This window comes from Amycolatopsis sp. NPDC003865, assembly GCF_053605345.1.
The window spans coordinates 1-53,897 of record NZ_JBSGJA010000023.1 but is presented as its reverse complement, the minus strand read 5'-3'; the positions used below and the strand labels follow the sequence as shown (position 1 = coordinate 53,897).

57 protein-coding genes and 1 pseudogene (1 of these 58 running past the window's edge) are annotated in these 53,897 nt (G+C 72.0%); 35 read left to right on the top strand and 23 right to left on the bottom strand.

The features are described 5' to 3' along the window. Positions 1-342, top strand: the 3' portion of a protein-coding gene (locus ACWEVP_RS39900) for a rhomboid family intramembrane serine protease (protein ID WP_452067761.1). The gene continues 312 nt to the left of window position 1, outside the view; the window shows 342 of its 654 coding nt (coding positions 313-654); its start codon lies beyond the left edge, outside the window; it ends in the stop codon at positions 340-342. On the opposite strand, the gene ACWEVP_RS39895 is transcribed toward ACWEVP_RS39900, so the two are convergent. Further along, positions 339-1,376, bottom strand: coding sequence for an NAD(P)-dependent alcohol dehydrogenase (locus tag ACWEVP_RS39895; protein WP_452067760.1), 1,038 nt, complete (start codon positions 1,374-1,376; stop codon positions 339-341). The two genes, ACWEVP_RS39900 and ACWEVP_RS39895, sit on opposite strands and share 4 nt — an antisense overlap. Between ACWEVP_RS39895 and ACWEVP_RS39890 the strand changes: the two genes are divergently transcribed. Continuing rightward, complete coding sequence (locus ACWEVP_RS39890; RefSeq protein ID WP_452067759.1) at positions 1,375-1,962, top strand: TetR family transcriptional regulator; 588 nt, start codon at positions 1,375-1,377, stop codon at positions 1,960-1,962. The two genes, ACWEVP_RS39895 and ACWEVP_RS39890, sit on opposite strands and share 2 nt — an antisense overlap. Here the strand turns inward: ACWEVP_RS39890 and ACWEVP_RS39885 are convergent. Continuing rightward, positions 1,959-2,735 carry an alpha/beta fold hydrolase gene (locus ACWEVP_RS39885; RefSeq protein WP_452067758.1) on the bottom strand — a complete coding sequence of 259 codons (777 nt, stop codon included), beginning with the start codon at positions 2,733-2,735 and terminating at the stop codon, positions 1,959-1,961. The two genes, ACWEVP_RS39890 and ACWEVP_RS39885, sit on opposite strands and share 4 nt — an antisense overlap. A gap of 95 nt (positions 2,736-2,830) precedes the next feature. On the opposite strand from ACWEVP_RS39885, the gene ACWEVP_RS39880 reads away from it, so the two are divergent. Next, entirely contained in the window at positions 2,831-3,571 is a 741-nt protein-coding gene (locus ACWEVP_RS39880; protein ID WP_452067757.1) for a trypsin-like serine peptidase, read from the top strand. Between the two features lie 63 nt (positions 3,572-3,634). On the opposite strand, the gene ACWEVP_RS39875 is transcribed toward ACWEVP_RS39880, so the two are convergent. Continuing rightward, positions 3,635-4,462 carry a DUF11 domain-containing protein gene (locus ACWEVP_RS39875; RefSeq protein ID WP_452067756.1) on the bottom strand — a complete coding sequence of 276 codons (828 nt, stop codon included), beginning with the start codon at positions 4,460-4,462 and terminating at the stop codon, positions 3,635-3,637. Positions 4,463-4,637: 175 nt separating this feature from the next. Beyond that, positions 4,638-5,267 carry a TetR/AcrR family transcriptional regulator gene (locus ACWEVP_RS39870; RefSeq protein ID WP_452067755.1) on the bottom strand — a complete coding sequence of 210 codons (630 nt, stop codon included), beginning with the start codon at positions 5,265-5,267 and terminating at the stop codon, positions 4,638-4,640. Positions 5,268-5,373: 106 nt separating this feature from the next. Between ACWEVP_RS39870 and ACWEVP_RS39865 the strand changes: the two genes are divergently transcribed. From ACWEVP_RS39865 to ACWEVP_RS39845, 5 genes are all read left to right on the top strand, one after another. After that, positions 5,374-7,059, top strand: coding sequence for a TIGR03086 family metal-binding protein (locus ACWEVP_RS39865; protein WP_452067754.1), 1,686 nt, complete (start codon positions 5,374-5,376; stop codon positions 7,057-7,059). A 244-nt stretch (positions 7,060-7,303) separates the two neighbouring features. Further along, complete coding sequence (locus ACWEVP_RS39860; RefSeq protein ID WP_452067753.1) at positions 7,304-8,143, top strand: hypothetical protein; 840 nt, start codon at positions 7,304-7,306, stop codon at positions 8,141-8,143. 21 nt (positions 8,144-8,164) lie between these two features. After that, on the top strand, positions 8,165-8,764 hold the full coding sequence (locus ACWEVP_RS39855) for a TetR/AcrR family transcriptional regulator (protein WP_452067752.1): 600 nt from the start codon (positions 8,165-8,167) through the stop codon (positions 8,762-8,764). Continuing rightward, the gene (locus tag ACWEVP_RS39850; RefSeq protein ID WP_452067751.1) at positions 8,761-9,945 is read left to right on the top strand and encodes a Glu/Leu/Phe/Val dehydrogenase dimerization domain-containing protein; all 1,185 of its coding nucleotides are present in this window, start codon (positions 8,761-8,763) and stop codon (positions 9,943-9,945) included. The genes ACWEVP_RS39855 and ACWEVP_RS39850 overlap by 4 nt, the downstream gene beginning before the upstream one ends. A 15-nt stretch (positions 9,946-9,960) precedes the next feature. Continuing rightward, positions 9,961-10,983, top strand: a complete 1,023-nt coding sequence (locus tag ACWEVP_RS39845; protein WP_452067750.1) for an LLM class flavin-dependent oxidoreductase — start codon at positions 9,961-9,963, stop codon at positions 10,981-10,983. Here ACWEVP_RS39845 and ACWEVP_RS39840 read toward each other — a convergent pair. Both ACWEVP_RS39840 and kstD read right to left on the bottom strand, forming a co-directional pair. Continuing rightward, a complete protein-coding gene (locus ACWEVP_RS39840; RefSeq protein WP_452067749.1) occupies positions 10,980-11,222 on the bottom strand; it encodes a hypothetical protein in 243 nt (80 codons plus the stop codon). The two genes, ACWEVP_RS39845 and ACWEVP_RS39840, sit on opposite strands and share 4 nt — an antisense overlap. 66 nt (positions 11,223-11,288) lie before the next feature. Then, on the bottom strand, positions 11,289-13,013 hold the full coding sequence (gene kstD / locus ACWEVP_RS39835) for a 3-oxosteroid 1-dehydrogenase (protein ID WP_452067748.1): 1,725 nt from the start codon (positions 13,011-13,013) through the stop codon (positions 11,289-11,291). A 179-nt stretch (positions 13,014-13,192) separates the two neighbouring features. Here kstD and ACWEVP_RS39830 point away from each other — a divergent pair, with 179 nt between their 5' ends. Together ACWEVP_RS39830 and ACWEVP_RS39825 are read left to right on the top strand one after the other, a co-directional pair. Continuing rightward, a complete protein-coding gene (locus tag ACWEVP_RS39830) occupies positions 13,193-13,885 on the top strand; it encodes an SDR family NAD(P)-dependent oxidoreductase (protein WP_452067846.1) in 693 nt (230 codons plus the stop codon). A gap of 10 nt (positions 13,886-13,895) precedes the next feature. Beyond that, a complete protein-coding gene (locus tag ACWEVP_RS39825; protein WP_452067747.1) occupies positions 13,896-14,621 on the top strand; it encodes a nucleotidyltransferase domain-containing protein in 726 nt (241 codons plus the stop codon). On the opposite strand, the gene ACWEVP_RS39820 is transcribed toward ACWEVP_RS39825, so the two are convergent. Both ACWEVP_RS39820 and ACWEVP_RS39815 read right to left on the bottom strand, forming a co-directional pair. Then, positions 14,618-15,898 carry a 6-phospho-beta-glucosidase gene (locus tag ACWEVP_RS39820; protein ID WP_452067746.1) on the bottom strand — a complete coding sequence of 427 codons (1,281 nt, stop codon included), beginning with the start codon at positions 15,896-15,898 and terminating at the stop codon, positions 14,618-14,620. The two genes, ACWEVP_RS39825 and ACWEVP_RS39820, sit on opposite strands and share 4 nt — an antisense overlap. Next, positions 15,895-16,638, bottom strand: a complete 744-nt coding sequence (locus tag ACWEVP_RS39815) for a DeoR/GlpR family DNA-binding transcription regulator (RefSeq protein WP_452067745.1) — start codon at positions 16,636-16,638, stop codon at positions 15,895-15,897. Before ACWEVP_RS39815 ends, ACWEVP_RS39820 begins: the two co-directional genes overlap by 4 nt. A 113-nt stretch (positions 16,639-16,751) precedes the next feature. Here ACWEVP_RS39815 and ACWEVP_RS39810 point away from each other — a divergent pair, with 113 nt between their 5' ends. The 5 genes from ACWEVP_RS39810 (at position 16,752) to ACWEVP_RS39790 (ending at position 20,594) form a co-directional block, all read left to right on the top strand. Continuing rightward, positions 16,752-17,780: a carbohydrate kinase family protein gene (locus tag ACWEVP_RS39810; protein WP_452067744.1), complete on the top strand. Its 1,029-nt coding sequence runs from the start codon at positions 16,752-16,754 to the stop codon at positions 17,778-17,780. Then, positions 17,780-18,478 (top strand): heavy metal-binding domain-containing protein, encoded by a 699-nt coding sequence (locus ACWEVP_RS39805; protein WP_452067743.1) that lies wholly within the window; start codon positions 17,780-17,782, stop codon positions 18,476-18,478. Before ACWEVP_RS39810 ends, ACWEVP_RS39805 begins: the two co-directional genes overlap by 1 nt. An 89-nt stretch (positions 18,479-18,567) precedes the next feature. Next, complete coding sequence (locus ACWEVP_RS39800) at positions 18,568-19,365, top strand: heavy metal-binding domain-containing protein (protein ID WP_452067742.1); 798 nt, start codon at positions 18,568-18,570, stop codon at positions 19,363-19,365. 9 nt (positions 19,366-19,374) lie between these two features. After that, the gene (locus ACWEVP_RS39795; protein WP_452067741.1) at positions 19,375-20,193 is read left to right on the top strand and encodes a heavy metal-binding domain-containing protein; all 819 of its coding nucleotides are present in this window, start codon (positions 19,375-19,377) and stop codon (positions 20,191-20,193) included. Further along, entirely contained in the window at positions 20,193-20,594 is a 402-nt protein-coding gene (locus ACWEVP_RS39790; protein ID WP_452067740.1) for a hypothetical protein, read from the top strand. The genes ACWEVP_RS39795 and ACWEVP_RS39790 overlap by 1 nt, the downstream gene beginning before the upstream one ends. Here the strand turns inward: ACWEVP_RS39790 and ACWEVP_RS39785 are convergent. The 4 genes from ACWEVP_RS39785 to ACWEVP_RS39770 form a co-directional block, all read right to left on the bottom strand. Continuing rightward, positions 20,591-21,352, bottom strand: a complete 762-nt coding sequence (locus ACWEVP_RS39785) for an alpha/beta fold hydrolase (RefSeq protein WP_452067739.1) — start codon at positions 21,350-21,352, stop codon at positions 20,591-20,593. The two genes, ACWEVP_RS39790 and ACWEVP_RS39785, sit on opposite strands and share 4 nt — an antisense overlap. Positions 21,353-21,426: 74 nt before the next feature. After that, positions 21,427-22,035 carry a TetR/AcrR family transcriptional regulator gene (locus ACWEVP_RS39780; protein ID WP_452067738.1) on the bottom strand — a complete coding sequence of 203 codons (609 nt, stop codon included), beginning with the start codon at positions 22,033-22,035 and terminating at the stop codon, positions 21,427-21,429. 74 nt (positions 22,036-22,109) lie between these two features. Beyond that, positions 22,110-24,167 (bottom strand): PQQ-dependent sugar dehydrogenase, encoded by a 2,058-nt coding sequence (locus tag ACWEVP_RS39775; protein WP_452067737.1) that lies wholly within the window; start codon positions 24,165-24,167, stop codon positions 22,110-22,112. Positions 24,168-24,235: 68 nt separating this feature from the next. After that, positions 24,236-25,105: an alpha/beta fold hydrolase gene (locus ACWEVP_RS39770; RefSeq protein ID WP_452067736.1), complete on the bottom strand. Its 870-nt coding sequence runs from the start codon at positions 25,103-25,105 to the stop codon at positions 24,236-24,238. A 64-nt stretch (positions 25,106-25,169) separates the two neighbouring features. Between ACWEVP_RS39770 and ACWEVP_RS39765 the strand changes: the two genes are divergently transcribed. Together ACWEVP_RS39765 and ACWEVP_RS39760 are read left to right on the top strand one after the other, a co-directional pair. Next, positions 25,170-25,730, top strand: a complete 561-nt coding sequence (locus ACWEVP_RS39765; protein ID WP_452067735.1) for a CGNR zinc finger domain-containing protein — start codon at positions 25,170-25,172, stop codon at positions 25,728-25,730. Positions 25,731-25,740: 10 nt separating this feature from the next. Then, entirely contained in the window at positions 25,741-26,148 is a 408-nt protein-coding gene (locus ACWEVP_RS39760) for a VOC family protein (RefSeq protein ID WP_452067734.1), read from the top strand. Here ACWEVP_RS39760 and ACWEVP_RS39755 read toward each other — a convergent pair whose 3' ends face one another. The 4 genes from ACWEVP_RS39755 to ACWEVP_RS39740 form a co-directional block, all read right to left on the bottom strand. After that, on the bottom strand, positions 26,149-26,904 hold the full coding sequence (locus tag ACWEVP_RS39755) for an SDR family NAD(P)-dependent oxidoreductase (protein WP_452067733.1): 756 nt from the start codon (positions 26,902-26,904) through the stop codon (positions 26,149-26,151). Between the two features lie 60 nt (positions 26,905-26,964). Then, entirely contained in the window at positions 26,965-27,804 is an 840-nt protein-coding gene (locus ACWEVP_RS39750; RefSeq protein WP_452067732.1) for an SCO6745 family protein, read from the bottom strand. A gap of 10 nt (positions 27,805-27,814) precedes the next feature. Then, positions 27,815-29,020: a cytochrome P450 gene (locus ACWEVP_RS39745; RefSeq protein WP_452067731.1), complete on the bottom strand. Its 1,206-nt coding sequence runs from the start codon at positions 29,018-29,020 to the stop codon at positions 27,815-27,817. Between the two features lie 97 nt (positions 29,021-29,117). Further along, the gene (locus ACWEVP_RS39740; protein WP_452067730.1) at positions 29,118-29,840 is read right to left on the bottom strand and encodes an SDR family NAD(P)-dependent oxidoreductase; all 723 of its coding nucleotides are present in this window, start codon (positions 29,838-29,840) and stop codon (positions 29,118-29,120) included. A 170-nt stretch (positions 29,841-30,010) separates the two neighbouring features. Between ACWEVP_RS39740 and ACWEVP_RS39735 the strand changes: the two genes are divergently transcribed. Both ACWEVP_RS39735 and ACWEVP_RS39730 read left to right on the top strand, forming a co-directional pair. After that, positions 30,011-31,579, top strand: coding sequence for a discoidin domain-containing protein (locus tag ACWEVP_RS39735; RefSeq protein WP_452067729.1), 1,569 nt, complete (start codon positions 30,011-30,013; stop codon positions 31,577-31,579). A gap of 75 nt (positions 31,580-31,654) precedes the next feature. Further along, positions 31,655-32,272, top strand: a complete 618-nt coding sequence (locus ACWEVP_RS39730) for an SAM-dependent methyltransferase (RefSeq protein ID WP_452067728.1) — start codon at positions 31,655-31,657, stop codon at positions 32,270-32,272. 63 nt (positions 32,273-32,335) lie between these two features. Here ACWEVP_RS39730 and ACWEVP_RS39725 read toward each other — a convergent pair whose 3' ends face one another. After that, the gene (locus ACWEVP_RS39725) at positions 32,336-33,352 is read right to left on the bottom strand and encodes a S1 family peptidase (protein WP_452067727.1); all 1,017 of its coding nucleotides are present in this window, start codon (positions 33,350-33,352) and stop codon (positions 32,336-32,338) included. 439 nt (positions 33,353-33,791) lie between these two features. Continuing rightward, positions 33,792-34,085 carry a GNAT family N-acetyltransferase gene (locus tag ACWEVP_RS39720; RefSeq protein WP_452067726.1) on the bottom strand — a complete coding sequence of 98 codons (294 nt, stop codon included), beginning with the start codon at positions 34,083-34,085 and terminating at the stop codon, positions 33,792-33,794. Between the two features lie 144 nt (positions 34,086-34,229). Here ACWEVP_RS39720 and ACWEVP_RS39715 point away from each other — a divergent pair, with 144 nt between their 5' ends. From ACWEVP_RS39715 to ACWEVP_RS39680, 8 genes and pseudogenes are all read left to right on the top strand, one after another. After that, complete coding sequence (locus ACWEVP_RS39715) at positions 34,230-36,218, top strand: terpene synthase family protein (protein ID WP_452067845.1); 1,989 nt, start codon at positions 34,230-34,232, stop codon at positions 36,216-36,218. A gap of 1 nt (position 36,219) precedes the next feature. Then, positions 36,220-36,375 (top strand): hypothetical protein, encoded by a 156-nt coding sequence (locus ACWEVP_RS39710; protein ID WP_452067725.1) that lies wholly within the window; start codon positions 36,220-36,222, stop codon positions 36,373-36,375. Between the two features lie 73 nt (positions 36,376-36,448). After that, a complete protein-coding gene (locus ACWEVP_RS39705; protein WP_452067724.1) occupies positions 36,449-37,240 on the top strand; it encodes an MBL fold metallo-hydrolase in 792 nt (263 codons plus the stop codon). Next, positions 37,237-37,818, top strand: coding sequence for a DedA family protein (locus ACWEVP_RS39700; RefSeq protein ID WP_452067723.1), 582 nt, complete (start codon positions 37,237-37,239; stop codon positions 37,816-37,818). Before ACWEVP_RS39705 ends, ACWEVP_RS39700 begins: the two co-directional genes overlap by 4 nt. After that, positions 37,815-39,923 (top strand): phage holin family protein, encoded by a 2,109-nt coding sequence (locus tag ACWEVP_RS39695; RefSeq protein ID WP_452067722.1) that lies wholly within the window; start codon positions 37,815-37,817, stop codon positions 39,921-39,923. Before ACWEVP_RS39700 ends, ACWEVP_RS39695 begins: the two co-directional genes overlap by 4 nt. Beyond that, positions 39,920-40,150 carry a glutaredoxin domain-containing protein gene (locus ACWEVP_RS39690; protein ID WP_452067721.1) on the top strand — a complete coding sequence of 77 codons (231 nt, stop codon included), beginning with the start codon at positions 39,920-39,922 and terminating at the stop codon, positions 40,148-40,150. The genes ACWEVP_RS39695 and ACWEVP_RS39690 overlap by 4 nt, the downstream gene beginning before the upstream one ends. Beyond that, positions 40,147-40,350 (top strand): annotated as a pseudogene (locus ACWEVP_RS39685) (putative acetyltransferase); the annotation flags it as partial. The gene ACWEVP_RS39690 and the pseudogene ACWEVP_RS39685, both read left to right, overlap by 4 nt. Beyond that, positions 40,339-41,091: a methyltransferase domain-containing protein gene (locus ACWEVP_RS39680; RefSeq protein WP_452067844.1), complete on the top strand. Its 753-nt coding sequence runs from the start codon at positions 40,339-40,341 to the stop codon at positions 41,089-41,091. The pseudogene ACWEVP_RS39685 and the gene ACWEVP_RS39680, both read left to right, overlap by 12 nt. On the opposite strand, the gene ACWEVP_RS39675 is transcribed toward ACWEVP_RS39680, so the two are convergent. Continuing rightward, entirely contained in the window at positions 41,069-41,857 is a 789-nt protein-coding gene (locus ACWEVP_RS39675) for a TetR/AcrR family transcriptional regulator C-terminal domain-containing protein (protein ID WP_452067720.1), read from the bottom strand. The two genes, ACWEVP_RS39680 and ACWEVP_RS39675, sit on opposite strands and share 23 nt — an antisense overlap. Positions 41,858-41,932: 75 nt before the next feature. Here ACWEVP_RS39675 and ACWEVP_RS39670 point away from each other — a divergent pair, with 75 nt between their 5' ends. The 4 genes from ACWEVP_RS39670 to ACWEVP_RS39655 are packed head-to-tail and all read left to right on the top strand — an operon-like array spanning position 41,933 to position 46,353. Beyond that, positions 41,933-44,206 (top strand): ATP-binding cassette domain-containing protein, encoded by a 2,274-nt coding sequence (locus tag ACWEVP_RS39670; RefSeq protein WP_452067719.1) that lies wholly within the window; start codon positions 41,933-41,935, stop codon positions 44,204-44,206. Continuing rightward, entirely contained in the window at positions 44,203-44,994 is a 792-nt protein-coding gene (locus ACWEVP_RS39665; RefSeq protein ID WP_452067718.1) for a siderophore-interacting protein, read from the top strand. Before ACWEVP_RS39670 ends, ACWEVP_RS39665 begins: the two co-directional genes overlap by 4 nt. Before the next feature lie 16 nt (positions 44,995-45,010). Then, on the top strand, positions 45,011-45,892 hold the full coding sequence (locus ACWEVP_RS39660) for a phosphotransferase family protein (protein WP_452067717.1): 882 nt from the start codon (positions 45,011-45,013) through the stop codon (positions 45,890-45,892). A 53-nt stretch (positions 45,893-45,945) separates the two neighbouring features. After that, positions 45,946-46,353 carry a nuclear transport factor 2 family protein gene (locus ACWEVP_RS39655; RefSeq protein WP_452067716.1) on the top strand — a complete coding sequence of 136 codons (408 nt, stop codon included), beginning with the start codon at positions 45,946-45,948 and terminating at the stop codon, positions 46,351-46,353. Here ACWEVP_RS39655 and ACWEVP_RS39650 read toward each other — a convergent pair. Next, complete coding sequence (locus ACWEVP_RS39650) at positions 46,343-47,506, bottom strand: cytochrome P450 (RefSeq protein WP_452067843.1); 1,164 nt, start codon at positions 47,504-47,506, stop codon at positions 46,343-46,345. The two genes, ACWEVP_RS39655 and ACWEVP_RS39650, sit on opposite strands and share 11 nt — an antisense overlap. 145 nt (positions 47,507-47,651) lie before the next feature. Between ACWEVP_RS39650 and ACWEVP_RS39645 the strand changes: the two genes are divergently transcribed. Beyond that, positions 47,652-48,359, top strand: coding sequence for a VOC family protein (locus tag ACWEVP_RS39645; RefSeq protein ID WP_452067715.1), 708 nt, complete (start codon positions 47,652-47,654; stop codon positions 48,357-48,359). A gap of 28 nt (positions 48,360-48,387) precedes the next feature. Here the strand turns inward: ACWEVP_RS39645 and ACWEVP_RS39640 are convergent, their stop codons facing one another. From ACWEVP_RS39640 to ACWEVP_RS39630, 3 genes are all read right to left on the bottom strand, one after another. Then, positions 48,388-48,951, bottom strand: coding sequence for a TetR/AcrR family transcriptional regulator (locus ACWEVP_RS39640; RefSeq protein WP_452067842.1), 564 nt, complete (start codon positions 48,949-48,951; stop codon positions 48,388-48,390). Between the two features lie 135 nt (positions 48,952-49,086). Next, positions 49,087-50,121 (bottom strand): glycoside hydrolase family 75 protein, encoded by a 1,035-nt coding sequence (locus ACWEVP_RS39635; RefSeq protein ID WP_452067841.1) that lies wholly within the window; start codon positions 50,119-50,121, stop codon positions 49,087-49,089. A gap of 170 nt (positions 50,122-50,291) precedes the next feature. Next, positions 50,292-50,996 (bottom strand): SDR family oxidoreductase, encoded by a 705-nt coding sequence (locus ACWEVP_RS39630; RefSeq protein WP_452067714.1) that lies wholly within the window; start codon positions 50,994-50,996, stop codon positions 50,292-50,294. 98 nt (positions 50,997-51,094) lie between these two features. On the opposite strand from ACWEVP_RS39630, the gene ACWEVP_RS39625 reads away from it, so the two are divergent. From ACWEVP_RS39625 to ACWEVP_RS39615, 3 genes are all read left to right on the top strand, one after another. Continuing rightward, positions 51,095-51,586 carry a winged helix-turn-helix transcriptional regulator gene (locus ACWEVP_RS39625; RefSeq protein ID WP_452067713.1) on the top strand — a complete coding sequence of 164 codons (492 nt, stop codon included), beginning with the start codon at positions 51,095-51,097 and terminating at the stop codon, positions 51,584-51,586. A gap of 175 nt (positions 51,587-51,761) precedes the next feature. Then, positions 51,762-52,316 carry a snapalysin family zinc-dependent metalloprotease gene (locus tag ACWEVP_RS39620; protein WP_452067712.1) on the top strand — a complete coding sequence of 185 codons (555 nt, stop codon included), beginning with the start codon at positions 51,762-51,764 and terminating at the stop codon, positions 52,314-52,316. Positions 52,317-52,464: 148 nt separating this feature from the next. Continuing rightward, the gene (locus tag ACWEVP_RS39615; RefSeq protein WP_452067711.1) at positions 52,465-53,616 is read left to right on the top strand and encodes an AAA family ATPase; all 1,152 of its coding nucleotides are present in this window, start codon (positions 52,465-52,467) and stop codon (positions 53,614-53,616) included. The last annotated feature ends 281 nt before the right edge of the window (positions 53,617-53,897 follow it).

The window sequence follows — 53,897 nt, the reverse complement described above, 5'->3', positions numbered from 1 at the left end:
CTGATCATCGTCGCCAGCGGGCTCGGCGTCTGGTTCATCTCGCCGTCGAACTCGGTCACGGTCGGCGCCAGCGGCCTGGTGTTCGGCTACTTCGGCTACATCATCGTGCGCGGCCTGTTCGACCGGCACCCGATCGACATCGTGATCGGGCTGGTGATGGCGTTGTGCTTCGCCTACCAGTTCGCGTCGCTGCTGCCGAGCGAAGAGGGGGTCAGCTGGCAGGGCCACCTGTTCGGCTTCGCCGGCGGCATCATCGGCGGCTGGCTGTTCCGCGACAAGCGCCCCAAGGCGGACACCGCCCCCGACCCGGCGACCACCCTGCTGCCCAAGAACTCCGGCTAGTCCAGGTCCGCGAGGTCCAGGACGAAGCGGTAGCGGACGTCGTTGCGGGACAGGCGATCCAGGACCTCGTTCACCCGGGCCGACGGGACCACTTCGACGTCCGCGGCGACGCCGTGGCGCGCGCAGAAGTCGAGCATCGCCGCGGTCCCGGGACGGCCGCCGCTGCCCGCCGACGTCAGCTTCTTGCGACCCACCAGCAGGTCCATCGCCTCGACCGTGAGCGTGCCGAGGTGCCCGACCTGGCTGAGGGTGCCGTCCAGGGCGACCAGGCGCAGGTACGGGCCGAGGTCGTGGGGCACCGCGATGGTGTCGATGACGACGTCGAACCGGTCCCCGGCCGCCGCGAGCTGCGCGGGATCGGCCGACACCACCAGCTCACGCGCCCCGAGGCGGCTCGCGTCGGCGGCCTTGCCGGCGGAGCGGCTGATGACCGTCGTCTCGGCGCCCAGGGCGACCGCCAGCTTGACGGCCAGGTGACCGAGCCCGCCGAGCCCGGCCACCGCGACCCGGGTCCCGGGCCCGGCACCGAGCGCGCGCAGCGGCTCCCAGACCGTGATGCCCGCGCACAGCAACGGCGCGGCGGACGCCGGGTCGAGGCCCGCGGGGAGCCGGTAGGCGAAGTCCTCCCGCACGACGTACTCGCGGGAGAACGCGCCGAGCGTCGGGGAGCCGTCGTGGCGGTCGGTTCCCCCGTAGGTGAGCGTCGGGAATTCCGCGCAGAAGTTCTCCTGGCCGCGGCGGCACATCGCGCACGTCCCGCAGGAGTCGACGATGTTGCCGACCGCCACCGGATCGCCGGGCGCGAACCGTGTCACCGCGGGCCCGGCGGCGGTCACGACGCCGGTGAACTCGTGGCCCGGCACCAGCGCCGTGTCGCGGCGGCCGCGGACCGCGTGCAGGTCCGTGTGGCAGACCCCGCAGTGGTCCACGCGGATCGCGATGTCGTCGTCGCGCAGGTCGCGCCGCCGGAGGGTGGCGCGCCGGAGGGCCGGTTCGGTCGCGCCGGCCAGCCAGCCGGTCGTGGTGCGTCGCATGGCCGACAAGCTGCTGACCGCCCGCGGAGCCGCCACGAAGCAGCGCATCATCGACGCGGCGACCGAGGAGTTCGCCCGGTACGGCATCGCCGGGGCCCGCGTCGAGCGCATCGTCGAGGCGGCCCGGACCAACCGGGCCCAGATGTACGCCTACTTCGGCAGCAAGGACGGGCTGTTCGACGCGATCTTCTTCGCCTCGCTGGAGCGGATCGTGAACGTGGTGCCGATCGACGGCGCCGACCTCGCCGGCTGGGCGGTCCGCCTCTACGACGAGTACCTGCGCCGCCCGGACCTCATCCGCCTCGCCACCTGGACCCGCCTCGAACGGCGGCCGGCCGGCCACCTCGTGGCCGACGCCGACCGGCTGGACGACGCCAAGCTGCGCGCGATCGCCGACGCGCAGGCCGCCGGGCTGGTCCGGCCGGGCGACCCGTTCGACCTGATGGCGCTGGTGATCGCGATGTCGATGGCGTGGTCGCCGGTCAGCAACGTCTACGCCGCCACGGAAGCGGAGGCCGCCGAGGTCCACGACCGGCGACGGCAGCTGCTGCGGGAGTGCGTGCGCAGCGCCATCGCACCCGCTTAGCCCCCGAAGGCGAACACCGCCGCGGCGAACCGGTCCGGGTCGAAGTCCATCGCCTGGTGCGCCTGGCCGTGCAGCGGCACGACGTCGGCGCCGGGGACGCGCGCGGCCACCGCGTCGGCGGCCAGCCGCAGGTACTCGGGGCTCTCGGTGCCGGCGAACAGCCTGACCGGGATCGCGATCTCGCCGAGGCCCGCGCCGAACTCCATCGCCTCGACGACGTCCAGCTCCCGCGGGATCGTGTGCGCGGCCGCGACCCGAGACCGCCAGACCGGCGTGTCGCGCATCGCCTCGACGTCGGCCTCGCCGAGCCGCAGCGCCTCCCGCAGGAAGATCCGCAGGATCTCTTCGGGGTCTTCGGCCGCCCGCATGCGGTCGCGCGCGGCCGCCCCGACGACGTGCTCGCCCGGCTTCGGCCGGGGCGGCTCGTAGGCCACGAGCCGCGCCACGGCGTCGGTCTTCCGGACGGCTTCCAGCGCGCACAGGGCGCCGTAGGAGTGCGCCAGGAGGTAGACGCCACCCCCGGCGACCTCGGCCACCGCGGCGATGTCCTCGCCTTCGCGCTCGATGGCGTACCCGGGCGCTTCGTCCCGGCTCAGCCCGCGCCCGCGGCGGTCGACGAGGTGGAGGCGGTAGCGCGCGGCGAGCCGCTCGCGCACCGCCGTCCAGCGCGTGTGGTCCGCGCCGGTGCCGTGCACGAGGACCATCGGTGGGCCGGCGCCCACGGTTTCGAACCCGATGACCGTGCCGTCGGGCGACCTGACCGAACTCGACATGCTCCCGAGGCTAACGGCGTCGCGGCCGCTGTGAAGTCGCTGTGCATCGCCCTCGTCGCACTGCCGAGCCGGCGCCGGTGTGGTGATCTGGAACCGTGGCGATCAAGTTCCTGAGGCCCGTGGTCGCGGGCGCGGCGGCGGTGCTGCTCCTCGGCGCCGGCCTCGTCGCCGGCACGGGCACGACCGCAGACGACGCCTACGCCGCGGGCGCCGTCCCGGCCCCCGTCACCACCACTTCCGCACCGGCGAAAACCGTCTCCCCGGTCGGCGCGTTGTTCGCGAACGGGAGCCATTTCTGCACGGCGAGCGTCGTGCATTCCGGTGCCGGCGACCTGGTGCTGACGGCCGCGCACTGCGTCAAAGACGGAATGGCGTTCGCCCCGGCCTACCACGACGGTGTCGCGCCGCTGGGAATGTGGACGGTCACGGGTGTCGCCGTCGCGGACGGCTGGACGGACTCGGCCGATCCGGATCTGGATTTCGCGTTCCTGACCGTTCGGCAGGCCGGAAATCCGGCGTCGCTGGAAAGCCTCACCGGCGCCGAAGTCCTCGGCACCGATCGCGGATTCGACCACACGATCACCCTGACGGGTTACCCCGATACGACCGATTCCCCCGTGGTGTGCACCGGCACCACGACACGGTCCGACACCTACCAGCTGCGCGTCGCTTGCCCCGGCTTCCCGGACGGCACCAGCGGCGGGCCGTGGGTCACCGGCGGCGCGGTCATCGGGGTCATCGGCGGCTACCAGCTCGGCGGTGACACCCCGGACGTCTCCTACAGCCCGTACTTCGACGACGACATCGCGAAGCTGTACGCCTCGGTGGCCGGCTGAAAACGCGAACCGGGCCCGCGTCCCTGGCGGAGGACGCGAGCCCGGTTCCCCTCTCGCGAACCCTCAGCAGGTCACGATGAGCCCGGTGAGCGCCGAGCACGTCTTCGACGCGCTGTCGTTGGCACTGTTGGGATCCTGCGGCGAGCTGGCGGTGCGGATCGCCGTCGTGGTGTACGAGCCGAGCGCCAGCAGGCCGCCGTTGACCGAGAACTTCGCCGTCGCCGAGGCGCCGGGCGCCAGCGACGCGAAGTCGCAGTTCACGTTCCGGGTGGTGCCGACGCGGGCGCAGCCGGTGCCGCTCGCGTACGTCAGGCCGGACGCATACGTTGCCACCACACGGATCCCCGACGCGGCGGCCGGGCCGTTGTTCGTCACGGTGACCGTGTAGTCGATGCGCGCGTTGAGTCCGCCGTGGCCTGTCGCGGCGAGGCCGACCTTGACGTCGGCCTGCGTCGCGGGGCTCGCGACGGTGATGACCGGGCCGTCGAGGATGTCGAAGGCGTAGTTGTCGCCGACGAACTGGTGCTGCAGCGTGAACTGCCCGAGCGGCGCGGTGTCCTTGACCCGCAGCGTCCACACGGTGGTCTTCGTGCCGCCCGCCTCGAGGTCGCCGAACGCGGCGCGGTAGCTGCTGCCGGCCTGGAAGCAGCCGACCGCGGTCGTGTTGGTGCAGGAGACGACGTCGACGACGTCGGTGATCGCGGTCGGGTTGCCGTAAATGGCGCCCTTCGCGAAAGTCACCGTGAAATCGCGGTCGTTGTGAATGGTTTGCGTGACGGTGAATGTCTGTCCCGGCACCACGGTGGTGGTGCTGACGTCGACGGCACTCGTGGGCGTTTCCGCCTGCGCGGCGGGCGCCAGCGCGAGGAACGCCGTGGCCAGTGCGGCCACCGAGGCCAGGATCGTGGTCCGTCGCCAGGGTCTGTGCATAGTCGTGGTCTCGCTGTTCCGTCCGGGGAATGCCGCTCTGACTGATGCTGCGTGGTATTCGTGGACATCCGACGCTGATCAGTCGTCGCGAAACGGGCATTCGTTACCGCCATCCGGACGCGTCGCGCAGCGGCCGTCAGGACGGACGCCAGCGGCCGTTCATCTCACCCGGGCGCGGCGGCGGACCGGGCAGCACGCGGTCTTTTCCCGCTTCCAGCCCCTCGACGAGCATCGCCAGGTACCGGCGGCGCAGCTGGGTGGTGCGCTCCGGGTCGTCGACGCGGATCGCCGCGCAGCACTCCAGGATCATGCCGATGTCTTCGGTGACGGCGTCTTCGCGCAGCCGCCCGGTTCCCCGCGCCCGCGCGAAGAGGGCCGCTGACAGCTCGTTGGCGCGCCGCGCGTCGGCCCCCATTTCCTCGGTCGGGGTGAACGTGCCGGCGAGGTGGACGGTCAGCGAGTGGACGTCGGCTTCGACGACCCGTTCAAGGAAGCCCGTGAGCGCCGTCCAGGCGTCCGGCTCTTCGTCGGCGGCCTCGGCCTCGGCGATGTACCTGCGGAGGCCGTCGTGGCAGAGGCGGCAGAGCAGGAGCTCCTTGCTCGGGTACCGCCGGTAGAGGGCGCTGATCCCGACGCCGGCGCGCTCGGCGACCTGCGAGATCGGCGCCTTCGGGTCCGCGAGGAAGACGTGGCGGGCGGCGTCGAGGATGACGACGTTGTTGCGGGCGGCCTGGCCGCGGCGGCCGGGCAGGGCTGTCTCGGGCATGCCCTGCAGATTAGCACTGGAACGGATCGTTCCGGTCTGCTAAAGTTCGGAACGAAGCATTCCGTTCCAGCAAATCGTTCCACAGCGCCGACCCGAGGAGCCAGTCATGACCGTTCGCCCGTTCCGCGCCGAGATCCCCCAGTCCGCCCTGGACGACCTGCGGGGCCGTCTCCAGCGGGCGCTGTGGCCGGACGACCTGCCCGCCGAGTACGGCGTCACGAACGAGCGGGTTCGCGCGCTGGCCGAGCACTGGCTGGAGAAGTTCGACTGGCGGGCGTTCGAGGAGAAGCTCAACGCGTACCCGCAGTTCGTGACGGAGATCGACGGCGAGACGATCCACTTCCTGCACGTCCGCTCGTCGCGGGCGGACGCGACGCCGCTGGTGCTGACGCACGGCTGGCCGGGCTCGATCGTCGAGTACCTCGACGTGATCGGCCCGCTGACCGAGCCGGAGTCGGCCGACGAGCCGGCGTTCCACCTGGTGATCCCGTCCTTGCCGGGCTTCGGGTTTTCGGGCCCGACCAAGGCGGCGGGCTGGGGAACGCACCGCACGGCGGCCGCGTGGGCGGAGCTGATGAGCCGCCTGGGCTACGAGTCGTACGGCGCGGCGGGCAACGACGCGGGTTCGATGATTTCGCCGGAGATCGGCAGGCTCGCGCCGGAGAAGGTGGTCGGTGTGCACGTCACGCAGCTGTTCTCGTTCCCGTCGGGCGACCCGGCGGAGATGGCGGACCTGAGCGAGGCCGACCAGGCGGCGCTGGCGCACCTGCAGTGGTTCTACGAGAACATGTTCTCCTTCAACACGCTGCACAGCCAGCAGCCGCACACGCTCGCGTTCGCGCTGGCCGACTCCCCGCTGGGGCTGCTGGCGTGGAACGCGCAGCTGTTCGGTGAGCACCTCGACGCGGACTTCGTGATCGCGAACGTGGCGCTGTACTGGCTGACCGGCACGGGCGGCTCGTCGATCCGCTTCTACTTCGAGGACGCGCACACGACGGCCCACCCGGAGGGCCCGACGACGGTCCCGACAGGCCTGGCGATGTTCGCGGGCGACTTCCAGTCGATCCGCCGCTTCGCCGAGAGAGACCACGCGAACATCGTCAGCTGGAACGCGTACGACGCCCGGTCGGGAAGCGGCGGCCCCCGCGACGCGGCCGGCCACTACGCGGCGCACGAGGCCCCGGAGGTCCTGGTCGCGGACATCCGCGGGTTCTTCGCGAGCCTGGACCGCTGGCCGGTGCTGACGGCGGCGCACAACGCCCTGCGCGCGGCGGTGGCGGGGGTGACGGAGTGGAAGCTCCCGACCCCGTGCGCGGAGTGGAACGTGGCACAGGTGGCCCACCACGCGGCGGGCGACCAGCAGGGCTACGCGGCGTTCATCACGGGCGAGCCGGGCCCGGACTTCAACCCGTTCGCCCCGTCGGGCGAGCTCGAGGACGTACCGGCCTTCCTGGAGCCGACGCTGTCCGCCTCGGCGGCGGCGTTCGCCACGGTTTCCCGCACGGCAACGGAGGTCCCGACGCCGTTGCCCCAGGGCGCGCTCCCGGCCCGGGTGGCGGTGGGGGCGGCAGCACTGGACGCGGCGGTCCACGCATGGGACATCGCGGTGGCGACGGGCCAGGAGTCCCCGCTGACGCAGTTCCTGGCGGAGTCGCTGCTGCCGGTGGCAAAGGAGCTGGCCGAGCCGCTGCGAGGATTCGCCTACGCACCGGCGTTGGAGGAGTCCCCGAGCGACGACGCGGCTGCGCAGCTGCTGCGCTACTTGGGCCGCGATCCCCAATGGACGGCGTGAGGGGCGCTCATCGGCCGGGGACCGCGGAGGCGGCCCCCGGCCGGCGTTTCCGTCGCCTGCGGAACGGAATTCTCTGGCCAGTTCCCCCAGCCGACAGTCGCTCACCCCGCGAACCTTGGCCTTCCTCGGCAAGTGAGCCACGCGGCCAACGAACCAACCAACCACAGAGGACCACCCCGCCGCAACCGGTTACCGACGCCAAAACCCTTTGCCCCCAAGCAAATCCCCTCCTTACCCTGGCCCCATGACGAACCGACCGTTCCGGTGGGACCTGGTGCGTCCCGACCAGGTCGGGACGCTCCTCGACCACACCAGGCAACCCCGCCTCTGGTTCCTCGAAGACCTCACCGAAGCCACCGCGAAGGTCCTGGCCCGCTGCGGCGACGGTGAACTCCACTTCGTCGGCCGCTCGCTCGACAGCATGCACGATCTCCTCGGTGGCGCCCTCGAACGGACCTCCTGGCACGATCGCGTCCGGCAGCTTCCCGTCTCGCTCAAGCCACGGGCCGACTACAGCCGCCGGGATGTCGAACACCTCCGGGGCAACCTCGCCGCGAACGGCATCACCCCCTACGCCCTCGCCCGCGGGACTCGGCCCACCGTCTTCGTCGATCTCGTCTACGAAGGCGATACCTTCACCGAGCTCTACCTCCGGCTGCGCGACTGGATCGACGACGAACGCGAGGCCTGGCACGTCATCCGGCGCAAGCTGCGGTTCCTCGGGGTCACCCTCCGGCAGCCCGTCCGGCCGGATGCCTGGCGGTGGCAGGAGGACGCCGGCTGGACGCGGGAACTGCCCGCCGCCGCCGTGCGGAACGTCTCGCTCTCCCCGGACGTCTGGTTCTACTTCGGGAACGATCAGGCGAAGCTCACCCCCTCCTTCCCGCGGCAGCGGTGGACCGACGAGACCGTCCGGACCCCCGACCACGGCAAGGCCACCCGGCGGGCGCTGGCCGAAGCCTTCGCCCTCGTCGAGGCCGGGCGGTCCGCCGAAACCCGCGACCGGCTCGTCCGGACGATCTCCGCCGAACCCGCGATCGCCGGGCCGTGGCTGCGGGCGCTCGTCACCGAACTGCGGTGCTGACCAGCCGGGTACCGTGACCCCATGAAGCGCAAGGAGGTCGCCGTCCGGCGGGAAGAAATCCTGCTCGCCGCGCTCGATCAGGTGCGGCTGCGGGGGATCGCCGGGGTGCGGGCCGCCGACGTCGCCCGGGGCCTCGGCGTCAGCACCGCGCTCCTCTTCTACCACTTCGGCACCCTCGAAGCCCTCATCATCGAAGCCTTCCGGCACGCGGCCGAACGCAACCTCGCCGTCTTGCGCGACGAACTCGCGCAAGACGGCCCGGCCGGGGAACGGCTGCGTGCCGTCCTCCTCCTCTACGGCCCCACCACGCCCACCGCCGGGTGGCACCTGTGGATCGAGGCCGGCGCCGCCGCGATGCGGGACACCGCGCTGCGGGAGGTCGTCCAGCGGCTCGACCTGCGGTGGCGTGACGCCGTCGTCTCGCTGATCACCGAGGGCGTCGCCGCCGGGGAGTTCCGGTGCCCCGACCCGCACGGTGCGGCCTGGCGGCTCACGGCCCTGCTCGACGGGCTCGCCGTGCAGTTCGTCGCCCGGGAAGGCACCGTCACCGCCGCCGACTGCGCGCGCTGGGTCGAGCAGGCGCTGGCCCACGAACTCGCGCTGACCGCGGAGGTCCGATGACCGAGCCCGCCCTGCTCGAAGTGGCGTGGACCGACCCGGTCACCGGGTGCCGCGGCTACCTGGTGATCGACCGGCTGGTCCGCGGCGTCGCCAGCGGCGGGCTGCGGATGCGCCGCGGCTGCACGCTGTTCGAGGTGCGCGGCCTGGCCAGGGGCATGACGCTCAAGGAAGGCCTCAACTACGACCCGGACGGCCGCTACGTCCCGCTCGGCGGCGCCAAGGGCGGCATCGACTTCGACCCGTACGACGAGCGCGCCCGCGACGTCGTCGCCCGCTACCTGCACGCCATGCGGCCGCTCATCGAGCGCTACTGGACCATGGGCGAGGACCTCGGCCTGCGCCAGGACGTCATCGACGGCGTCATCAGCGAAATCGGCCTGCTCAGCTCGGTCCAGGCGGTCTACCCGCTGCTCGAAGACCGCGAAGAGGCGACGGCCCGGCTGGCGGACGCCTTCCGCATCGAGGTCGGCGGCCTCGGGCTCGACGAGCTGGTCGGCGGCCTCGGCGTCGCCCAGGCCACCCTCACCGGCCTGGAGATGCTCGGGCTCGGCGGGCCGAACCGCGTGGTCGTCCAGGGGTTCGGCTCGATGGGCGGCGCCACCGCGCGGTTCCTCGCCGAGGCCGGGCTGCGGGTCGTCGGCGTCTCGGACGTGCGCGGCGTGGTGGTGAACCCGGACGGCCTCGACGTCGAAAACCTGCTGCGGCACCGCGACCGGTTCGGCGGCATCGACCGCGACCACCTTCGCCCGGGCGACGAGCTCCGGCCGCCGGAGGCGTGGCTCGACGTGCCGGCCGAGGTCCTCGTGCCGGCGGCGATCTCGTACTGCGTCGATGCCGACAACCAGGCCAAGATCGGCGCGAAGCTCATCGTCGAGGCGGCGAACATGCCCGTGACGGCGGACGCCGAGGCCCTGCTCGGCGCCCGCGGGATCCGGGTGCTGCCGGACTTCGTGGCCAATTCGGCGACCAACTCCTGGTGGTGGTGGACGCTCTTCGGCGACGTGGGCGCGGACGCCGACGAGGCCTTCGGCAAGGTCCGCACCCGGATGCGCGACCTCGTGACGGCGATGTTCGAGCGCGCCACCCTCGACGGGCTCAGCCTCCGCGCCGCCGCGCTGCAGCTGTCGGAGCAGAACCTCGAGGCCATCCAGGCCCGCTTCGGGAACGAATTCACCCCCTAGATAGTTGAACGCTCTATGAAACTCGGCATCTACAGCTTCGGCGACCGCGCGCCGGACCCCCGCACCGGTGAGCAGCTGTCCGTCGCGCAGACGCTGACCAACACCCTCGAGCGGATCAAGCTCGCCGACGAGCTGGGCCTCGGCTTCTACGGCCTCGGCGAGCACCACCTCGACCAGTACGCGATCTCCAACCCGGGCACCGTCCTGGCCGCGGCGGCGAGCATCACGAACCAGATCACCCTCAGCTCCGCCGTGACCGTGCTGAGCACCGAAGACCCGGTCCGCGTCTACCAGCAGTTCACGACGCTCGACCAGCTCAGCCACGGCCGGGCCGAGCTCCTCGCCGGCCGCGGGTCGTTCACCGAGTCCTTCCCCCTCTTCGGCAACGACCTCGGCGACTACGACGAACTGTTCGAGGAAAAGCTCGCCCTGCTGCTGCACATCGACCGCGAGGACCCGCTCACCTGGTCCGGCAAGTTCCGCCCGCCGCTGGACGGCGCGCGCATCCTGCCCCGCCCGTACGGCGACCACCTGCGCATCTCGATCGGCACCGGCGGCAACCCCGAGTCGTCGATCCGGGCCGGGCTGCTGGGCCTGCCCGTCGTCTACGCCGTGATCGGCGGGCGCCCCGAACGCTTCGCCCCGCTCGTCGACCTCTACCGCCAAGCGGGCGAGGCGGGCGACCAGAAGGACCTGCACGTCACCATGGGCGCCATCGGCTTCGTCGCCGAGAAGTCCCAGGACGCCAAGGAAACCTTCTACCCGTACTGGCTCGAGACGATGAAGTACGGGGCGAAGGCCCGCGGCTGGGCGGTCCCGACCCGCGCCGAGTACGACTCCTACACCCGCGACGCGCAAGCGCTGTTCGTCGGCAGCCCGCGGGAGATCGCCGACCGGCTGATCACCGTCGGGAAGCTCACCGGCGCCGACCGGTACGCCCTGCAGATGGACTGGTCCGGCGTGCCCCACGCGCACGTCATGCGGGCCATCGAACTGCTCGGCACCGAGGTGCTCCCCCTGGTGGAAAAGGAGTTCTAGGCGTCCAACGCCCGCGAAAGCGCACTCAGGCTGACGTCGACTATCGCGCGGAGCTGTTTGCGGCTCGCCCCGGCCCTGCTCATCACCGCCAGCGACTGGTTGACGGCCGCGAAGTGCACGGCCAGGCTGTCGGCGTCGGCCACCTTCGCGGCGGTCAAGGCGGCCCGCAGCCGCGTGCGCATGTCGGGGGCGGCGATACGATCGAGGGTGACGTCGAAGAACTCCCGGATCGCCCGCAACGGCTCCTCGGACGCACGGCCAAAGCACTGTGCGGTCGTGGCCGCGTTGACCGCGTTCGGCGCACCCTAGACGTCGTTGCCCGCGACGAACCCGAACGTCATCGCCGGCCCGATGGTCGAGCCCGCACCCGCGTAGCTGTGGCCCATCACCGCCGCGCTCGCGTTGCCCGCCGCGTACAGGCCCGGGATCACCGAGCCGTCCGGGCGGAGCACGCGAGCACGCGCGTCCGTGCGCATGCCGCCCTTCGTGCCCAGGTCGCCGGGCACGATCTTGAACGCGTAGAACGGCGGTGCCCACAGCGGTGCCAGGCACGAGTTGGGCAGCACCAGCGGGTCGGTGTAGTAGTGGTCGTACGCGCTCACGCCGCGCCGGAAGTCTCCGTCCACACCGGACCAGGCGAACGTGTTGAACCGGTCCACTGTGGACTTCAGCGCCGCCGGCGGCACGCCGATCGCCGTGCCCAGCGCCTGGATGCTCGACGCCTTGTACACGGCGCCGGCCGAGTACCACGCGTCCGGCAGCGGCAGCAGCGGCAGGGTGTCGCGGAACAGGTACTTGTTGCGGTAGTTCTGGTCGACGACGAGCCACGCCGGGATGTCCGGCTCGGTGGGGTTCTTGTCGTACATGACGTGCACGACGTCGCTGTAGGGCGCCGCCTCGTTGACGAACCGCTTGCCCGCCTGGTTGACGATCAGGCCGCCGGGCAGCGTCCGCTCGGCCAGGCAGAAGTACGGGTCGCCCGGGATCGGGATGGCCGGGCCCCACCACGCGTCGTCCATGAGGTCCAGCGCCGCGCCCACCCGCTGCCCGGCGCGGTGGCCGTCGCCGGTGTTCTCCTTCGCGCCGACCGTCCACGCGGTGCCGATCGGCTGTCGCTGGTACTGCGCGCGCATCGCGGCGTTGTGCTCGAACCCGCCGGACCCGACAATGACCCCGCGCCGCGCCCGCACCAGCCCCTGCGGCGTCAAAACGCCGGTCACCGCACCGTTTTCGACGTTCAGGTCGAGCAACGGCGTGTTCAGCAGCACCGGGACGTTCGCCCGGAGCAGCCCGACGCGCAGGCCGGCGGCGAGCGACTGGCCCATGGTGAGCGGCTTCTGCCCGGCCAGCGCGGCGGCCGTTCCGCGCGCGAGGCACGCGGCGGCGACCGCCGCGCCCTTCGCGTTGACCGCGGCCAGGTTCAGCCACTTGTAGTCGGCGCTGAACACGACCATCCCGGCCGGGGTGGCCAGGTAGGGCGGGTTCAGGTTCGCCAGCTCCGCGCCGAGGAGGTTGCCGTCGAACTGGTCCGGCTCGATCGAGCGGCCGTTCGGCAGCCCACCCGGCAGTTCCGGGTAGTAGTCGCTGTAGCCCTCCATCCAGCGGAACCGCAGCGGGCTGTTGGCCATGACGAACGCGATCATCGCGGGCCCGTTGCGCAGGAAGGCGTCCTGGCGCGCGGCCGGGACGTCCGGCCCGACGACGGCGGCGAGGTACTGCGCGGCCTTGGCCGGCGTGTCCGGCACGCCGGCGGCGAGCAGCACCGGGTTGTTCGGGATCCAGATGCCCGCGCCGGAGCGCGCCGCGGACCCGCCGAACGTCGGCGCCTTCTCCAGCACGACGACGCTGAGCCCGCGCTTGGCCGCCGTCAGTGCCGCGGTCATCCCGGCGGCGCCGGCGCCGACCACGACGACGTCGTACTCCCCCACGGTCGCGGCGTTCGCGGCGGCCGCGAGCCCTGGCGTCATGGCGAGGCCCACGCCTGCCGCGGTGCCGCGCAGGATCTGGCGGCGGGTCAGCTCGGCATCCATGGCGCACATCGTGTCGGTCCACTCCGGAAACTGGAACAGGTTCTACACGCATGGAGCAGCCCGGTAGGCCACTGGTCCGAACCCATGACGACATTCGTCGCACCAAGTTGACGACACCCTCAGGTTATGGCTAAGTTGAGGTCGGTCTCAAGTTAATCCGAGGAGGACCTTTGTCCAAAGTGATCGCCGTCCTGGGGGTCGGTCCCGGGCTCGGCCTGTCCATCGCCCGCCGCTTCGGCCGTGAAGGCTTCACGACGGCGCTCGTCTCGCGCACCGATACCCGGCACGCGAGCTACCGCGAATCCGTGGGCGGCACCGCGCACACCTACACCGCGGACGTGACCGACCCCACCGAACTGGAAGCCGTTCTAGCGCGCATCCAGGGCGAGGCCGGGGAGATCGACACGGTGTACTTCGGCCCGGCGGACCTCTCCGGTCCCCGGCCCGTGCCACTGACCGAGGCGGGCGCGGACGCCGTGCGCGCGCCGTTCGAGTCGATCGTCCTGCCGGCGGCGAAGCTCGTCGAGACGGTCCTGCCGGGCATGCTCGACCGCGGCTCGGGCGCGCTGCTCTTCGCGGGCGGCCTGAGCGGCAAGCACCCGATGCCGATGCTGGGCAGCCTCGGGCCGGCGTCGGCGGCGCTGCGCATGTACGTCCTGACGCTGCATGCGGCCCTGCGCGAAACGGGCGTCTACGCGGGCGCGTTGACGATCGGCGGCCTCATCGAGCGCGGGGACATCCACCGCGAACTCACCAAGCAGGGCTTCGCGGCGGGCACCCTCGACCCGGACGACATCGCCGACCAGGCGTGGTCGCTCTACACCGACCGCACGGAGGCCGAAGCGGAGTTCAACGCGATGGCCGCGGTCTAGCCTGGAGATCATGTTCACCCAGGAAGACCGGACCCGGCTCCGCGACGCTCTGGTCGAGGCGGCCCGGTCGGACGGGCGCGTCACCGGTGCCGCGCTCACCGGCTCGGCCGCGCTCGACGCCGAAGACGCGTGGTCGGACATCGACCTCGCCTTCGCCGTCGACGGCGATCCCGAGCCGGTGCTCGCGGACTTCACCGAGCGGATGTACCGCGAGCACGCGGCGGTGCACCACCTGGACGTCGTCTTCGAGCGGACCGTGTTCCGGGTCTTCCTGCTGGCCGACACCCTGCAAGTCGACCTCGCGTTCTGGCCGGCCGCGGACTTCGGCGCCACCACGCCGAAGTTCCGGCTGCTGTTCGGCACGGCCCAGGACCGCCCGGCGACGCCGCCGCCGGCCGCGCGGCGGCTGGTCGACCTGGCCTGGCTGCACGCCCTGCACGCCCGGTCGAGCATCGAACGCGGCCGCGGCTGGCAAGCGGAGTACATGATCGGCCGGGTCCGCGAGTACGCCTTGGGACTGGCCTGCCTGCGTCACGACGTCCCGGCGGTCGAGGGCCGCGGCCTGGACCGGCTGCCCGCCGAGGTCACGAAACCCTTCGAGACCACGCTGGTCCGCGACCTGGACGGGCTTCGAGGTCCGTTCCACGCCGTCATCGAGCTGCTCGTCGACGAGATCGAGCACGTCGACGTCGAGCTGGCCCGGCGGCTGGCGCCGCTCCTGCGCGAGATTTCCTAGGCCAGGTAAGCGAGTTCCGGGTGCGCGGCGACGTAGGCGTCGAGCAGCCGCCGCGCCACCGACACCGAGTCGACCAGCGGGTGCAGCGCGAACGCCCGCAGCGCCGCCGCGCGCGAGCCGGTCGTCGCCGCTTCGATCATCGCCCGCTCGACCGCCTTCACCGCCGTCACCAGGCCCAGCGCGTGGCCGGGCAGCGGCTCGGTGGCGAGCGGTCGCGCGCCGTTCGCGTCGACCTCGCACGGCACCTCGACGACCGCGTCCGCCGGCACGCCCGGGAGCGCGGATCCGTTGCGCACGTTGAGGATCAGCGTCGTGCGCTCGCCGTGGGCGATGGCCCGCATCAGCGCCAAAGCGACCTTCTCGTAGCCGCCGCCCTCGAGATCGTCACGCTCTCCCTCGCGCGTCTCGGCCATGTACGTCGCTTCGCGCTCCAGCCGCGTGCGTTCCCAGGACGCCAGCGAAGGCTCCGCGTAGAAGCCGCGTTGCTGCTCCAGCAACTGGGCGCCGCGCGACGCCGAACCGCCTGCCTCGCGTGCGAAGTAGTAGTAATGCAGGTATTCGTTGGGCACCGCCCCCAGTGCGCGCAGCCAGTCCGCGCCGAAGAGCTTGCCCTCCTCGAAGGATTCGAGGGCACCGGTGTCGGCGAGCAGCCGCGGCAGGACGTCCGATCCGCCGACGCGGACCGCGCGCAGCCAGCCCAGGTGGTTGAGGCCGGCGTAGTCGAACCACGCCGTCGCCGGGTCGATCCCCAGCGCCCGCGCGACGCGGCGGCACAGCCCCACCGGCGAATCGCAGATCCCGAGCACGCGGCCGCCGAGGTGCGCGGCCATCGCTTCGGTGACCGTCCCGGCCGGGTTGGTGAAGTTGATGACCCACGCGCGCGGCGCCAGTTCGGCGATCGTCCGGGCGAGCTCGACGGCGACCGGGACCGTCCGCAGCCCGTACGCGATTCCACCCGCCCCCACGGTTTCCTGGCCCAGCACGCCTTCCGCGTGCGCGATCCGCTCGTCCAGCCGGCGACCGCGCAGGCCGCCGACGCGGATGGCCGAGAACACGAAGTCCACATCGGACAGTGCGGCGGCGAGATCGGTCGTCGTGCGCACCCGGGGCGCGTTCGCCACGCCCGCGGCCTGCTCGGCCAGGACCCGTTCGATCGCCGCCAGCCGCCCGGCGTCGACGTCGTGCAGCACCAGCTCCGTGACGCCGCCGTCGGCGAGCAGGGCGCCGTGCACCAGCGGCACGCGGAACCCGCCGCCGCCGAGGATCGCGAGCCTCACCGCAGCACCTCGACCCCGGCCTCGCGCAGGACCGCGCACGTCGGCTCGTCGGCCCCGGGCGTCGTGACGACGACGTCGAGCGCGTCCGGCCCGCACACCCTCGCCAGCCCGGTGCCGGGGAACTTGCCGGCGTCGGCCAGCAGCACCACGCGGTCGGCCGCGGCGACCATCGCGCGCTTGACCGGCACCTCGACGACCGTCGAGTCCAGCACGTGCCCGTCGCCGCGGACGCCGCTGGTGCCCAGGAAGACCGTGCCGGCGCGCACCTGGCGCAGCGCGTCCTCGGTCAGGAAACCCACCATCGAGTGCTGCGTGCGCCGGACGACGCCCCCGAGGAGGACGAGCTGGACGTCGTCGGCGTCCTTCAGCTCTTCGTAGACGGCGAGGCTGCTGGTGATCACGGTCAGCGCCCGGTCGCGCAGGTGGCGCGCCAGCCGGTGCGCGGTGGTGCCGATGTCGAGCAGCACGGTGTCGCCGTCGCAGACCAGGTCCGCCGCGCGCCGGGCGACGGCCTCCTTCTCGTCGGCTCGCTCGGCGGCCACCCGCGCGAACGGCTCTTCACCGGCCGCCATCGCCCCGCCGTAGACGCGGGTCAGCCGGCCTTCGCGGCCGAGGAGGACCAGGTCCCGGCGCACGGTGGCTTGGCTGACGCCGAGCCGCTCGGCCAGCAAGCCGACCGGCGCCGGTCCCTCCGCGCGGAGGGCCCGCAGGATCAGCTCGTGGCGACGCTGGGGCAGCATGAGCGGACGATAGCAGGCAAACCCGCTCACGAGCCGATCGAGTTTGCGCAGGTCTTGCGCATTCCGCGCATCTCAAGCACGCTCGTGCGCATCCTCGACCCCCGGAGGCGCCCGTGCCGGAAGAGTCCGCACCCGACATCGATGTCTTCCTGTCCGGCCTGCTGTTCTTCGACCTGGTCTTCACCGGGCTCGAACACCCGCCGGCACCGGGCACCGAGGTGTGGACGGGCGGCATGGGCTCCGGGCCGGGCGGCATCGCGAACTTCGCGGTGGCGCTCAGCCGCCTCGGCCTGCGCACGTCGCTGGCGGCCGCGTTCGGCACCGACGTCTACGGGCGCTACTGCTGGGACGTCCTGTCCCGGCAGGAGCACATCGACCTTTCGCGGTCGCGGCGGTTCCCGGAGTGGCACTCCCCCGTCACGGTTTCGCTGGCCTACGCCGGCGACCGCGCGATGGTCACCCACGGCCACCCGCCGCCCGTCCCGGTCGCCGAACTCGCCGGCGACCCGCCGCCGAGCCGCGCGACCGTCGCGCACATCGGCCTCGACACCGCCGAGTGGGTCCACACCGCGCACCAGGCCGGCAGCCTCGTCTTCGCCGACGTCGGCTGGGACCCGTCGGAGACGTGGTCGGCGACGCTGCTCGACCAGCTGGCCTGCTGCCACGCGTTCCTGCCCAACGACGTCGAAGCGATGCGCTACACCAGGACGGACACCCCCGAAGCCGCGCTGGCCAAGCTCGCCGACCACGTCCCGGTCGCGGTCATCACCCGCGGCGCCGCGGGCGTCCTCGCGGTCGACGGCACCACGGGCGAGACGGCGGACATCCCGGCGCTGCCGGTGAACGTCCTCGACGCGACCGGGGCGGGCGACGTCTTCGGCGCCGGGTTCGTCGCCGCGACGCTGACCGGCTGGCCGCTGGCCGACCGGCTCCGGTTCGCCGGCCTCACGGCGAGCCTGTCGGTCCAGCACTTCGGCGGCGCGCTGGCCGCGCCGGGCTGGCACGAGATCGCCGAGTGGCACACGCGCACCCGCCTGCCGGACTACGCGTTCCTCGACGACGTCCTGCCGGCCGAGACGATCGCCGAGACCTCCCGCCGCGGCCCGGTGACGCTCGGGTTCGGCGACGACAGCTGGCGCTAGTGCACCCCCGCGCCGGCCGCTACACGACGTCCGGGCTGCGGACGTCCCTGCTGTCGGTGCCGGGCGCGGTGAGCGCCGAAGCGGTCGGGCTGCGGCCGGTCGGCGAAGTGATGGGCTGCGTGGTCTCGCAGTCCGGCGACCTGGTTTCCGGGCTGCGCCGCGGTTACGCGACGGCGCTGGACCGGTTGCGCGCGGAGGCGACGGCGCTGGGCGCGGACGGCGTGCTGGCGATCGGCTGCACGGTGACGCGGGTGAGCGCGACGGTCCGCGAATTCGTGGTGCTGGGCACGGCGGTCCGGGCCGTCCGCGGCAAGCGGCCGGCCCGGCCGTTCACGACCGGGCTGGCCGGCCCGGACGTGGCGAAGCTGCTGCTGGCGGGCTGGGTCCCGGTGACGCTGGCGATCGGCATCGACGGCGCCACGGCGTTCGACATCGCGATGGCGGACCGGCCGGGCGCGGAGGCACCGATGCCGACCGAGCTGGTGACGCGGGTCCGCGCGGCGGCCAGGGCGGAGTTCGGGAACGCGGTGGCGGAATCGGGCGCGGACGGCGGGCTGGTGTCGTCGACGACGTTGCGGGCGTGGGCGCTGGGGAACACGGGGGCGACGGCGGTGGCGAGCGTCTTCGGCACGGCGATCGCCCGGTTCGCCGGCGGGCCCGCCCCGACGGCCACCCGGGGCGCCGTCCCGCTCGGTTGAGCACGACCTTCCGGACATACCCGTCTTCGTCCCGCCGTGCCGCGAATCCGTGCCACGATGGGTGCAGAGCCGCCGAAGGAGGTCCGCCAGTGCGCCGATGGGACGGTCGCGGCCTGCCGCCCGGCGCGGAAGCCCGCCTCGACCGCTTTTCCCCGTCCGGCCCCAAAACCTCCCTGTTGAGCGTGCCCGGCGCGGCCGGCGCCGAAATCGCCGGCTTCACACCGCTCGGCGAGGTCATGGGCTGCGTCGTGCACCAGGTCGGCTTCGCCGAAGCGACCGTGTGGGCGGCCGACCGGATCACAGTGCTGGCGGATCTGCTGCGCCAGGGCTACACGACCGCGCTCGACCGGCTCGCCGAGGAGGCGGCCGGGATGGGCGCCGACGGCGTGCTCGGGATCGAGCTGAAGACCTCGTCGCCGGACGGGGAGATCCAGGAGTACGTCGCACTGGGCACCGCCGTGCGCGCCCGGACGCGGCAACGTCCCGGGCGGCCGTTCACCACCCACCTGCCCGGCCCGGACGTCGCCAAGCTGATGCGGGCGGGCTGGGTACCGGCCCGGATCGCGATCGGCGTGTGCGGCCGGGCCTTCACCGATCCCTGGCAGCGGTCCCTGGTCATGCGCGGGTGGGACAACGTGGAGATCCGCATGGCCACCGAGCTCGCGACCGCGGTCCGGTCGGCGGCGCGGGCGGAGTTCGCCCGCGAGATCGGCGACTGCGGCGCCGACGGCGGCATCGTCTCCGACGTGCGGTTCCGGCTGTGGCCGGTGCACGACGTCGCGGTGGCCGCCGTCGCCAGCGTCATCGGCACCGCGATCGCCCGCTTCCACGAGGGCCCCACCGCGCCCACCGGCGCGCTCAAGATCCTGCCGTTGAACCGTTCCTGAGGAGGCTTCGTGACCACCGCGGACCCCGCCGCGCAGCACATCCCCGAGGATGCGATGCGCCGGCTCGCCGAGATGAAGCCGGGGCAGAAGACCAGCCTGTTCACCTCGGACCTGAGCGTCAACGAGTTCCTCCTCGTGCGCGAAGCCGGCTTCCGGCCGCTCGGGCTGGTGCTCGGTTCGAGCATCTACCACGTCGGGTTCCAGATGGGACGGTGGAGCAAGAACCAGGAGCTGGACCGGCTTTCGCAGGCGATGTACCACGCCCGCGAGCTCGCGATGTCCCGGATGGAGCGGGAGGCGGACGTCCTGGGCGCCGACGGCATCGTCGCGGTCCGGCTGGAGATCGAGTTCAAGGAGTTCGGCAGCGACCTCGCCGAGTTCATCGCCGTCGGCACCGCGGTGAAGGCCGACGAACCCGGTGAGTGGCGCAACAACACGGGACAGCCGTTCACCTCCGACCTGTCGGGCCAGGACTTCTGGACGCTGGTGCAGGCCGGATACGCGCCGCTGGGCATGGTGATGGGCACGTGCGTCTACCACATCGCGCACCAGCGGTTCCGGCAGATGGTGGGCAACATCGGCCAGAACGTCGAGATCCCGCAGTACACCGAGGCGTTGTACGACGCGCGCGAGCTCGCGATGTCGCGGATGCAGGCCGAGGCCGAACAGCTGGAGGCGGAAGGCATCGTCGGGGTGCAGCTGCTGTCGCTGCCGCACCGCTGGGGCGGGCACACGACGGAGTTCTTCGCGATCGGCACGGCGGTGAAGCCGCTGCGGGCCGACCACCACATCGCCAAGCCGCAGCTCGTGCTGCCCCTCACCGACTGATGGGCGGCGAGCTGGACTTCCACCTGGTGGCCGCGGCCCTGCGCGTCGACCGCGCGGACGTCGAGTCCTACCACCGGGTTTTGTCGGACACGCTGGGCAGCGCGCTGCCGCCGGGCATGGTCGAGGTCGACCGGCGGCGGACGTTCGCCGATCGCGTGGCCGGCCGGGACGGGCAGGCGACGGCGGTGCGGGTGCGGACGCCGGACCGGGTCCTCGTGCTGAGCGCCGGCGAGCACGGCGGGGTCGCGGCGGAGATCCACCAGGTGGTCCGCGGTGTGGTGATCAGCCGCAGGGAAGCCGCGGTCGACGACTGGCTGGCGGCGCTCGCCCAGGAACTGACGGCGTTGGCGGAGAAGGACGCGAGAGCGCGGGATGCGCTCTCGCGCCTCCTCGGCGGCTAACTGTCCAACCGGGACCAGAACGCGGTCAGGGCCCGCGCCACCGGGTGCGGGTCCGTCACCGGCCACCAGTGCCCGGTACCGGGGAGCTCGGCGATCGCGGCACCGGCGGCCTCGGCCGCGAACCGGTGCTGCGCGGGCGTTCCGCTGGCCTGGTCGACGTCCGCGAGAGCGATCAGGGCCAGCCCGGGCCGCTGCCGCGCCTTCGCCAGGTCGCGGCCCGCCTCGGCCATCACCGGCTGGGCGGCCGACCGCAGGAGCGAGAGCACCGCCCGGCCCATGCCGTCGTCCATCCCGGCGGCCACGCGTTCCGCGGCCGGGCCGGTCATCCCGAGGGCGCCCACGACCGCCAGCCGCTGCTCCAGTGAGCCGCCGAAGATCTCCTTCACCGAGGCCTCGCCCGCCCCTTCCTGTTGCCACACCTGCGCCCGCGCGTGCCAGACGTAGTCCGGGGCGAAGAGGCCGAGCGCGTCCGACGCCCAGCTGCGGATCAGGTCCGGGCGGGTCATCGCGATCCCGGCGACGTGCGCGCCGCCCCAGTCGTGGCCGACGAGGTCGACGGGCTCCTTGAACTGCTCCAGCCGCGCGGCGAGCCAATCGCGGTACCCCTCGACGGTGGCGGAGAAGCCGTCCGGCGCGGGCACCCCGAAGCCGGGCGGGGACAGCGTCACCGCGTCGTCCCGGCCGAGCGCGGCGATCAGTGGTCCCCACACGCCGGTGTTCTCCGGGTTGCCGTGCACGAGTACCAGGGGAACAGCCATCTTCCACTCCTAACTTGCGTGCATGTATGCAAGTAAGTGTAGCAGCGGCCGGCGCGGGCGACCACGGCCGGAAGCTACGGCGTGACGGCGAACGCCCCGCGCACCGAGCGCGTCGCCTCCCGGATGAGGGCGGGGACGTTGCGCACCGGGGGCTGGGCGATGAGCTGCAGCCCGGTCCCGCGGACCAGGGCGACGACCAGCACGGCGGCCGCGGCCGGGTTCGCGTCGGGCCGGACGGACCCGTCGGCGACGCCCTGGCGGACCACGTTCGCCAGGAGCAGCCGGAAGTCGGCGTCCCGGCGGGCGAACAGCGGCGCCAGCAGGGGGTCGGCCGCGATCGCCTCGCCCCACAGCTGCAGGAACGCGCGCGCCGAGGGCGTCCGCCGGACGACGTTGCGCAGGTACGCCGCGACGATCCGCGCCAGGTGCTCCAGGCCGTCGCCCTGGTACTCGGGCACGTCGAACCGCTGCGCGGAGTCGAGCACGGCTTCCAGCAGCCGTTCCCGGCTGCCGAAGTGGTGGTAGACGATGCCGCGGCTGTAGCCCGCGGCTTCCCCGACCTCGGCGAGCGTGACCGCACGGGACCCGCTGCGCGCGATGAGCGCCATGGCCGCGTCCAGCACGCGCCGCTCGGTCTCGGCGCGTCGTTGCTCCTGCGTTCGCCTCGCCGGACGATCGGTCATGCGTCGTGCTCCCCTGACTGGCATCGTGGTCGACGAAGTGTGCCACGCTCCGCCGACCACGGTGCCCGCCGGACCTAGCCGACCGTCACCAGCAGGATCTTGTTGTGGCTGTTGTGCGGGGTGCTGTCCTTGTCACCGTCCACACTGGTCGCCAGCCACATCCGGCCCTCCGGCGCCGGCTCCACCGTGCGGAGCCTGCCGTACGTCCCGCTGAAGAACGTCTGGAAGTTCGTCAGCGAGCTGCCGCTGATCACCGCCCGGTACAGCCGCGCGCCGCGCTGGCACGCCACGTACAGCGCGTCGCGGATGATCGTGATCCCGCTGCACGAGCCCTGCGCCACCGGGTACGTCTTCTTCGGCGCGATGAATCCCGCCGTGTCACACGACCCCGACGTCCCTTCGCACGACGGCCAGCCGTAGTTGCCGCCCTTCACGATCAGGTTCGTCTCGTCCATGACGCTGTTGCCGAACTCCTGCTCCCACAGCCTGCCCTGCGAGTCGAACGCCAGGCCCTGGACGTTCCGGTGCCCGTAGCTCCACACCGCGTTGTGGAACGGGTTGTCCGCCGGGATCGAGCCGTCCGGGTTGATCCGCAGCACCTTCCCGTTGGGGCTGCTGGTGTTCGACGCGTTGGCGCCGTTCTGCGCGTCGCCCGTGCCGGCGAACAGGTACTTGCCGTCCGGGCTGAACCGCAGCCTGCCGCCGTTGTGGAACTTGTTGCGCGCGATGCCGGTCAGCAGGACCTGCTCGGTGCTCGTGGTGAGCGAGTCGGCGGCCGGGTCGTACTTGATCCGCACGATCCGGTTGTCGTTCGGCGACGTGTGCATGATGTAGAGCCAGTGGTCGGCCGCGAACGACGCCGGGTTGATCTCCAGCCCGGTCAGGCCGCCTTCGCCGTCGGTGCTCTGCACGTTCGGCACGACGCCGATGGTCTTCTTCGCCCCCGTCCTGGGGTTCAGGTGGACGATGTCGTGCGCGTCGCGCTGGTTGTAGAGGACGGTCCCGTCGGGCAGGGTCACCAGGCCCCACACGACGTCGTCGTCGGTCGCGACCTGCGTCGCCCCGCAGACGCCCTGCGACGGCGTGCAGCCCGACCCGCCGGTGGTCGTGACGTCCAGGACCGGCGTGCTCGGGTCGCTGAGGTTGCCGTTCGCGTCGACGGCCCGCACCTGCAGGTGGTACGGCTTGGCCGGGGTCAGGCCGCCGAGGGTGGTGCTCGTCGAGTCGGACGTGCCGATCTGCGTGCCGGAGTCGTAGATCCGGTAGCCGGTGACCCCGACGTCGTCGGTCGACGCCGTCCACGCGAGGCCGATCGACGTGCTGCCGACCGAGGTGGTGTGCACGTTCCCCGGCACCGACGGCGGCGTGTGGTCGTCCGACGGCGGCGTGGTCACCGACAGGGTGCCGCTGGCCTGCGAGACGTTCCCGGCCGCGTCACGCGCGTTGACGTAGAAGCCGTAGGTGCCCTTCGGGCCGAGGTTCCCGCAGGTGGCCGTGAGCGCACCGGTCGTGCTCGCGCAGAGCTGGCCGTCACGGTAGACGTCGTAGCCCGTGACGCCGACGTCGTCGCTCGCCGCGGTCCACGAAATGGTCGCGCTCGTCGCGGTGACCGCGTCGAGCGTCGGCGTGCCGGGCGGGGTCGGCGGCGTGACGTCCCCGGTCGACCCGTAGACGCCGAACTCCTGCAGCGAGTAGCCCTTCGACGCGTCAGTGCGGCAGCGTTTCGTGCCGTACACCCGGACGTAGCGGCCGGTGCCGTCGAGCGAGGTCAGGTCTTCGACCCCGCCCTTGCCCGCGGTGGTGGCGTAGATCTTCGTCCACGTGCCGTGGTCGGCGGAGGTGTCGATCTCGTAGGCGGTGGCGCAGGAAGCGTCCCACTGCAGCCGCACGCGGCTGACGTGCGCGACCGCGCCGAGGTCGACGTAAATCCACTGTGGATCGACGCCCGCCGCGCTGGCCCAGCGGGTCGCGGAGTCGCCGTCGACCGCGTTCGCCGCCGGGCAGCACCCGCCCGACGACGACGCCGTCACCGGTTTCCCCAGCGACAACAGGGAATCCGCGGCGCCCGCCGGGGTGATCGTCGCGGCGACCAGCGCGAGCGCGATCGCCCCCGCCCGAATCCGTCTGCCCATACCGTCCTCCATGAGTGCTGACGACGGCGGAGGTCGGAAAAAACCCTACGAGCGCGGCGACCGGGTGGTCAACCGGCATCCCGCTCAACGGGCAGCACCCGCCCGAGGAAACCCCGGATGTACCCGGCGATGGCGTCCAGGTGCGTCTCCAGCGCGAAGTGGCCCGCATCGAGCAGGTGGATCTCGGCGTCGGGCAGGTCGCGGGCGTAGGCGCGGGCGCCGTCGGCGACGAAGATCGCGTCGTTGCCGCCCCAGACGGCCAGCAGCGGGACCCCGCTGGTCCGGAAGTACTCGTGGAACTTCGGGTAGAGGCCGATGTTGTGGTGGTAGTCGGCGAGCAGCGCCATCTGGATCTCGGCGCCGCCGGGCCGGTCGAGCAGGGCCTGGTCGTGGATCCAGACGTCCGGGCTGACCAGCGCCGGGTCGGGGACGCCGTCGAGGTACTGCGCCTTCGTGGCGTCCAGGCTGACCATGCCGCGCAGGTCTTCCTCGGTCAGCGTGCCGGCGGCCAGCTTCTGCGGCAGCCCGGCGCCCAGCCCGTCGACGTAGGCGTTGCCGTTCTGCGTGACGATCGCCGTGACCCGGTCCGGGTTCCCGGCCGCGATGCGCAGGCCGACCGGGGCACCGAAGTCCTGGATGTACAGCGCGAAGCGGTCCAGGCCGATCTCGTCGAGCAGGCCGAGGGTGAGTTCGGCGAGCGCGTCGAACGTGTAGGTGAACTCGTCGGCCGACGGCGCGTCGGACGCGCCCGCGCCGAGGTAGTCCGGCGCGACGACGTGGTAGCGGTCGGCCAGCGCCGGGATGAGGTGCCGGTACATGTGCGAACTCGTCGGGAACCCGTGGAGCAGCACGATCGTGGGCGCGCCGGCGGGCCCGGCCTCCCGGTAGAACAGCCGGTGCCCGGCGACGGTGGCGAAGCGGTGGTGCACGGCGACCATCGGTCACTCCTCACGTCTCATGTTTATTGACTCATTTATCCATGAGACGACGTACACTGTCAACATGGAGACCGGAGTTCGGGAGGCGAACGTGGTCACTGCGGCACCCGGCGAGGAGCGCTCGCCCGCGCTGGCGCTGGTCAACACCCGCCGGCTGAGCGCGGGCGGCGAGGTCGACGACCTGGCCGGCCCGGCGGACGCCGCCGGGTGGCTGGGCCTGCCCACGCTCGGCGCGGACGACCTCGGCCGCGTCACCGACCTGCGCGCGGCCGTTCGCGAGCTGCTGGCGGCGGTGACGGAGGAGCGCGTCCCTTCCGCCGACGCCGTCGAGACGGTGAACGCGGCCGCCCGCGCCGACGCCGCCGCACCGCAGCTCGTCTGGCCCCACCGCGAATGGCGCAGCACGCGCCCCGGCAGCCTCGAAGCGGCCCTGGCCGCGCTGGCCCGCGACGCGATCGACGTCGTCACCGGCGACCTCGCCGCGCTGGTGCGCCCGTGCGAGGCCCACGGCTGCGTGCGGTTCTTCCTGCGCGAGCACGCCCGCCGCCGCTGGTGCTCGACGACGTGCGGCGACCGCGTCCGCGCCGCCCGCCACCAGCGGCTGGTGGTCGAGCGGCGCGGGTAACGTGCGTCACATGGAATGGACGCTCGAAGTCGTCGTGGTGCCGGTGTCCGACGTGGACCGCGCGAAGGCCTTCTACGCCGATCAGGTCGGTTTCACCGTCGACCACGACATGACGGTCGGCGAAGGCGCCCGGTTCGTCCAGCTGACCCCGCCGGGCTCGGGCTGCTCGGTGGTGATCGGCAAAGGCGCGGTGCCGGACATGCCGCCCGGCTCGCTGAAGGGGCTGCAGCTGGTGGTCAACGACCTGCCGAAGGCCCACGCGATGCTGCGGGAGCGCGGCGTCGAGGTGAGCGACATCGAGGTCTACGGCACCGGCGCCTGGGACGGCGAAGCGAACCTGGACAACGTGGGGTTCGTCCACTTCGCCGACCCGGACGGCAACGCCTGGATGGTGCAGCAGATCTCGTCGCGCAAGTAGCTAGTCCACCAGGGCACCGCAGCTGACGTTGACCGTCGAGGCCGTCATCGACCGCGCGCGGTCCGACGCCACGAACGCCGCCACCGCGCCCACGTCCGCGAGCGTCGCCGCGCGGCCGAGCATCGTCTTGCCCGCGATGCTCGCCTCGATCGCTTCCCGGCCCGCGAACTCCGCCGGGAGGGTCTCCGGGATGCCGCCCGTCCGCAGCGTCACCGCCCGCACGCCGTGCGGGCCCAGCTCCGCGGCCAGCTGGCGGCGCATCGCCTCGAGCGCGTGGAACGCCACCTGCAGCCCGCCCACCGAGAACTCGCGCACCGGTTCGCCCGCGCCGCCGAAGAACAGCAGCACCCCCGACCGCTGCTTCACCATGTGGCGGGCCGCCGCGCGGGCCGTCAGGAACTGGGTCCGGACCGCCGTCCGCACCGGGCGGTCGTAGTCGTCCGGTGTCATGTCGATCAGCGGCGTGCCCTGGACGTCGCCGTGGGCGATCAGGTTGAACGAGATGTCCAGGCCGTCCTCGGCGGCCACGGCGTCGGCGTGCTCGTCGACCGCCCGCTCGTCGAGGGCGTCCACCTCCGCCACTTCCGCCGAGCCGCCCGCGGCGCGGATCCGCTCGGCGACCACGTCGAGCCGCGCGCGGGTGCGGCCCGCGAGGAACACCCTCGCCCCTTCCCCGGCGAAGGCCGCGGCCACCGCCGAGCCGATCCGGCCACCGCCGCCGTAGATGATCGCGTTCTTGCCGTCGAGCACCGTCATGAGTCCCTCCGAGGTCCGGGTTTCACCGGTGCGTCGAACGGGACCCGGCGGAATCGACACTCAGGGCCGCGGGACGCCCATCGGGTTCGGGACCGGGACGACGCCCGCGTCGACGACCGCCCGGCTGAGCGGGACCGCCAGCTCCAGGAGCCGCTCCAGGTCCTCGCCCAGCGCGTCCACCGGGGCCGACGCCAAGCGGTCGGTGTCCTCCTCGAGGCGGGTGCGCACAGCCGCGCCCGCCGGGGTCAGCCGGTGCTGCGCATCGAGCAGACCGCGGGACCGGAGGCGCGCGGCGGCCGCCGTCCAGTCTTCCTCCGTCCAGCCTCGGTGCGGCTGGACGTCGGCGCGGCCGATGACGCCGTCACCGATGTGGGTCAGCGTGGTTTCCAGGCCGGTCAGCCCGGCGTGGACCGCGGCCAGGACGTGGCCGTCGCCGCGGTGCTCGCGCAGCACCGTCGCCGCCAGCCAGAGCCGGCCCGGCGTGCCGGCCGGCCGGGGCACCGCGGACCAGGCCGCGGCGAGCGGGCGTCCGTCGTACCGGCACGCGGCGGCGGCCCGCTCCAGCAGGTCCGTCAGTTCGTCGTGCGCGGAACCCACGACCCGCTCCAGCGCGGTTCCGACGGCGGCCAGCCGCGAGCCGAGCACGTCCTCCGGCGAGGCGAACGACCACGCGTCCGGCAGCGCCCGCGCCACCATCGGCGGGGCGAAGCCGAACAGCACGGACGTCGCCGGCACCGGGCCGATCGGACCCAGCGGCGCGAGGCGGCCGGCGAAGTACCCCATCCAGTACCCCCGCAGGCCGGCCTCCTTCGCCGCGGCAGCCGTTTCCGGCGCGAAGTACACGACCGCGTGCAGAGGTTCGATGGCCGCCCACAGCCGTCGCGCCGGTGAAGCTGTCATGCCGCCATTCTCAGCCCCAGGCGACCGGCATTTCCCGCACCCCGTACACCAGCGTGTTGTGCTTGAACGCCAGCTCTTCCCGCGGCACCGCCAGCCGCAGGTCCGGCACCCGGCGGAACAGCCGCGTCAACGCCTCCTGCAGCTCGACGCGCGCGAGCTGCTGGCCGATGCACTGGTGCGCCCCGAAGCCGAACGCCACGTGCGTGCGCGGCGAGTCGCGGTGGAAGTCGAGCTTGTCCGCGCCCGGGAACAGGTCTTCGTCGCGGTTCGCCGAGTTCAGCGCGGCCACCAGCCACTCCCCCGCCTTGACCGAGCGCGAACCGACCTGGACGTCGGCGGTCGCGTAGCGCAGCACGCCGAACTGCACGACCGACAGGTACCGCAGCAGCTCCTCGACCGCGCGCTCCGGCGCCGCCAGCACGACGTCGCGCTGGGCCGGGTGTTCCAGCAGCACCAGCGTGCTGAGCGCGATCATGTTGGCCGTCGTCTCGTGGCCGGCGACCAGGAGACTGAGGCCCAGCACCACGAGTTCCTCCATGGTGAGCGGGTCGCCGGTCCGTTCGCCGCGCGAAATCAGCCTGCTGAACAGATCGTCCCGCGGATTCCGCTGTTTGTCGGTGAACAGTTCCGCCAGGAAGCCGGAAAGCTCGTCGTAGGCCTGCTGTCCCTCTTCGCGGGTGGTGTCGGTGCTGACGAGCAGGCCGCTCTGGCGCTGGAACCGCGCGCGGTCGGCGTACGGGACGCCGAGCAGCTCGCAGATCACCAGCGACGGGATCGGCAACGCGAAGTCCCGCACCAGATCGGCTTCCCCCGGCCGGGCGAGCATCGCGTCGAGGTGGGTGTCGACGAGCTCCTGGACGTAGCCGCGCATCGCCTCCACGCGCCGCACGGTGAACTCCGCGATGACCATCTTCCGGATGCGGGAGTGCGCGGCGCCGTCCAGCTGGATGATGGAGCCGGGGCTGACCTCCTCGTCGAGGTCGGCGTTCGGGTTGACGTGCACCGAGGACGCACCGCGCGAGCTCATGGTCCGGTCGGCGAGCACCGCGCGGACGTCGCTGTAGCGCGTCACCAGCCAGGCGTCCATGCCGGCCGGGCAGCGCACCTGCGACGTCGGCGCGGTTTCCCGCAGGGCGGCGTAGTTTTCGGGCGGGTCGTACGGGCAGCCGGCCGGTCGTGCCGTCGGGAGGGCCGGGGTTGCGGACGCTGCCGTCACGGCGGATCACACCTCTCGTGCGGTGGTCTGGACACTTCCACCATGGAGAGAACCGCGGCGGTCGTGGGACGTTCGACCCACTTCCGACCCGGATGGCCTAGCGAGCCCCGTACACCCCGCCGTTGACGTGCACCACCTGCCCGGTCACGTGCCCAGCCTCCGGCGAAGCCAGGAACGCCACCGCGGCCGCGACCTCCTCCGGTGTCCCCGCCCGCTTGTCGAAGGCCACCGACACCCGTGCGGCCACCCATTCCTCGGAAACCGTGCCGTGGAAGAACTCCGTGTCGAGGGTGACTCCCGGCGCCACCACGTTGGCCGACCCCGCCGCGCCCAGCTGCCGCGCCAGGTCGGTGTTCCACGCCTCGATCGCCGCCTTCGCCGCGCCGTACGAGCCCGAACCCTGCTTCGCCGCGACAGACCCGAGCGTCACCACCCGCACGTTGTCCGCGAAGCGCGGCTTCAACGCCGTCGTGACCAGCACCGCGGAAACGACGTTCGCCTCGAAGTTCGCGCGCCACGCGTCCGCCAGGCCCGCGAGCCCGACCGGGGCCTCCCGGACCCGATCGGTGTTGCCCCCGGCGTTGTTGACCAGGACGTCCACCCGCGAAGGCAGTTCCGCCAGCGCGGCCTGCACCGCCTCCGGGTCGCTCGCGTCGAACGCCACCGCCCGCGCGCCGAGCTTCTCCGCCGCCGCTTCCAGCACGTCCTTGCGCCGTCCCGTGATCGTGACGCGCTCACCCGCCGCCGCGAAGCGCGCGGCGATCGCCAGCCCGATGCCCGTGCCGCCCCCGGTGACCACGACTTCCCGTTGTTCGCTCATGGCGTCATCTTCGCCGAGCGGACCGCCGGCGCGGGCGGTTTTCCCGGCGACCGGGACACGAACCGGATTCGTTAGGAAACTTTACGAACAGGTCTTGACGGGGCGCCGCCGCCCGGCGAACCTGGACCCACGCCGCAGTCATCGTCCGCCCCACCCCTCCCGGAGGCAGCATGACCCGGCGCGCGCTCGTGCTCGTCGTGACCCTGTTCCTCGCGCTGGCCACCGCCGGAACCGGCGTCGCCGACGCGGCCACCACGCAGCCCACGTTCCTCACCTTCTACGGCTGGTGGGACAACACCCCGCCCGGCGGCGACATCTCCTACCCGCGGATCCACGACACCGCGGGCGGCAAGGGCACCTACGCCGACCCGATCACCTTCGCCACCAGCAGCGACGAACTCAAGCCCGGCACCAAGGTCTGGGTACCGCGCGTGAAGAAGTACTTCATCATGGAGGACGGCTGCGACGAATGTTCCGACGACTGGAACAGCCACGGCCCGAACGGCGGACCCGGCCTGCGCCACATCGACCTTTGGCTCGGCGGCCAGGGCGGCAGCGCGTTCGACGCGATCGACTGCGAAGACGCGCTGACGCACTACAACCCCGACAACACGCCGGTCATGGAGCCGGTGGTCGTCGACCCGCCGTCGGACGAGCCCTACGACGCGACGCCGATCTTCAACACCAGCACGGGTGAATGCTGGGGCGGCGCGCAACCGAACACGACGGTCGGCCAGTACCGGAACAACTCCACCGGCACCTGCCTCGAAGCGCCCAGCAGCGGCACCACGCTGAAAGTGGCCGCGTGCACCGGAAGCGACGCGCAACGGTTCACTTTCCACGGCGCTTTCCTCGTCATCAACGACAAGTGCGCCGGCATCTCGGGCAGCTCGATCGTGCTGCAGACCTGCACCGGTGGCCCGGCCCAGCAGTGGTCGATCAACCCCGACGGCACCATCTCCGACATCCAGACGAGCAAGAAGTGCTTCCGCGCCTCGGGCTCGACGCTCACCGCGGGCAGCTGCTCCGGCGCCCAGGCCCGCTGGACGTTCACCGCGGCCGGCACACCGAGCGGGCTCAGCGTGACGCCTTCGTCGGTGTCGGTCGCGCCGGGTGCTTCGGCGACGGCCACCGTCACCAGCACGGACGCCGTCACGCTGTCCGCGAGCGGGGCGCCCGCGGGAGTGACCGTGTCCTTCGCGCCGGCGTCGGTGCCGGCCGGCGGGACCTCGACGGTCACGGTCGCCGCCGCCGCGGCCACGAGCCCGGGTTCGGCGACCGTCACCATCACCGGCGGCTCGAAAACCACGTCGCTCGGCGTGACGATCACCGGGGGCACGGAAACCCTGCTCTCGCAAGGCAAACCGGCGACGGCGTCGTCGACGGAGTCGTCGTCCTACCCGGCGAGCGCGGCCTTCGACGGCAACCTCACCGGCACGCGCTGGGCGTCGAAGGAAGGCTCGTCGAGCGAGTGGCTGCGCGTCGACCTCGGCGCCACCAAGCAGGTCTCGCACGTCAAGCTGACCTGGGAAGCCGCCTACGGCAAGGCCTACAGCATCCAGACATCGGCCGACGGCACGAACTGGACGACGGTCTACAGCACCACCAGCGGCAACGGCGCCACCGACGACCTCACCGGCTTGACCGGCAGCGGCCGCTACGTGCGGATGAACGGCGTCACGCGCGGCACGTCCTACGGCTACTCGCTGTACGAGATGCAGGTGTACGGCACGGCCTGAGTTGCCATTCCGGCAACGCGATTTGCCTCCTCGGTGACGTCCTCCGCATGCTGGGGACGTCACCGAGGAGGAACCATGCCGCACGAGGGGCCCATGATCGTCGAAGACATGCTCAAGCAGGAGTTCTGGGAGGAGATGTACCAGCGCGACGAGCACCGGATCTGGAGCGGGAACGTCAACGCGAACCTGAGCTCCGAGGTCGAGGGGCTGGCTTCCGGGCGCGCCCTCGACCTCGGGTGCGGCGAAGGCGGCGACGCGATCTGGCTCGCGAAGCGGGGCTGGACGGTCGACGGCGCCGACATCTCGACGGTCGCGCTCGCCCGCGCCGAAGAAGCAGGCCGGGAAGCGGGCGTGACCGTCCGCTGGCTCCACAAGAACATCCTGGAGTGGCAGCCGGAGGAGAGCTACGACCTGATCTCCGCGCAGTACATGCACCTGCCGCCGGACCTGCGCCGCGACGTCTTCACGGCGGCGGCCGCGGCCATCCGGCCGGGCGGGTCGCTGCTGGTCGTCGGGCACTCGCCGAAGGCCATGCGCGAGTTCGACGGCCAGAAGCCGCCGGAGGAGCTGTTCTTCGAGCCGGAGGAGATCACGAACTACCTGGGCGACGCCTGGGAGTGGCTCGTCGAGACGTGCGAGACGCGCGGCGAGGGCCACCACACCGACGCCGTCTACCGGGCGAAGCGGCTCTGAAATGGAAGCGGGGGTCCCGCCACGCGCCCTCGACACGTGTGACGGGACCCCCGCGGGTCTCTATCAGGCGAGCTCGAGCCCGTAGGCCTGCAGCTCCAGGGTGAGCGGGTAGAAGTAGCTGGTCACGGTGTCGCCGCCGGACAGCGTGCCGAGGCCCTTCTCACCGTCGTAGGCCGGGCCACCCGAGTCACCGTGGTCGGTGTGCGCGGTGGTGCCGAACTCGTGGTTGAGCACGCCGACGTCGAAGTTGACCGACTCGTCGACCGAGGTGACCTCGCCGCTGCCGCCGCCGGTGGTCGAGCCCTGCTTCTGGATCTGCTCGCCCACGGTCGGCTCCGCGGCGCTGGTGATCGCCTGGCCGGTGTTGATCTCGCCGGGACCGGTGCCGTTCGGGCGGGTCAGCAGGCCGGAGTCGGCGCCGGGGCAGTCGCTCTCGACGACCTCGGCCCCGGAGACGTCGCCGCCGGACCAGGTGCCGCCGAGGTTGGTGCAGTGGCCCGCGGTGAGCAGGAACGGCTCGCCGCCGCGCGTCACGTTGAAGCCGAGCGAGCAGCGGCCCTGGCTGTTCTGGATGGCGTCGCCGTCCTGGATGTGCAGTTCCAGCTTGCCCGTGCGGTGCTCGACCCGGACGCTGTCGCCGTACTTGGCGGCGGCCGCACCGACCTTGTCCGCGGTCTCCTTGCTGGCGGCGTCGTAGACCTTGACGACGACCTGGTTGGTCTTGGTGTCGATGCCCCACGCGGTCTGCGGGACGTTCTTCACCGCGTCGAGCTGGTTCTTGACGCCGGTCAGCGCGGCGAAGGTGTGCTTGACCTTCTTCGCGGTGAGGCCGGCGGCCTGCACCTGCTGCACGGCGGCGTCGTCGACGACGTTGACGACGGCCTTGCCGTTCTCGAGGTAGACACCGCCGGAAGCGGCGCCGAGCGCGTTCGCCACCTGGGTGGCGCTGGTGATGGCCTTGGCCTGCATCGCGGCGAAGGCCAGCGGGGACGCGGTGGCCGCCGACGAGCACACGCCCGCCGTCAGCGCGGCGGCCGACAAGACGGCGAAGGTCTTGAGGGCGGTCTTCCGGGGAGTCATCAACTTCCTCCAGGTTGCCGGTTCGAAGCCTGCGCCGGTCACTTTCGTTGCCGGGCAACCAACGCAACACCGACGAAGGTTGGTTAATAACCAGCAGATCCGGACATACCTCGCGTTAAGGACCCATTCGCCGCAGTGACACTGATGCGTTCGGCGTAACCGCCGACTGAACGACTGCCCACCGCCAAAGGCCGACGCCAAAGGCGAGGGGCCCCGAGAACAGGCACCGACGAGGACCCAGACCTCCCCGCACCCCGATCCGAAGCCAGAACACGGCCGGCAGCGCCGGGTCAAGGCACGCTTTCCCGCCTTGACGCGGTGTTGCCGGCCGTAGTCACAATGACAGCTTCGGGGTGCCGGAAGGGCTTTGACAGGAACAGCTGCCCCCGCCCCGCCCGCGGAACGCTGCCCCTGTCACCCGACGACACGAATGACTCATTCAGCCCTTCGGCCACCGAACGTGGTCCTCGTACCCCGGGTTCTTCTTCAGGTATCCGGCGATGAACGGGCACACCGGCACAATCGTCCGGCCCTTCGCGACAACGTCGTCGAGCGCGCCGGCCGCCAGCACCTTCCCCAGCCCCTGCCCCGAGAACGCGTCGTCGATCTCGGTGTGGGTGAACACCGTCAGGTCGCCGCGCTCGTCGTAGTACGCCGAACCCGCCGGCTTCTCGTCGACCCACAGGTCGTAACGGCTCTCGTCGCGGTTGTCGACCACTCGGGTCTCGGTCATGTGCACTCCTGTCGTCGCTGGGCCGGCCGGGGGAAGCGCCCGACCCGTTCGTGTGCAACCCCGCCTGCTCCTCTTGGCGGGCACCCGCGTCTTTGGTTGCCTCACGAGGTGCCTGAGCAGCCCTTCGTCCTCCCCGAGTTCTACATGCCCTACCCGGCGCGGCTGAACCCGCACCTGGAACGGGCCCGCGCGCACAGCAAGGCGTGGGCGCGCGGGATGGACATGATCGACGTCCCGCAGCACGGCACGGTCGTCTGGACCGAGCACGACCTCGATTCCCACGACTACGCGCTGCTCTGCGCCTACACCCACCCGGACGCCGGCGCGGCCGAGCTCGACGTCATCACCGACTGGTACGTCTGGGTCTTCTACTTCGACGACCACTTCCTCGAGCTGTACAAGCGCACCGGCGACATCGAGAACGCGCGCACCCACCTCGACCGGATCGACCTCTTCATGCCGGCCGACGGCGAGATCACCGCGACGCCGGAGAACCCGGTCGAGCGCGGCCTCGCCGACCTGTGGGCCCGGACGGTCCCGCACCGCTCGGCCGCGTGGCGGCGCCGGTTCGTCGACAGCACGAAGGCCCTGCTCGAAGAGTCGTTGTGGGAGCTGGCGAACATCAACGAAGGCCGGCTCGCCAACCCCATCGAGTACGTCGAGATGCGGCGGAAGGTCGGCGGCGCGCCGTGGTCGGCGAACCTCGTCGAGCACTCGGTGCACGCCGAAGTCCCGGACGCGATCGCCGCGACGAGACCCCTGGAAGTCCTGCGCGACTGCTTCGCCGACGGCGTCCACCTGCGCAACGACCTCTTCTCCTACCAACGGGAAGTGCAGGACGAGGGCGAGCTGTCCAACGGCGTGCTCGTGTTCGAGAAGTTCCTGGATCTCACCACGCAGGAGGCGGCCGAGGCGGTCAACGACCTCATCACCTCGCGGCTGCACCAGTTCGAGCACACGGCGCTCACCGAGGTCCCCGCGCTCTTCGACGAGCACGGCGTCGACCCGGCGGCGCGCGCGGCGACGTTCGCCTACGTCAAGGGCCTGCAGGACTGGCAGTCCGGTGGGCACGAGTGGCACCTGCGCTCCAGCCGCTACATGAACGAAGGCGCGCTCGACGACCGGCCGCAGGCCGCGCGGATCCTGTCGTCGGTGCTCGCCACCGCGCCGCAGCGGCTGCGCGCCTACGGCCACTCGCCGTTCGGCGAGGTGCGCGTGGCGCGGCCGGCCGTCGAGCCGCCGTTCCCGGTGCGGCTGAACCCGCACCTGGACCGGTGCCGCCGCCGCAACGTCGACTGGGCGCGGACGACGGGCCTGCTCGACGGCGTGGTGTGGGACGCACGCAAGCTGCGCGCCGCCGACCTGCCGCTGTGCGCGGCGGGCATCCACCCGGACGCGACGGCCGAGCGGCTCGACGTCACCAGCGACTGGCTGACCTGGAGCACCTACGCCGACGACTGGTTCCAGGAGGTCTTCGGCGCGACGCGCGACCTCGCCGCGGCGAAGGCGTGGCGCGAACGCCTGAAGCTCTTCCTGGGAGACGGGCCGGCCCCGCTGAACCCCCTCGAAACCGCGCTCGCCGACCTCTGGCCGCGGACGGCCGACCGCGGCGCGGTGCGGCGGGCCGTCGAAGCGATGACCGAAAGCTGGCTCTGGCGGCTGGCGAACCTGGCGCAGAACCGGATCCCGGACCCCATCGACCACATCGAGATGCGGCGCCGGACGTTCGGCGCGGAGCTGTCGATGACGCTGGCGGCACCGCACGCGCGGCGGGCGCCGAAGAACCTCGCGGCCGACTACGGCGGCCTGCTCAACGACCTGTACTCCTACCGCAAGGAGATCCGGCACGAGGGCGAGCTCAACAACGGCGTCCTGGTCGTGCGGACCTTCCTGGGCTGTTCGGAGGACCGCGCCTTCGCGGTGGTCACCGAGCTGGCCGAGGCGCGGCTCGCGGAGTTCCGCCACGCGGGCGACCCTTCGCTGCGGGACTGGCTGGCCGGCGTGGCGCACTGGCACGAGCACGCCGGCCGCTACACCGGCACCGAACTGGGCCACCACCCCCGGTTCGGCGGGCCGACCGGGATCGGGACGTCGGCGCTGCGGATCTCGTCGCTGCTGCCCGCCGGGCGCTGAGGTGCCGACCGACAAGCAGGTCCGGATCGCCGAGCTGCTGCACCAGATCGGCATGCACCGCGAAGCCGAACAGGCGCTGCGCACGGACCTGCGCGCGAGGTGGCGCCGGATGCGGCGGCGGCTCCGGAAACGCGCCCGGCGGGTGCGCCGGCGGTAGCGCGTCACCGCCGAAGCGTTGTCCGCGCCACTCCGCCGGGCGTTCGCCGGGGGTGAGGGCGATACTCGACACCGTGAGCGGCTTCAACCTGCGTTTCCTCGGCCATTCGACCGTCCGGCTCGAACTGGCCGGCCGGGTCGTGCTGACCGATCCCGTGCTCACCGCGCGCGTCGGCGGGCTCGTCCGGGTCGTGCCGCCGCCACCGCCGGACGCCTACGCCGGCGTCGACCTCGTCCTGCTCTCCCACCTGCACGGCGACCACCTGCACCTGCCGTCGCTGCGGCTGCTCGGCCGGCACACCCGGATCGTCGTCCCGCGCGGGGCCGGGGCGTGGCTCACCGGGAAGGGCTTCCGGAACGTCGAGGAAATCGCACCCGGCGAGACCCTCACCGAGGGCGCGCTCACGGTCACCGCCACCGAAGCCGTCCACTCCGGACACCGGTGGGGCCCGCGGCTGACCCACGGCCCGCAGAGCCCCGCCATCGGGCACCTCGTCGAGGGCGGCGGCACGAAGGTCTACAACGCCGGCGACACCGACCTCTTCGCCGGGATGGCGGGCTACGGCCCGGTCGACGTCGCCCTCCTGCCCGTCTGGGGCTGGGGGCCGAACCTCGGGCCGGGTCACCTGGACCCGGCCCGAGCCGCGAAAGCGGCCGGGATCGTCAAGGCGCGTGCCGCCGTGCCGGTGCACTGGGGCACCCTCGCCGTCCCCGGCCTGAAGCGGACCGCGCGGATGCGCCGGCTGCTCGCCGACCCGCCGCGCGTGTTCGCCGCCGAGGTGAAAGCCGCCGGCGGCAGCACCGAGGTGCTGTTCACCGAGCCCGGCGCCGACGTCGTGCTCCCCGCGCCGACGGACCGCGCGTGAACTGGACCGACCCGGCCGCCATCGGGTACCCGGCCGTGTTCTTCGGCGTGCTGCTCGGCTCGATCATCCCGATCGTGCCCACCGGTGCCGTGGTCGGCGCCGCGGCCGCCGTCGCCACCACCACCGACCACCTGTCCCTGCCCCTGGTCATCGTGCTGGCCGTGCTCGGCGCGTACGTCGGCGACGTCGTGACGTTCGGGATCCCGCGCCTGGGCAGCGAAGCCGCGTTCCGCTGGATCAGCCGCCGCCAGCCGGCCGAACGGCTCGAGAAGGCCCGCGAGCAGTTCACCCGCCGGGGCTGGCAGCTCGTCGTGATCGGCAGGCTCGTCCCGGCCGGCCGGATCCCGGTGCTGCTCGCGGCGGCCGCGTTGAGCTACCCGTGGCGGCGGCTGCTGCCCGCCGCGCTCGTCGCGTGCGTGCTCTGGGCGACCGCGTACAGCTTGCTCGGCATCCTCAGCGGGGGCATCTTCGACTCACCGCTCATCGCGACCCTGCTGGCGACGGTGCTGGTCCTGCTGGTCACGGTGCTGGTGAACCTGATCTCCCGTCGGCGGCGCAAGACCAAGGAGAACGTGTGACGACGACCGCGCCGAAGGGCCGCCTGTTGCGGGGCGGCCGGGCCGTGGCCCGCATCCTCCTCGTGTGGGCCGCGGTCACCGGAGCCCTGCGCCTGCTCGACGTCCTGCTGCCCGGCTTCCGGATGACGCACTGGTGGCAGCCCACGGTGTGCGCGCTCGTGCTGGGGCTGCTGGTCGCCTTCGTCTGGCCGCTGGCCATGCGGATCGCCTACCCCTTGGCGTTCTTCACGTTCGGGCTCTTCGGGTTCCTGCTGCTCGGCGCGGGCACCCTGGCGGTGTTCCGGACGATCCCCGGTGTCGAGCTGGTCGGCTTCCGGACCGCGGTGATCGTCACCGTCGCCATGGCCGGCGTCGGCGCGCTCATTTCGACGGCGCTGGCCGTCGACGAGGACGAGATCTTCTTCCGCCGCGCCAACCGCCGCCGCCGCCGGCACACGCCCGAAGCCGGCGTCGCCGACCAGCCGCCCGGTGTGGTCTTCCTGCAGATCGACGGACTCGGGTACGACACCGTCCGCCGCGCGGTCCGCGACGGCGACATGCCGACGTTCGCCGCCTGGCTCGCCGAAGGCAGCCACACGCTGACGCCGTGGCACACCGACTGGAGCTCCCAGACCGGCGCGAGCGTGTGCGGCATCCTGCACGGCTCCAACCACGACATCCTCGGCTTCCGCTGGTACGAAAAGGACCGCGACCACGTGATGGCGTGCGCGCACCCGACCGACGCGGCCGAGATCGAACGGCGCCACTCCGACGGGCGGGGCCTGCTGTCGGGCGACGGCGCCAGCCGCGGCAACCTGTTCTCCGGCGACGCCGACCACGTCAGCCTCACCATGAGCTCGATCCCGGTGCTGGTGCCGAAGAAGCTGCGCCACCGCCGTCGCGACCGGCTCGGCGCGGGTTACTACGCCTACTTCGCGAACCCGGTCAACGCGCTGCGGACGTTCGTCGTAGCGCTCGTCGACGTCTTCCGCGAGATCAACGCGTCGGTGCGCCAGCGCCGGGCGGGCGTGGCGCCGCGGATCCCGCGCGGCGGCTGGTACCCGCTCGCCCGGCCGGGCACGACGGTGATCGCGCGCGACGTCGTCGTCTCGGCGATCCTCGGCGACATGCTGGCCGGGCGGCCGGTGGTGTACGCGGACTTCCTCGGCTACGACGAGGTCGCCCACCACTCCGGCATCGAGCGGTTCGACACGCTGTCGGTGCTGCGCTCGATCGACCAGCAGATCGCGCGGCTGCACCGGGCTTCGCGGCTCGCCCCGCGCCGCTACCACGTCGTCGCGCTGTCGGACCACGGCCAGACCCAGGGCCAGGCGTTCTCCGCGCGGTTCGGCGAGACGATCGAGGCGTACGTCGGACGGCTGTGCGGCGGTTCGCCGTCGGCGTCCGCAGGCAAGCGGCGCCAGGCCGAGAGCTGGCAGATCAACGCGGCACTGGCGGAGGCGACGAAGAGCGGCGGCCTGATCGCGCGCCGGCTGCGCGCCCGGGTGGAGGACGCGGAGTGCGCCGACGACCGGCCGCGCACGACGTCCGGTTCCCCCGGCGCGGTGACCCGCGTGGCGCCGGGCGTGGTGGCGGTCGTGTCCGGGCACCTCGCGATGGTGTCGTTCACCGAGCACGAGGGCCGCGTCGAGCTGGAGACGATCGAGCGCGAGTTCCCGGACCTGCTGCCGTCGCTGGTGGACCACCCCGGGGTCGGGTTCCTGCTGGTCCGCAGCCGCGAGTTCGGCCCGGTGGTGCTGGGCCGCGACGGCCTCCACCGGCTGGCCACGGGTGTCGTGATCGGCGAGGACCCGCTGCTGCCGTACGGCCCGCACGCGGCGGACCTGATCCGGCGGGTGGACACGTTCCCGCACTGCGCCGACGTGATGATCAACAGCCGCTACGATCCGGACTCGGACCAGGCGTCGCCGTTCGAGACGCACGTGGGGTCGCACGGCGGGCTCGGCGGGCCGCAACAGCGGGGGTTCGTGGTGCACCCGCGTTCGCTGGCGCCGCTGGGCGAGGTCGTCGGCGCGGAGGCGCTGCACCGGGTGTTCCGCGGGTGGCTGACCGACCTGGGGCACCCGTCGCCCGTTCCCGACGCTGTTTCGGAGGTTGTTTCGTGAGTTTGACGGTGTACGGCGCTTCCTGGTGCCCGGACGTGCAGCGCAGCCGCGCGCTGCTCGACCGCGAGGGCGTCGACTATTCCTATGTGGACGTCGAGGCGGACGCCGCCGCCGAAGCCCGCGTCCGCGAGCTGCAGGACGGCGCGCGCCGCATCCCGACGATCGTGTGGGACGACGGCAGCTTCCTGGTCGAGCCGTCCGACGACGAGCTGAGCGCCCGGCTGTGAAGCTGCTGCGCGACCTGCCGCTGGGCACGCGGGTGGTGGTGCGCTACCGGATCGAGGGCGGGTTCACCGACGCGCTCGGGAACCTGGTGGCCCGCGACTCGGCGACGTGCACGGTGGAGACCCGCCGCGGCCCGGTGGTGGTGGCGTTCGACGCCGTCACGCTGGCCAAGCCGGTGCCGCCGCCACCGGTGCGGAAGTCGAAGTTCGACGCGCTGGTCGCCGAAGCCGAAGCGGTGTCCGTCGACGGCTGGGACTTCTCCTGGCTCGACGGCCGGGCCACCGAAGCCCGCCCGTCCTGGGGCTACCAGCGCTTGCTGGGCTCGCGCCTGGCGGATGTCCAGGCGGCGCTCGACCTGGAAACCGGAGGCGGCGAGGTCCTCGACGGCTGTCCTTCGTTGCCGCCCTTGACGGTGGCTACCGAGTCGTGGCCACCGAACGTGGCTCGCGCTTCGGCCCGGTTGCGGCCACGCGGGGTCGCCGTGGTGGCCACCGCGGAGTTCCCCTTCGGCGGCGACGTCTTCGACCTGGTCTCCAGCCGTCACCCGGTGACGACGAACTGGCCCGAGATCGCCCGCGTCCTGCGTCCCGGCGGCAGCTACTTCTCCCAGCAGGTCGGGCCGGCGAGCGTGTTCGAGCTGGTCGAGTTCTTCCTCGGTCCGCAACCGGAGGAAGCGCGCACCAGCCGCCACCCGGACCACGCCGTGCGCGAAGCCGAAGCAGCCGGCCTGGAAGTGGCCGACCTGCGCCACGAGCAGCTGCGGACCGAGTTCTTCGACATCGGCGCGGTGGTGTACTTCCTGCGCAAGGTGATCTGGATGGTCCCGGGCTTCACGGTGGAGCAGTACCTGCCGAAACTGCGGGAGCTGCACGAGCTGATCGAGCGCGACGGCCCGTTCGTCGCCCACACGACGAGGTTCCTCATCGAGGCCCGGAAGCCTTGACGATCGCCGCTTCGACGCCGTCCAGGAGCAGTTCCACCCCCGCTTCGAAGGACAGCCGCGCCTCGCGCTCCAAGTAGGGCTCCTCCGACACTTCGACCGACGGGCCCAGCTTCGCCACCGTCGGGAACCGCGCGGCCAGATCCGGCACCAGCTCCCCCAGCAGCACCGACCGCGCCCCCCACCAGTCCTCTTCGGACAGTCCCGTCTCGCGGGCCGCCTGGCGGGACTCCGCCGCCGCCTGGACCGAGCCGCGGACCACGTTGAACAGCGCCGACACCACCCACCTGACCCGCGCCAGCGGCAACCCCGTCGCCGCCAGCACCGACAGCAGCGTCTCCTGGACGTGGAACTCCCCCGGCCCCAACACCGGCCGTGCCGGCGAGACCTGCAACAGCCACGGGTGCCGCAAGTGCAGGTCCCACAGGGCATCGGCCAAACCGAGAGCCGCCTGCCGCCACCCGTCCGAAGCGGAAAACGACGACGGCAGCTCCCCCAGGGTCCGGTCGTACATGAGGTCGACCAGCTCGGTCTTGCCCGGCACGTACGTGTACAACGCCATCGCCGTCCGGCCGAGGCGCTCGCCCACCGAGCGCATCGACAGCGCCGCCATGCCCTCGGCGTCGGCGATGTCGATCGCCGCCGCGACGATCGCCTCCACCGACAGCCCCGGCTTCGGCCCGGGCCCCGTGCGCGGCGCCACCACGCGCGGTCCCCACAGCAGCTCCATGGACCGGCGGGCGTCGCCCTGACCCGCGAAGACGACCACCTTGCCGACTCCTTACACCCTAAAGTATTGTACGCTGGAGATCACTTTACAGCCTAAACTATCAAGAAGGACGGTATGACCTCACCCAGGCGGGCCGCCGACACCCACGACGTGATCGAGGTCCGGGGGGCCCGGGAGAACAACTTGACCGGCATCGACCTGGACATCCCGAAGCGCCGGCTCACGGTATTCACGGGCGTGTCCGGCTCCGGCAAGTCGTCCCTGGTCTTCGGCACCATCGCGGCCGAGTCCCAGCGGCTGATCAACGAGACCTACAGCGCCTTCCTCCAGTCGTTCATGCCGAGCCTCTCGCGCCCGGACGTCGACCTGCTCGAAAACCTCAGCGCGGCCATCGTCGTCGACCAGGAGCGGATGGGCGCCAACTCGCGCTCCACCGTCGGCACCGCGACCGACGCCTACGCGATGCTGCGGATCGCCTTCTCCCGGCTCGGCGAACCGCACGTCGGCACGTCCGGCGCGTTCAGCTTCAACCTGCCCGAGGGCATGTGCCCGGCCTGCGAGGGCCTCGGCCGCGTCTCCGACCTCGACGTCAACGCGCTGCTCGACTTCGACCTTTCCCTCCACGAAGGCGCGATCCAGGTGCCGGGCTTCACACCGGACACGTGGTACGTGCAGACCTACCTGTCCTCCGGCTTCTACGACCCCGACGCCAAGATCCGCGACTTCACGCCGGAGCAGCTCGACGCGTTGCTGCACAAGGACTCCTGCAAGGTGAAGGTCGGCAAGACCAACGTCACCTACGAGGGTCTCGCGGTGAAGGTCCGGCGGCTCTACCTGCACAAGGACGTCGAATCGCTGCAACCGAAACTGCGCGCGTTCATCGAGCGGGCCGCCACCTTCAAGACCTGCGCCGCGTGCGGCGGCGCCCGGCTGAACCAGGCCGCGCTGTCGGCGAAGATCGACGGCAGGAACATCGCCGACTGCGCCGCGATGCAGATCAGCGACCTCGCCGAGTTCGTCCGGAGCCTCGACGCGCCGTCGATCCGGCCGCTGCTGGGCAACTTGCGCGACACGCTCGACTCGCTGGTCGAGATCGGTCTCGGCTACCTCTCCCTCGACCGCGAATCCGCGACGCTCTCCGGCGGCGAGGCGCAGCGCGTGAAGATGGTGCGCCACCTCGGATCGAGCCTCACCGACGTCACCTACGTCTTCGACGAGCCGACCGTCGGGCTGCACCCGCACGACATCGAGCGGATGAACAACCTGCTGCTGTGCCTGCGGGACAAGGGGAACACGATCCTGGTCGTCGAGCACAAGCCGGAGACGATCCGGATCGCCGACCACGTCGTCGACCTCGGCCCCGGCGCGGGCACCGACGGCGGCCGGCTCTGCTACACCGGCAGCGTCGACGGCCTGCGCGCGTCCGGCACGCTCACCGGCCGCCACCTCGACCACCGCGTCACCCTCCGGGAGCGGGTCCGCACGCCCACCGGGCACGTCTCGATCACCGGCGCTCGCCTGCACAACCTGCGCGACGTCAGCGTCGACATCCCGCTCGGCGTGCTGACCGTGGTCACCGGTGTGGCGGGGTCCGGGAAGTCGTCGCTGATCCACGGCTCCCTCGCACACCGCGACGACGTCGTCGTGGTCGACCAGTCGGCGATCCGCGGCTCCCGGCGGTCCAACCCGGCGACCTACACCGGCCTGCTCGACCCGATCCGCACCGCGTTCGCCAAGGCCAACGGCGTCAAGGCGAGCCTGTTCAGCGCCAACTCGGAAGGCGCCTGCCCGCACTGCAAGGGGCTCGGCGTCACCTACACGGACCTGGCGATGATGGCCGGCGTCGCGTCGGTCTGCGAAGAGTGCGAGGGCAAGCGGTTCACGCCCAAGGTGCTCACGTTCGAACTGCGCGGCAAGAACATCAGCGACGTCCTCGCGATGTCCGTCGCCGAGGCGCGCGAGTTCTTCGCCACGGGCACCGCGCGGACCGTCCTCGACCGCCTCGCCGACGTCGGCCTCGGCTACCTCACGCTCGGCCAGCCGCTGACCACGCTCTCCGGCGGCGAGCGGCAGCGGCTGAAGCTGGCGATCCGGATGTCGCGGAAGGGCTCGACGTACATCCTCGACGAGCCGACGACCGGGCTGCACCTCGCCGACGTCGACCAGCTGCTCGCGCTGCTCGACCGGATCGTCGACGCGGGCAACACGGTGCTCGTCATCGAGCACCACCAGGCGGTCATGGCCCACGCGGACTGGCTGATCGACCTCGGCCCCGGCGCCGGCCACGACGGCGGCCGGGTCGTCTTCGAAGGGACGCCGGCGGCCCTGGTCGAGAACGCCGCCACGCTGACGGCCCGCCACCTGCGCGAATACCTGGGGAAGCCGTGAAACCGACGGGCCTGCTCGAAGTGACGGCGGTGCGGCACCCGACGCCGCGCACCGTGCGCGTCACGTTCACCGGCGACGGGTTGCGTGACCTCCAGGCGTGGCCCGACCAGCAGCTCAAGCTCCTGTTCCCGCCGCCGGGTCATCCGGTGCGGCTGCCGCCGGACGACGGCGACGTCATGCGCTGGTACCAGGCGTACCTGGCGATCCCCGCCGAAGAGCGGCCGGTGATGCGCAGCTACACCGTGCGCTCGCGCGACGGCGACACGATCGACGTCGAGTTCGTGCTGCACTCCGGCCACACCGACGGCCCGGCGACGGCGTGGGCGCGGACGGCGGCGCCCGGAGCCGTCCTCGGCCGGTACGGTCCGGACGCCGCGTACCGCCGTCCACTGTCCACAGCGGACACCCTGCTGCTGGCCGGGGACGAGACGGCGGTGCCCGCCATCGCCACGATCCTGTCCGAAGTGGACAACGCGGTGGCGTTCGTCGAGGTGGCGGACGCGGCGGAGGAGCAGCCGCTGCCCGTCCACTGGCTGCACCGAGACGGCGCACCGCACGGGGCCAGGCTGCTCGACGCCGTGCGCGGCGCCTCGCTCGGCCCAGGATCGGCGGCCTGGCTCGCGGGCGAGGCGGGGATGGTGCGGGCGCTGCGCCGTCACCTCGTGCACGAGCGGGGGTTCGCCAAGAGCGTCATCGAGTTCACCGGCTACTGGCGGCGCCGGCTGACCCAGGACGACGCGCCGACCGCCGAGGACCTCGCCGACGCGCGCGAAAAAACGGGCGGCTAGTGGCAGACTCGGCCGGGTGCGCGCGGAACTGACGGCATCGGGCATCGACCCGGCTTCGGTGGTGGCGGCCGAGAACATCGGCGGCGGGACGTACAACACGGCGATCCGGCTGGAGCTGGCCGACGGGCGGCGGCTGGTGCTCAAGATCGCCCCCACCGCGCCGGGCCTGTCGCACGAACACGACCTGCTGGCCACCGAAGCCGAGTACTACCGCCGGGTTCCCGGCCCGCTGCCGTCCGTCGTCGGCGCGGGGCCGGGGTTCCTGCTGATGACGGAGCTGCCGGGCGTCCCGTGGTCGCAGGCCGCCGACGGGCCGCGGCCGCACCGGGAGCTGGGCGAGGTCGTGGCCGGGCTGCACACCGTCACCGGCGACGGCTTCGGCTACCCGCAGGACCCCCTGCACCCGACGTGGCCGCAGGCGTTCACGGCGATGGCGGACGCGGTCCTGGCCGACGCCGTCCGCTACGGCGTCCACCTCCCGCGCCCGGCGGCGGAGATCGCGCACCTGGTGCGCCGGCACGAGCCGCTGCTGGAGCTGGTGACGACGCCGGTGCTGGTCCACTTCGACCTGTGGGACGGCAACATCCTGCTCGACGGCGGCCGCCTGTCGGGCATCATCGACGCCGAGCGGGCGTTCTGGGGCGACCCGGCGGCGGAGTTCGTCTCGCTGGGACTGTTCCGCGACCTCGAACCCGAGCTGCTCGCGGGCTACCGGGCGGCGGACGGCCCGGTGCGCTTCGGCATGCCGGTGTGGGCGCGACTCGGGTTGTACCGGGTGTACCTCGACTTGATCATGCTGGTGGAGATGGTGCCCCGCAAGGTCGACGACGCCGACCGCGCCCGGTTCCTCTCGGCCCGCCTCGGCCGGCACATCGACGCCCTGCAGCGCGCGGTGTGATCACGTCGCGAACCCGCCAGACCGGACCCGTTGCCCCGCCTAGGGTCGCGAGCATGAACCGCGAGATCGTTCAGCACGCCTGGCGGGAGTTCGCCAGCCACGACGCCGGCCGGATCGCCGCCGTCTTCACCGAAGACGCCGAATGGTCGGCCCCGCCCGGGAACGCCACCGCCGTCGCCCTCGACGGGCCGTCGCGCCTGGTCGGCCGCGAGGCGATCGTGCGGTTCCTCGCCGAGGACTTCCCGCGCTTCTTCGTCAGCGACGTCACCGTGACGTTCCACGGCTTCCACGCCGACGGTGACCGCGTCGTCGTCGAGGAGACCATGACGGCGACGCTCGCCAACGGCAACCACTACGCCAACGACTACTGCTTCGTCTTCGAGCTCCGCGACGGGCTGATCCACCGCGTGCGCGAGTACATGGACACCGCGCGCGGTCACCGCATGGTGTTCACCACGTGACCGGGAGGCAGTGCACCCCGTACACCAGCATGTCGTCCTTGAAGGCCAGCTCCTCCACGGGCACCGCCAGCCGCAGATCCGGGATGCGCCGGTACAGCGTCCCGTACACCACCTGCAGCTCCACCCGGGCCAGCGTCTGCCCCAGGCATTGGTGGACCCCGTACCCGAACGCCACGTGGTGGCGGGCCTCGCGCGTCACGTCCAGGCGGTCCGGGTCGGCGAACGCGGCGGCGTCGCGGTTGGCCGCGTCGCCCGCCGCGATGACGCCCTCGCCCGCGCGGATCAGCTCGCCGCCCACTTCGAGGTCCTCGACCGCCACCCGGCGACGGCCCGTGTGCGTGATGTTCAAGTAGCGCAACAGTTCCTCGACCGCGCGGCGCAGCAGGTCCGCGTCGCCCGTGCGCACCAGTTCGAGTTGCGCGGGGTGCTCCAGCAGCGCCACCGTGCCGAGCGCGATCATGTTCGCCGTCGTTTCGTGGCCCGCCACCAGCAGCAGCTGACCCATCGACGCCACCTCTTCGGCGCTCATGCGGCCGGTCGCGTACTGGGACACCGCCAGCTTGCTCAGGACGTCGTCACCCGGCGCGGCCGCCTTCCGCTCCACCAGGCCGCCCAGGTACGCCAGCAGTTCTTCGGTCGCCCGCACCGCTTCCGCGGGCGTCGCCGTCCGGGACACCATCACCTTCGTGATGTCCTGGAACAACTCCCGGTCCTCATACGGGACGCCGAGCAGTTCGCAGATGACCAGCGACGGCACCGGCAACGCGAACGCCGTCACGAGGTCGGCCGGTTTCGGGCCGGCCAGCAGTTCGTCGACCAGGTCGTCGACGATGCGCTGGATCGCCGGGCGCAGCGCCTCCATCTTCTTCACCAGGAAGTCGCCGGTCAGCAGGCGCCGCTGGGCCGCGTGCTCGGCGCCGTCCATCGTGATGAACGACTTCGCGCGCCGCCGCCGGGCCGCCGAAGCCGCGCTCTGGTGCGGGTAGCCGGGCCGGTCGGAGTCGGCGCTGATCCGCGAGTCGCGCAGCACCGCGCGGACGTCGTCGTAGCGCGTGACCAGCCACGGCGTACTGCCGTTCCACAGCCGGACGCGGGACACCGGGGGTAGCTCGGCGAGTTCGGCGGGCGGGTCGAAGGGACACCGCCGGGTCATCGGAAACGCGGGCACGCCGTCCACCGGATACCTCCCGAAGCTGCCGGAAATTTACATAGCTATGCTAAGCATCTCCCGGGAACTTCGCCAGGGCCGGTTCGATATTGCCTTGCCGCTCCGCGGGGCCGGTGCCTACGTTGCGGTGATGGGTTCGCGACTGCTGGCGGTGACCTTCGAGGCGGACGACCCGGCCGAACCGGCGCGCTTCTGGGCCGGCCTGCTCGGCCGAGAGGTCGTCGACGACGGCGGGGGCCTGCTGCTCCCGGGCGGCGACACCCAGCTCGGCCTGCGGTTCGCACCGGGTCGCGATGGCCGGCCCGGCGAGAACCGGATGCACCTGCACCTGACCAGCGCCGACCTCGACGACCAGAGGCACACGGTGGCCACGGCGCTCCGGCTCGGCGGCCGCCACCTCGACGTCGGGCAGCGCCCCGAGGAGGCGCACGTCGTCCTGGCCGACCCGGCGGGCTACGAGTTCTGCGTGATCGAGCCCGGCAACGGCTACCTCGCCGGGTGCGGCCCGCTGGGCGAGCTCACCTGCGCCGGCACCCGCCAGGTCGGCCAGTTCTGGGGCAAGGCGCTGGGCTGGCCCCTGGTGTGGGACCAGGGCGAGCAGACCGCGATCCAGTCACCGCGCGGCGGCACGAAAGTCGCTTGGGACACCTGGGACGGCGGCCCCGCGGCGGAGCCGAACCGGCAGCGCTTCGAGCTGTTCCCGGCCGACGGCGGCCAGCCGGCGGCGGTCGCCGCGCTGCTCTCCCTCGGCGCCACCCGGCTCGGCACCCGCGACGACGGCACCGTCGTGCTGGCGGATCCGGACGGCACCGAGTTCCGCGTGCGGCCGGCCGGCTGACCGCCACCCGGAACCCCGACAGCGGCGGTCAGGCGAACACCAGCGACACCAGTTCGTCGACGAACGGCTCCACCAGCTCGGCCCCGGTCCGGTTCAGCACGCTGTGGAACAACGCGACCCGCCCGTGCGCGCCGACGAACACCACGGCCGCCGCGCGCCCCGGTGTCACGCGCAGCGCGTGACCGGCCTCGACACACCTTTCGAACCCCGCCGCGAGGCGGTCGATGACGTCCAGCAGCGGCCCTTCCGCGCGGGCGCCGGGCTCCGGCCGGGACGCCCCGTTCGCGAGCATCAGCCGGTAATGCCCCGGGTTCTCCATCGCGAACGTGCAGTACGCGTGAATCTGCGCCCGGACGCGGCCGACGACGTCGGTTTCGCCGAGCGTCTCCTCCGCCGCCCGCATCGATTCCGCAAGCCGCGCGTATTCGTGGTCGAGCAGTCCCTGGACCAATTCCGCGCGGTCGGAAAAATGCTGGTAGATGCTGGCCGGGGCGATGCCGACCGCGCGTGCCACCCCGCGGATCGTCAGCCCGTCTTCCCCGCCGAGCTCGGCCAGCAACCGCCCGGCCGCCGCCAGGATCTCCCCGCGCAGCCGTTCGCCTTCGCCCCAGCGGTTCCTCGTTCGGCCGTTTCCGGCTTCGACGTTCTCCGGCACCCGCCCATTCATACGCCCGGACCCGTGACGCCCGTGTTCCGGGGTCCCCGAAAGGACCCCGGAACGCCGCGCTCAGTGGTTGTTCACGAACTGCCGCGCAAGGGTTTCGCCGGTGCTCACGGCGTTGGCATGGCTCTCGATCGGCGTGACCTTGGAATTCTTGAAGAACAGATAGGTGACGCCGGAATCGGTTCCGCCGTTCGACGGGTCGGGGTTGATCCCCAGCGAGCTCGCCGTGGCGTACGAGGCTTCGCCGATGATGTCGGTCGGCCCGGTGTCGCCGACCACGGCGTAGGTGACCTGGTTGTTGAAGATCACCGCCACCACGCCGGCGCCCGCGATGCCGAACTTCCGGTAGTCCCAGGTGCTGCTCGGGCTCGGCACGACGACGTACGGCAGGGTGGCGGCGTTCAGCGGCTTCCCGTCGGACTGGTGGAACGCGGTGTCGGCCTGGAAGCAGCAGTCGGTGTTTTCGTTGCACTGCGACGTGCGCTGGCCGTCGCAGTCGATGTCCATGTCGGCCTTCCAGAAGACGGCGTCGGAGAGCCCGCAGACCGGGATCGTCCGGCTCGTCTCGGAGTCGGTCTTGTACTTCCCGCTGGAGATCTGACTGCACGACGTCAGCTTCGAGAGCAGCTCGGACGCGCTCGGCGCACCCCCGCCGCCCCCGGCGTCGCTCACGGCCAGCGAGTCGACGTTCGGGCCGCCGTTCGCGGTCGTCGCCGTGGCCCGGACGGTGTGCGTGCCCGCGGCCAGGGTCGTGGTCACCGTCGTGGTGGTCCACGTCGTCCAGGCGCCGGTACCGGCGAAGGACGGCGTCGCGACGGTCGTGCCGTCGACGGCGATCGTCATCGGCCGGGCGGTCGTCGTGCCGTTGGCGAAGCGGAACGCCAGCGACGCGCTGCCGGCCGCGGCGACCGAGACCGACCACTGGACGGCCGAGCCGGTCACGTTGTCGTAGTTGACGAATCCGGTGCCGGTGAACCCGGCGTGGTCGGAGTCGACCACGCCTTGGGAGATGGTGGCGTTTTCGGCTTCGTAGGTGACTGTCGCGGCGTTCGCGGCTGCCGGCGCCACCAGGAGGGCGCCGACGGCCGCGATCGCCATGGCGATCGCCCGGGGTCTGTGCATGAGGACCTCCGACAGTTAGGAAAGTTTCCTTACTGTCGGAAAACGCTAAGTCGACATACCGCCGCGGTCAATACGGACCTCTGCGGCCCGGTGGGCTCTCGTTGAGCGGGAACCCGTTCAGCCGGCCGATACCGTCCGATGTGGACTCAGGAGACGAGCGCCGGGTACAGCCCGGCGAGGTCACCCGAAAGCCCGGCCCGGACGTTCCGGCTGACGTCGTCGGCGAGCACCTCGAAGCGGCCCTGCTCGACGCCGTCGAGCGCGAGCCCGGCCACGACCGCCGGGTCGACCTTCGGCCCGTCGACGTGCTTGGCCATGTCGGTGTCCATGTAACCCACGTGCAGCGCAGTCACCTGCGTCTTCTGCGGCGCCAGTTCCAGGCGCAGCGCGTTGGTCAGCGACCACGCCGCCGACTTGGCCGCGGAGTACGCGGCGACCCGCGGCGCGGTGAACCACGACAGCACCGACAGCACGTTGAGGACCGCGCCGCCGCCGTTGCGCTCGAGGATCGGCGCGAACTCGCGCGTCACGGCGAGGGTGCCGAAGTAGTGCGTGTCCATCTCGAGCTTGATGTCCTCGAGCTTCCCGGCCAGCAGCGTGGAGCCGGTGGACGAACCGGCGTTGTTGACCAGCAGCGTGACGTCGCCGGCCAGCTTCGCGGCCTCCCGGATCGACTCCGGGTCCGTGACGTCGAGGCGGATCGGCACCACCCCGGGCAGGTCGACGGACTCGGGATTGCGCGCGGCGGCATAGACCTTCTTCGCACCGCGCGCGAGGAGCGCGGCGGCGAACTGCCTGCCGAGCCCCCGGTTGGCTCCGGTGACCAGCGCCACCGCACCCGTGATCTCCATGACGAGCTCCTCTCGCACCTGACTTGCTCGTTGCAAGCTAGCTGGAGCCGACAGTACGACGTAGACTTGCTTCAAGCAAGTCAGGTAGGAGGAATCACATGAGCCGCCGGACCACCTGGGAGGACAACTCCTGTCCGATCGCCCGCGCCGCCGACGTCCTCGGCGAGCCGTGGACGCTGCTGATCCTGCGCAACGCGACCGCGGGCACCACCCGGTTCGAGGACTTCCGCGCCCAGCTCGGCATCGCCGACAACGTGCTGACGACCCGGCTCGCCAAGCTCGTCGAGCGCGGCCTGCTGACGAAGCTCCCCTACCGCGACGGCGGCCGGACGCGGCACGAGTACCGCCTCACGAAGGCCGGCTCGGACGCGTTGCCGGTGCTGCACGCGCTCGGCGCGTGGGGTGACGCCCACACGTCGACGGAAAACGCGTACGGCCCGATGCAGCTGGTCCACTGCGCCTGCGGCGAGCTGACCCGGCCGGGCAAGAAGTGCGACGCGTGCGGAAAACCGCTGGTCAGGGACGACCTCGCGTGGCGCGGCTCGTGGTTGTCCGAAGGTGAGATCCCGCTGGCGGACCCGGTCGGCTGAGCCGGACGGCGCATCCTCGTATGCGCGGCCACGCATGTCAACACGACGAAATGGTTGGTAAATCACCGTTCGCCTTGCAGTACGAAAGTCGGGTCACAAGAGCCGGGCGATTCCGTAAGTTCGACACCCAGCGCGCGCAAACCCGGCAAATTCCCCACGGCAAGGAGTCGTCCCGATGTCCAGGAAGTACCTGCTGCCCGGCGCCGCCGTCGCACTGGCGATGATCGCGACCCCGCTGACCGCGGCGCCCGCCATGGCGGCCCCGGAAGCGGCCACGATCGTCTACTACGACACCTCGGACGCCCCCACCTTCCGCGACCAGATCAACGCGGGCGCGGCGAACTGGAACGCGGCGGTGTCGAACGTCAAGCTCCAGGAGAGCTCCTCGGGCGCGTCGCTGCACTACACCGAGGGCAACGACCCGCGCGGTTCGTACGCCCAGACCGACGGCCACGGCAGCGGCACGATCTTCATCGACTACACGCAGGCCGAGCAGTACAACCAGACCCGCATCACCGCCCACGAGACCGGGCACGCGCTGGGTCTGCCGGACCACTACGAAGGTCCGTGCTCGGAGCTGATGTCCGGCGGTGGCCCCGGCCCGTCGTGCACCAACGCCAACCCGAACTCGGAAGAGGCCGCCCAGGTGGAATCCCTGTGGGCCAACGGCTTCGCGGGTGCGCGCAAGGCGCCGGTCCGCGTCTACGAGGTGACCATGCCGGTCAAGTGACCGGGGTCTGACGTCGTCGGGGGAGGCCGCACCGGGTACGCCCGGTGCGGCCTTCGTGCGTCAAAGCCGCGACGGCAGGCGGTCCCGCGCGGCAGGTCGCGCTGCTCGCCGTCGGTGAACTGTCGGGGGTGGCGGCTAGGTTCGGGGCATGCTGACCACGCTGGCCGTCGAGAACTACCGCTCGCTGCGCGACCTGGTGCTGCCGCTGTCCGGGCTGACGGTGGTGACGGGGCCGAACGGCAGCGGCAAGTCGAGCCTGTACCGCGCGCTGCGGCTGCTGGCGGACGCGTCCCGCAACGGCGCGGTGGCGGCACTGGCCGGCGAAGGCGGTCTGCCGTCGACGTTGTGGGCGGGACCGGAGAACGGCTCGCGCCCGGGTTCACGGGTCCAGGGCACGGTCCGCACGAAGGCGGTCGGCCTCCGGCTGGGGTTCGCGGGCGACGAGTTCGGCTACGCGCTCGACCTGGGGCTGCCGGTCCCGGGCAGGACGATGTTCAACCTCGACCCGGAGTTCAAGCGCGAGGCGGTGTGGTCGGGGCCGGTCTTGCGGCCGGCCGCCCTGCTCGCGGACCGGGCGGGCCCGGCGGTGCGCACGCGGGTGGCGTCCGGCGGCTGGGACCCGGAGACGTTCGAGATCCGGTTGTCCGACAGCATGCTGAGCGAGTTCGCGGACCCACGGGCGTGCCCGGAGCTGCTGGTGGTCCGCGAGCGCATCAGGTCGTGGCGCTTCTACGACCACTTCCGCACGGACGCGGCGGCCCCGGCCCGCCGGTCCCGCGTGGGCACCCGGACGTTCGTGCTGTCCCACGACGGAGCGGACCTGGCATCGGCGTTGCAGACGATCATCGAGATCGGCCGGGCGGCGGAGCTGGCAGAGGTGGTGGACGCGGCGTTCCCGGGCTCCCGGGTAGCGGTGGAGTCCCAGGACGAGGTGCTGTCGATCCGCTTCCACCAGCACGGGCTGCTGAGGCCGCTGTCGGCGGCAGAGCTGTCGGACGGAACGCTGCGGTTCCTGCTGTGGGTGGCGGCCCTGCTGACACCGCGGCCACCGGAGCTCCTGGTGCTGAACGAGCCGGAGACATCACTGCACCCGGACTTGCTGCCGGCACTGGCGGCGTTGATCGCGGTCGCGGCGAAGGAGACGCAGCTGGTGGTGGTTTCCCACGCGGCCCCGCTGATCCGGGCGCTGTCGGAGGTGGCCGAGGTCGGAGAGTTGGAGCTGGAGAAGGAGAACGGCGAGACAAAGCTGGTGGGCCAGGGAAGGTTGGACCGCCCGAGCTGGCACTGGCCGAAGCGCTGACACGCGGCCGCGCCGACACAGGGGCGTCCCACCGGCAGTCGGCAGTCGGCAGAGCAAGCCGGCAGCCGGCAGCTTTGAACGGGCAGCCGGCAGAGCAAGCCGACCACGAGATCACCAGACCTCCCCCGCCCTCCTCCCAAGCCGCATCCCAGTCGACGACCGGGTTTGTCAAGGCACGCTTTTGAAGTGCTCCGAAGATTTCGGACGCTGCTCAAGCGGACTGTATCATGCTGCGTGGTGTTGGGTGAACCATTCGTCGAGTACTTCGCGTGGTGGCCGGT

What these genes read in the sequence shown, in the direction of transcription:
- ACWEVP_RS39890 (WP_452067759.1), top strand. Translation starts at nt 1,375, where the DNA reads ATGGCCGACAAGCTGCTGACCGCCCGCGGAGCCGCCACGAAGCAGCGC.
- ACWEVP_RS39895 (WP_452067760.1), bottom strand. Translation starts at nt 1,376, where the DNA reads ATGCGACGCACCACGACCGGCTGGCTGGCCGGCGCGACCGAACCGGCC.
- ACWEVP_RS39885 (WP_452067758.1), bottom strand. Translation starts at nt 2,735, where the DNA reads ATGTCGAGTTCGGTCAGGTCGCCCGACGGCACGGTCATCGGGTTCGAA.
- ACWEVP_RS39870 (WP_452067755.1), bottom strand. Translation starts at nt 5,267, where the DNA reads ATGCCCGAGACAGCCCTGCCCGGCCGCCGCGGCCAGGCCGCCCGCAAC.
- ACWEVP_RS39865 (WP_452067754.1), top strand. Translation starts at nt 5,374, where the DNA reads ATGACCGTTCGCCCGTTCCGCGCCGAGATCCCCCAGTCCGCCCTGGAC.
- ACWEVP_RS39860 (WP_452067753.1), top strand. Translation starts at nt 7,304, where the DNA reads ATGACGAACCGACCGTTCCGGTGGGACCTGGTGCGTCCCGACCAGGTC.
- ACWEVP_RS39855 (WP_452067752.1), top strand. Translation starts at nt 8,165, where the DNA reads ATGAAGCGCAAGGAGGTCGCCGTCCGGCGGGAAGAAATCCTGCTCGCC.
- ACWEVP_RS39850 (WP_452067751.1), top strand. Translation starts at nt 8,761, where the DNA reads ATGACCGAGCCCGCCCTGCTCGAAGTGGCGTGGACCGACCCGGTCACC.
- ACWEVP_RS39845 (WP_452067750.1), top strand. Translation starts at nt 9,961, where the DNA reads ATGAAACTCGGCATCTACAGCTTCGGCGACCGCGCGCCGGACCCCCGC.
- kstD (WP_452067748.1), bottom strand. Translation starts at nt 13,013, where the DNA reads ATGGATGCCGAGCTGACCCGCCGCCAGATCCTGCGCGGCACCGCGGCA.
- ACWEVP_RS39825 (WP_452067747.1), top strand. Translation starts at nt 13,896, where the DNA reads ATGTTCACCCAGGAAGACCGGACCCGGCTCCGCGACGCTCTGGTCGAG.
- ACWEVP_RS39815 (WP_452067745.1), bottom strand. Translation starts at nt 16,638, where the DNA reads ATGCTGCCCCAGCGTCGCCACGAGCTGATCCTGCGGGCCCTCCGCGCG.
- ACWEVP_RS39790 (WP_452067740.1), top strand. Translation starts at nt 20,193, where the DNA reads ATGGGCGGCGAGCTGGACTTCCACCTGGTGGCCGCGGCCCTGCGCGTC.
- ACWEVP_RS39785 (WP_452067739.1), bottom strand. Translation starts at nt 21,352, where the DNA reads ATGGCTGTTCCCCTGGTACTCGTGCACGGCAACCCGGAGAACACCGGC.
- ACWEVP_RS39780 (WP_452067738.1), bottom strand. Translation starts at nt 22,035, where the DNA reads ATGACCGATCGTCCGGCGAGGCGAACGCAGGAGCAACGACGCGCCGAG.
- ACWEVP_RS39775 (WP_452067737.1), bottom strand. Translation starts at nt 24,167, where the DNA reads ATGGGCAGACGGATTCGGGCGGGGGCGATCGCGCTCGCGCTGGTCGCC.
- ACWEVP_RS39770 (WP_452067736.1), bottom strand. Translation starts at nt 25,105, where the DNA reads ATGGTCGCCGTGCACCACCGCTTCGCCACCGTCGCCGGGCACCGGCTG.
- ACWEVP_RS39765 (WP_452067735.1), top strand. Translation starts at nt 25,170, where the DNA reads ATGGAGACCGGAGTTCGGGAGGCGAACGTGGTCACTGCGGCACCCGGC.
- ACWEVP_RS39760 (WP_452067734.1), top strand. Translation starts at nt 25,741, where the DNA reads ATGGAATGGACGCTCGAAGTCGTCGTGGTGCCGGTGTCCGACGTGGAC.
- ACWEVP_RS39755 (WP_452067733.1), bottom strand. Translation starts at nt 26,904, where the DNA reads ATGACGGTGCTCGACGGCAAGAACGCGATCATCTACGGCGGCGGTGGC.
- ACWEVP_RS39750 (WP_452067732.1), bottom strand. Translation starts at nt 27,804, where the DNA reads ATGACAGCTTCACCGGCGCGACGGCTGTGGGCGGCCATCGAACCTCTG.
- ACWEVP_RS39740 (WP_452067730.1), bottom strand. Translation starts at nt 29,840, where the DNA reads ATGAGCGAACAACGGGAAGTCGTGGTCACCGGGGGCGGCACGGGCATC.
- ACWEVP_RS39735 (WP_452067729.1), top strand. Translation starts at nt 30,011, where the DNA reads ATGACCCGGCGCGCGCTCGTGCTCGTCGTGACCCTGTTCCTCGCGCTG.
- ACWEVP_RS39730 (WP_452067728.1), top strand. Translation starts at nt 31,655, where the DNA reads ATGCCGCACGAGGGGCCCATGATCGTCGAAGACATGCTCAAGCAGGAG.
- ACWEVP_RS39725 (WP_452067727.1), bottom strand. Translation starts at nt 33,352, where the DNA reads ATGACTCCCCGGAAGACCGCCCTCAAGACCTTCGCCGTCTTGTCGGCC.
- ACWEVP_RS39720 (WP_452067726.1), bottom strand. Translation starts at nt 34,085, where the DNA reads ATGACCGAGACCCGAGTGGTCGACAACCGCGACGAGAGCCGTTACGAC.
- ACWEVP_RS39715 (WP_452067845.1), top strand. Translation starts at nt 34,230, where the DNA reads ATGCCCTACCCGGCGCGGCTGAACCCGCACCTGGAACGGGCCCGCGCG.
- ACWEVP_RS39670 (WP_452067719.1), top strand. Translation starts at nt 41,933, where the DNA reads ATGACCTCACCCAGGCGGGCCGCCGACACCCACGACGTGATCGAGGTC.
- ACWEVP_RS39655 (WP_452067716.1), top strand. Translation starts at nt 45,946, where the DNA reads ATGAACCGCGAGATCGTTCAGCACGCCTGGCGGGAGTTCGCCAGCCAC.
- ACWEVP_RS39650 (WP_452067843.1), bottom strand. Translation starts at nt 47,506, where the DNA reads ATGACCCGGCGGTGTCCCTTCGACCCGCCCGCCGAACTCGCCGAGCTA.
- ACWEVP_RS39645 (WP_452067715.1), top strand. Translation starts at nt 47,652, where the DNA reads ATGGGTTCGCGACTGCTGGCGGTGACCTTCGAGGCGGACGACCCGGCC.
- ACWEVP_RS39635 (WP_452067841.1), bottom strand. Translation starts at nt 50,121, where the DNA reads ATGGCGATCGCGGCCGTCGGCGCCCTCCTGGTGGCGCCGGCAGCCGCG.
- ACWEVP_RS39630 (WP_452067714.1), bottom strand. Translation starts at nt 50,996, where the DNA reads ATGGAGATCACGGGTGCGGTGGCGCTGGTCACCGGAGCCAACCGGGGG.
- ACWEVP_RS39625 (WP_452067713.1), top strand. Translation starts at nt 51,095, where the DNA reads ATGAGCCGCCGGACCACCTGGGAGGACAACTCCTGTCCGATCGCCCGC.
- ACWEVP_RS39620 (WP_452067712.1), top strand. Translation starts at nt 51,762, where the DNA reads ATGTCCAGGAAGTACCTGCTGCCCGGCGCCGCCGTCGCACTGGCGATG.
- ACWEVP_RS39615 (WP_452067711.1), top strand. Translation starts at nt 52,465, where the DNA reads ATGCTGACCACGCTGGCCGTCGAGAACTACCGCTCGCTGCGCGACCTG.